51 protein-coding genes and 2 pseudogenes (1 of these 53 cut by a window edge) are annotated in these 57,511 nt (G+C 58.3%); 15 read left to right on the top strand and 38 right to left on the bottom strand.

The features are described 5' to 3' along the window. The 4 genes from ACQQ2Q_RS22210 to ACQQ2Q_RS22195 form a co-directional block, all read right to left on the bottom strand. Positions 1-826, bottom strand: partial view of a TRAP transporter large permease gene (locus tag ACQQ2Q_RS22210; RefSeq protein WP_428189283.1) — the 5' portion only. Its footprint begins 479 nt before the window's first position; 826 of the gene's 1,305 nt are visible here — the first part of the coding sequence; the start codon lies at positions 824-826; its stop codon lies off the left edge, out of view. Next, positions 819-1,331 carry a TRAP transporter small permease gene (locus tag ACQQ2Q_RS22205; RefSeq protein ID WP_428189282.1) on the bottom strand — a complete coding sequence of 171 codons (513 nt, stop codon included), beginning with the start codon at positions 1,329-1,331 and terminating at the stop codon, positions 819-821. Before ACQQ2Q_RS22205 ends, ACQQ2Q_RS22210 begins: the two co-directional genes overlap by 8 nt. A gap of 6 nt (positions 1,332-1,337) precedes the next feature. Beyond that, positions 1,338-2,327, bottom strand: coding sequence for a TRAP transporter substrate-binding protein (locus tag ACQQ2Q_RS22200; RefSeq protein WP_428189281.1), 990 nt, complete (start codon positions 2,325-2,327; stop codon positions 1,338-1,340). 306 nt (positions 2,328-2,633) lie between these two features. Continuing rightward, on the bottom strand, positions 2,634-3,866 hold the full coding sequence (locus tag ACQQ2Q_RS22195; protein ID WP_428189280.1) for a LysR family transcriptional regulator: 1,233 nt from the start codon (positions 3,864-3,866) through the stop codon (positions 2,634-2,636). Between the two features lie 127 nt (positions 3,867-3,993). On the opposite strand from ACQQ2Q_RS22195, the gene ACQQ2Q_RS22190 reads away from it, so the two are divergent. From ACQQ2Q_RS22190 to ACQQ2Q_RS22175, 4 genes are read left to right on the top strand one after another with little or no spacing between them, the layout of a single operon-like run. After that, positions 3,994-4,728, top strand: a complete 735-nt coding sequence (locus tag ACQQ2Q_RS22190; protein ID WP_428189279.1) for a PIG-L deacetylase family protein — start codon at positions 3,994-3,996, stop codon at positions 4,726-4,728. 44 nt (positions 4,729-4,772) lie between these two features. Next, positions 4,773-5,735, top strand: a complete 963-nt coding sequence (locus ACQQ2Q_RS22185; RefSeq protein WP_428189278.1) for a VOC family protein — start codon at positions 4,773-4,775, stop codon at positions 5,733-5,735. Positions 5,736-5,751: 16 nt separating this feature from the next. Further along, complete coding sequence (locus tag ACQQ2Q_RS22180) at positions 5,752-6,423, top strand: 4-carboxy-4-hydroxy-2-oxoadipate aldolase/oxaloacetate decarboxylase (protein WP_428189277.1); 672 nt, start codon at positions 5,752-5,754, stop codon at positions 6,421-6,423. Between the two features lie 45 nt (positions 6,424-6,468). After that, positions 6,469-7,524, top strand: coding sequence for a 4-oxalomesaconate tautomerase (locus ACQQ2Q_RS22175; RefSeq protein ID WP_428189276.1), 1,056 nt, complete (start codon positions 6,469-6,471; stop codon positions 7,522-7,524). Positions 7,525-7,647: 123 nt separating this feature from the next. Here the strand turns inward: ACQQ2Q_RS22175 and ACQQ2Q_RS22170 are convergent, their stop codons facing one another. The 5 genes from ACQQ2Q_RS22170 to ACQQ2Q_RS22150 all read right to left on the bottom strand — a co-directional run bounded on the left by ACQQ2Q_RS22170 (position 7,648) and on the right by ACQQ2Q_RS22150 (position 11,735). After that, on the bottom strand, positions 7,648-7,854 hold the full coding sequence (locus ACQQ2Q_RS22170) for a siderophore-interacting protein (RefSeq protein ID WP_428189275.1): 207 nt from the start codon (positions 7,852-7,854) through the stop codon (positions 7,648-7,650). Positions 7,855-8,045: 191 nt separating this feature from the next. After that, positions 8,046-8,804 carry an ABC transporter ATP-binding protein gene (locus tag ACQQ2Q_RS22165; protein WP_428189274.1) on the bottom strand — a complete coding sequence of 253 codons (759 nt, stop codon included), beginning with the start codon at positions 8,802-8,804 and terminating at the stop codon, positions 8,046-8,048. Further along, positions 8,801-9,769, bottom strand: a complete 969-nt coding sequence (locus tag ACQQ2Q_RS22160; RefSeq protein WP_428189273.1) for an iron chelate uptake ABC transporter family permease subunit — start codon at positions 9,767-9,769, stop codon at positions 8,801-8,803. Before ACQQ2Q_RS22160 ends, ACQQ2Q_RS22165 begins: the two co-directional genes overlap by 4 nt. Next, entirely contained in the window at positions 9,759-10,721 is a 963-nt protein-coding gene (locus ACQQ2Q_RS22155) for an ABC transporter permease (RefSeq protein ID WP_428189272.1), read from the bottom strand. Before ACQQ2Q_RS22155 ends, ACQQ2Q_RS22160 begins: the two co-directional genes overlap by 11 nt. Positions 10,722-10,844: 123 nt before the next feature. Further along, positions 10,845-11,735 (bottom strand): helix-turn-helix domain-containing protein, encoded by an 891-nt coding sequence (locus tag ACQQ2Q_RS22150; RefSeq protein ID WP_428189271.1) that lies wholly within the window; start codon positions 11,733-11,735, stop codon positions 10,845-10,847. Positions 11,736-11,919: 184 nt separating this feature from the next. Here ACQQ2Q_RS22150 and ACQQ2Q_RS22145 point away from each other — a divergent pair, with 184 nt between their 5' ends. The 3 genes from ACQQ2Q_RS22145 to ACQQ2Q_RS22135 are packed head-to-tail and all read left to right on the top strand — an operon-like array spanning position 11,920 to position 16,684. Further along, positions 11,920-14,109: a TonB-dependent siderophore receptor gene (locus ACQQ2Q_RS22145; RefSeq protein WP_428189270.1), complete on the top strand. Its 2,190-nt coding sequence runs from the start codon at positions 11,920-11,922 to the stop codon at positions 14,107-14,109. 4 nt (positions 14,110-14,113) lie between these two features. Then, the gene (gene fes, locus ACQQ2Q_RS22140; protein ID WP_428189269.1) at positions 14,114-15,721 is read left to right on the top strand and encodes an enterochelin esterase; all 1,608 of its coding nucleotides are present in this window, start codon (positions 14,114-14,116) and stop codon (positions 15,719-15,721) included. A gap of 30 nt (positions 15,722-15,751) precedes the next feature. After that, on the top strand, positions 15,752-16,684 hold the full coding sequence (locus ACQQ2Q_RS22135) for a siderophore ABC transporter substrate-binding protein (RefSeq protein ID WP_428189268.1): 933 nt from the start codon (positions 15,752-15,754) through the stop codon (positions 16,682-16,684). Between the two features lie 109 nt (positions 16,685-16,793). Here ACQQ2Q_RS22135 and ACQQ2Q_RS22130 read toward each other — a convergent pair whose 3' ends face one another. From ACQQ2Q_RS22130 to ACQQ2Q_RS22100, 7 genes are read right to left on the bottom strand one after another with little or no spacing between them, the layout of a single operon-like run. Next, positions 16,794-17,594 (bottom strand): SDR family NAD(P)-dependent oxidoreductase, encoded by an 801-nt coding sequence (locus ACQQ2Q_RS22130; protein WP_428189267.1) that lies wholly within the window; start codon positions 17,592-17,594, stop codon positions 16,794-16,796. Next, on the bottom strand, positions 17,594-18,472 hold the full coding sequence (locus tag ACQQ2Q_RS22125; RefSeq protein WP_428189266.1) for an amidohydrolase family protein: 879 nt from the start codon (positions 18,470-18,472) through the stop codon (positions 17,594-17,596). Before ACQQ2Q_RS22125 ends, ACQQ2Q_RS22130 begins: the two co-directional genes overlap by 1 nt. Beyond that, complete coding sequence (locus ACQQ2Q_RS22120; protein WP_428189265.1) at positions 18,465-19,031, bottom strand: carboxymuconolactone decarboxylase family protein; 567 nt, start codon at positions 19,029-19,031, stop codon at positions 18,465-18,467. Before ACQQ2Q_RS22120 ends, ACQQ2Q_RS22125 begins: the two co-directional genes overlap by 8 nt. Then, entirely contained in the window at positions 19,028-19,645 is a 618-nt protein-coding gene (locus tag ACQQ2Q_RS22115) for a glutathione S-transferase family protein (RefSeq protein WP_428189264.1), read from the bottom strand. Before ACQQ2Q_RS22115 ends, ACQQ2Q_RS22120 begins: the two co-directional genes overlap by 4 nt. Positions 19,646-19,681: 36 nt before the next feature. Continuing rightward, complete coding sequence (locus ACQQ2Q_RS22110) at positions 19,682-20,989, bottom strand: TRAP transporter large permease (protein WP_428189263.1); 1,308 nt, start codon at positions 20,987-20,989, stop codon at positions 19,682-19,684. Further along, entirely contained in the window at positions 20,986-21,507 is a 522-nt protein-coding gene (locus tag ACQQ2Q_RS22105; protein ID WP_428189262.1) for a TRAP transporter small permease, read from the bottom strand. The genes ACQQ2Q_RS22110 and ACQQ2Q_RS22105 overlap by 4 nt, the downstream gene beginning before the upstream one ends. A gap of 58 nt (positions 21,508-21,565) precedes the next feature. Next, positions 21,566-22,570, bottom strand: a complete 1,005-nt coding sequence (locus ACQQ2Q_RS22100; RefSeq protein ID WP_428189261.1) for a C4-dicarboxylate TRAP transporter substrate-binding protein — start codon at positions 22,568-22,570, stop codon at positions 21,566-21,568. A gap of 295 nt (positions 22,571-22,865) precedes the next feature. Here ACQQ2Q_RS22100 and ACQQ2Q_RS22095 point away from each other — a divergent pair, with 295 nt between their 5' ends. Next, positions 22,866-23,825, top strand: a complete 960-nt coding sequence (locus ACQQ2Q_RS22095; RefSeq protein ID WP_428189260.1) for a LysR family transcriptional regulator — start codon at positions 22,866-22,868, stop codon at positions 23,823-23,825. A gap of 158 nt (positions 23,826-23,983) precedes the next feature. Here the strand turns inward: ACQQ2Q_RS22095 and ACQQ2Q_RS22090 are convergent, their stop codons facing one another. Next, entirely contained in the window at positions 23,984-25,309 is a 1,326-nt protein-coding gene (locus ACQQ2Q_RS22090) for an NAD(P)/FAD-dependent oxidoreductase (protein WP_428189259.1), read from the bottom strand. Between the two features lie 234 nt (positions 25,310-25,543). On the opposite strand from ACQQ2Q_RS22090, the gene ACQQ2Q_RS22085 reads away from it, so the two are divergent. Further along, entirely contained in the window at positions 25,544-26,020 is a 477-nt protein-coding gene (locus ACQQ2Q_RS22085; protein WP_428189258.1) for an Lrp/AsnC family transcriptional regulator, read from the top strand. Positions 26,021-26,052: 32 nt separating this feature from the next. Here ACQQ2Q_RS22085 and ACQQ2Q_RS22080 read toward each other — a convergent pair whose 3' ends face one another. The 7 genes from ACQQ2Q_RS22080 to ACQQ2Q_RS22050 all read right to left on the bottom strand — a co-directional run bounded on the left by ACQQ2Q_RS22080 (position 26,053) and on the right by ACQQ2Q_RS22050 (position 34,532). Beyond that, entirely contained in the window at positions 26,053-27,705 is a 1,653-nt protein-coding gene (locus ACQQ2Q_RS22080) for an ABC transporter ATP-binding protein (RefSeq protein ID WP_428189257.1), read from the bottom strand. Then, the gene (locus ACQQ2Q_RS22075) at positions 27,706-28,548 is read right to left on the bottom strand and encodes an ABC transporter permease (protein ID WP_428189256.1); all 843 of its coding nucleotides are present in this window, start codon (positions 28,546-28,548) and stop codon (positions 27,706-27,708) included. It abuts the gene before it with no gap. Between the two features lie 2 nt (positions 28,549-28,550). After that, positions 28,551-29,501: an ABC transporter permease gene (locus ACQQ2Q_RS22070; protein ID WP_428189255.1), complete on the bottom strand. Its 951-nt coding sequence runs from the start codon at positions 29,499-29,501 to the stop codon at positions 28,551-28,553. Between the two features lie 148 nt (positions 29,502-29,649). Further along, positions 29,650-31,260, bottom strand: coding sequence for an ABC transporter substrate-binding protein (locus ACQQ2Q_RS22065; RefSeq protein WP_428189254.1), 1,611 nt, complete (start codon positions 31,258-31,260; stop codon positions 29,650-29,652). 81 nt (positions 31,261-31,341) lie between these two features. After that, on the bottom strand, positions 31,342-32,055 hold the full coding sequence (locus ACQQ2Q_RS22060) for an HAD-IA family hydrolase (RefSeq protein WP_428189253.1): 714 nt from the start codon (positions 32,053-32,055) through the stop codon (positions 31,342-31,344). 247 nt (positions 32,056-32,302) lie between these two features. After that, on the bottom strand, positions 32,303-33,679 hold the full coding sequence (locus ACQQ2Q_RS22055) for an aspartate aminotransferase family protein (RefSeq protein ID WP_428189252.1): 1,377 nt from the start codon (positions 33,677-33,679) through the stop codon (positions 32,303-32,305). Between the two features lie 13 nt (positions 33,680-33,692). After that, the gene (locus tag ACQQ2Q_RS22050; RefSeq protein ID WP_428189251.1) at positions 33,693-34,532 is read right to left on the bottom strand and encodes a GNAT family N-acetyltransferase; all 840 of its coding nucleotides are present in this window, start codon (positions 34,530-34,532) and stop codon (positions 33,693-33,695) included. A 325-nt stretch (positions 34,533-34,857) separates the two neighbouring features. On the opposite strand from ACQQ2Q_RS22050, the gene ACQQ2Q_RS22045 reads away from it, so the two are divergent. Continuing rightward, positions 34,858-35,526, top strand: a complete 669-nt coding sequence (locus ACQQ2Q_RS22045) for a haloacid dehalogenase type II (RefSeq protein ID WP_428189250.1) — start codon at positions 34,858-34,860, stop codon at positions 35,524-35,526. Between the two features lie 15 nt (positions 35,527-35,541). Next, positions 35,542-36,816 (top strand): NAD(P)/FAD-dependent oxidoreductase, encoded by a 1,275-nt coding sequence (locus ACQQ2Q_RS22040; RefSeq protein WP_428189249.1) that lies wholly within the window; start codon positions 35,542-35,544, stop codon positions 36,814-36,816. Positions 36,817-36,898: 82 nt separating this feature from the next. Here ACQQ2Q_RS22040 and ACQQ2Q_RS22035 read toward each other — a convergent pair whose 3' ends face one another. From ACQQ2Q_RS22035 to argE, 6 genes and pseudogenes are all read right to left on the bottom strand, one after another. Further along, the gene (locus ACQQ2Q_RS22035) at positions 36,899-38,356 is read right to left on the bottom strand and encodes an NAD-dependent succinate-semialdehyde dehydrogenase (protein WP_428189248.1); all 1,458 of its coding nucleotides are present in this window, start codon (positions 38,354-38,356) and stop codon (positions 36,899-36,901) included. Between the two features lie 22 nt (positions 38,357-38,378). Next, a pseudogene (locus ACQQ2Q_RS22030) lies at positions 38,379-39,418 on the bottom strand (tartrate dehydrogenase). Between the two features lie 13 nt (positions 39,419-39,431). After that, the gene (locus tag ACQQ2Q_RS22025; protein ID WP_428189247.1) at positions 39,432-40,895 is read right to left on the bottom strand and encodes an aldehyde dehydrogenase family protein; all 1,464 of its coding nucleotides are present in this window, start codon (positions 40,893-40,895) and stop codon (positions 39,432-39,434) included. Positions 40,896-41,064: 169 nt separating this feature from the next. Beyond that, positions 41,065-41,415 carry a cupin domain-containing protein gene (locus ACQQ2Q_RS22020; protein WP_428189246.1) on the bottom strand — a complete coding sequence of 117 codons (351 nt, stop codon included), beginning with the start codon at positions 41,413-41,415 and terminating at the stop codon, positions 41,065-41,067. A 24-nt stretch (positions 41,416-41,439) separates the two neighbouring features. Beyond that, positions 41,440-42,363, bottom strand: coding sequence for a 2-hydroxyacid dehydrogenase (locus ACQQ2Q_RS22015; protein WP_428189245.1), 924 nt, complete (start codon positions 42,361-42,363; stop codon positions 41,440-41,442). Between the two features lie 34 nt (positions 42,364-42,397). Then, positions 42,398-43,522, bottom strand: a complete 1,125-nt coding sequence (gene argE / locus ACQQ2Q_RS22010) for an acetylornithine deacetylase (RefSeq protein WP_428189244.1) — start codon at positions 43,520-43,522, stop codon at positions 42,398-42,400. A gap of 232 nt (positions 43,523-43,754) precedes the next feature. Here argE and ACQQ2Q_RS22005 point away from each other — a divergent pair, with 232 nt between their 5' ends. Continuing rightward, positions 43,755-44,654: a GNAT family N-acetyltransferase gene (locus tag ACQQ2Q_RS22005; RefSeq protein ID WP_428189243.1), complete on the top strand. Its 900-nt coding sequence runs from the start codon at positions 43,755-43,757 to the stop codon at positions 44,652-44,654. 280 nt (positions 44,655-44,934) lie between these two features. Here the strand turns inward: ACQQ2Q_RS22005 and ACQQ2Q_RS22000 are convergent, their stop codons facing one another. From ACQQ2Q_RS22000 to ACQQ2Q_RS21985, 4 genes are read right to left on the bottom strand one after another with little or no spacing between them, the layout of a single operon-like run. Beyond that, positions 44,935-45,753, bottom strand: coding sequence for an ABC transporter ATP-binding protein (locus tag ACQQ2Q_RS22000; RefSeq protein ID WP_428189242.1), 819 nt, complete (start codon positions 45,751-45,753; stop codon positions 44,935-44,937). After that, positions 45,750-46,790 (bottom strand): FecCD family ABC transporter permease, encoded by a 1,041-nt coding sequence (locus ACQQ2Q_RS21995; RefSeq protein ID WP_428189241.1) that lies wholly within the window; start codon positions 46,788-46,790, stop codon positions 45,750-45,752. The genes ACQQ2Q_RS22000 and ACQQ2Q_RS21995 overlap by 4 nt, the downstream gene beginning before the upstream one ends. Beyond that, entirely contained in the window at positions 46,787-47,827 is a 1,041-nt protein-coding gene (locus ACQQ2Q_RS21990) for a FecCD family ABC transporter permease (RefSeq protein WP_428189240.1), read from the bottom strand. The genes ACQQ2Q_RS21995 and ACQQ2Q_RS21990 overlap by 4 nt, the downstream gene beginning before the upstream one ends. A gap of 5 nt (positions 47,828-47,832) precedes the next feature. After that, positions 47,833-48,831: an iron-siderophore ABC transporter substrate-binding protein gene (locus ACQQ2Q_RS21985; RefSeq protein WP_428189239.1), complete on the bottom strand. Its 999-nt coding sequence runs from the start codon at positions 48,829-48,831 to the stop codon at positions 47,833-47,835. Between the two features lie 344 nt (positions 48,832-49,175). Between ACQQ2Q_RS21985 and ACQQ2Q_RS21980 the strand changes: the two genes are divergently transcribed. Then, positions 49,176-51,293 carry a TonB-dependent siderophore receptor gene (locus ACQQ2Q_RS21980; RefSeq protein ID WP_428189238.1) on the top strand — a complete coding sequence of 706 codons (2,118 nt, stop codon included), beginning with the start codon at positions 49,176-49,178 and terminating at the stop codon, positions 51,291-51,293. Between the two features lie 60 nt (positions 51,294-51,353). On the opposite strand, the gene ACQQ2Q_RS21975 is transcribed toward ACQQ2Q_RS21980, so the two are convergent. The 4 genes from ACQQ2Q_RS21975 to repA form a co-directional block, all read right to left on the bottom strand. Further along, positions 51,354-52,247, bottom strand: a complete 894-nt coding sequence (locus ACQQ2Q_RS21975; RefSeq protein ID WP_428189237.1) for a helix-turn-helix domain-containing protein — start codon at positions 52,245-52,247, stop codon at positions 51,354-51,356. Between the two features lie 345 nt (positions 52,248-52,592). After that, positions 52,593-53,807 (bottom strand): plasmid replication protein RepC, encoded by a 1,215-nt coding sequence (gene repC / locus ACQQ2Q_RS21970; RefSeq protein ID WP_428189236.1) that lies wholly within the window; start codon positions 53,805-53,807, stop codon positions 52,593-52,595. A 154-nt stretch (positions 53,808-53,961) separates the two neighbouring features. Further along, on the bottom strand, positions 53,962-54,924 hold the full coding sequence (gene repB / locus ACQQ2Q_RS21965) for a plasmid partitioning protein RepB (RefSeq protein ID WP_428189235.1): 963 nt from the start codon (positions 54,922-54,924) through the stop codon (positions 53,962-53,964). Continuing rightward, the gene (gene repA / locus ACQQ2Q_RS21960) at positions 54,921-56,132 is read right to left on the bottom strand and encodes a plasmid partitioning protein RepA (protein WP_428189294.1); all 1,212 of its coding nucleotides are present in this window, start codon (positions 56,130-56,132) and stop codon (positions 54,921-54,923) included. The genes repB and repA overlap by 4 nt, the downstream gene beginning before the upstream one ends. A 376-nt stretch (positions 56,133-56,508) precedes the next feature. Here repA and ACQQ2Q_RS21955 point away from each other — a divergent pair, with 376 nt between their 5' ends. Together ACQQ2Q_RS21955 and ACQQ2Q_RS21950 are read left to right on the top strand one after the other, a co-directional pair. Continuing rightward, a complete protein-coding gene (locus ACQQ2Q_RS21955; RefSeq protein ID WP_428189234.1) occupies positions 56,509-57,135 on the top strand; it encodes an acyl-homoserine-lactone synthase in 627 nt (208 codons plus the stop codon). Between the two features lie 2 nt (positions 57,136-57,137). Further along, positions 57,138-57,392, top strand: a pseudogene (locus ACQQ2Q_RS21950) (P-type conjugative transfer ATPase TrbB); the annotation flags it as partial. Positions 57,393-57,511: the final 119 nt, after the last annotated feature.

Raw genomic sequence — 57,511 nt, 5'->3', positions numbered from 1 at the left:
TCACCGAGCCGAGCAGATCGCTCAAGCCGAGTTTGCGCATGGCAAGCGCGATCATAATGACGAGGCCAGCCCCGACGCCGGCAGCTTCGACAGGGGTGAAGACGCCGAGATAGATACCGCCGATGGAGACAATGATGACGGTCAGCAGCGGGAAGGCACGAAAGAGTGCTGTCATACGTTGACCAAGTGAGACGGCGGCGCCCCGCGGGCCGGCATCGGGATCGCGCAGGGTCACCAGTGTGACAGTGCCGATGAAGAGTGCAGTCAACAGAATGCCAGGCAAAATGCCGGCCATGAAAAGCTGGCCTATACTTTCCTCGGTCAAGATCGCATAGAGGACAAAGCCCGTCGAAGGCGGGATGAGAAAGCCAAGTGTGCCGCCAGCGGCAACCGCTCCTGTCGCCAAGGCATTGGAGTATCCGAAGCGCTTCATCTCGGGCAGCGCCACCTTGCCAATCGTGACGGCGGTGGCCACAGATGAGCCGCTGACTGCCGCAAAAGCGGCGCAGCCGACGATAGAGGCCGATGCCAGGCCGCCGCGCAGCCGTCCCACCCAGGCGAAAGCAGCTTCATAGAGACGGCTCGAAAATCCTGCAACTGAAGCGATATTACCCATCAGCACGAAGAGGGGAATAACGGTCAGATTATAATTCGCCGTCGATGAGAATGTTTCTGTGACAAACAGCGCATTGGCAGAACGGCTTCCGCTGATCACCACGGTGCCAAAGTAACCGACGGCCAGCATCGCCATGCCGACAGGCATACGCAAAACCATCAGAGCGAACATGGCAAGAAGGCCGCCGACACCAATTCCAAAATCACTCACTGCGGGCGGCTCCCATGCGAACAATATCAATAACTTGAATTAGCAACACGAGTGCGTAAAGGACTGATCCAAGGACCAGCAATCCGTAAAACGGCCAGAAGGGGAGGCTGAGCATGTTGGTCGCGTCTTCGAACTCCATCGCGTCCAGCATCTTGGCCCATGCACGCCAGGAAAGGACAGTCAGGAGATAGATTGAAATGGCGCGCGCAAGTATATCGCCGATGAAGCGACCGATCGGTCCTATCACACCATCCAGGACGTCGACCCGAATATGCATTTCCCGATGTGCAGCCCCTGGCAGGGCCAGCATCACAAGCACGACCGATGCGAACTGGATAATTTCATTACTGCCAAGGATCGGTGCGTTGAACACGTAACGCATGAATACACCGAAAAAGGCAGTAATCAAAAGCAACCCCAATGCGATGGCGGATAGTATCGTCAGGAGGCCAAGGGCCCACTCCAGGAATGGCGAGTGGGCCAGCTCATGTTTGGAATCGCGCACCCTGTGTTACTCGCCTTTGAGCGCCGCGACGAAGGCGTTTGCAGCGATGCCCTGCGCTTCGGCATCGGCAACGACCTTTTCGACCACCGGTGCGGAGGCGGCGTTGAACTTTGCTGCCTCTTCGTCGGAAAGGGTGATGACCTCCTTGCCATCTGTCGACGCAAAATTCGACAGGGCCTTGTCAGCGACACCCAACCAGGCCTTGTTGCCATTCAATGCGGCTTTACGGCCCGCGTCGAGAACGATCTTCTGCTGGTCGTCGCTCAGGCTACCGAAGCTATCGCGGTTCATCACCAGGAAGAAGCTCGAAATCGTGGTGTCCATTCCCATGGTGATGTATTTTGTCACTTCAGCCAGTTTGAAGGCCCCAAGCGTGGTCGCGTCAGTCATTGCGCCATCGATCACACCAGTCTGCATGGCATTGTAAATATCGGGAGCTGGCATGGAGACCGGAGAACCGCCCCAGGCCTCTACGACAAGGCCCGCATTTCGCGACGGCACCCGGATTTTCAAACCCTTCAGGTCTTCAAGACTGCGGATCGGCTTGCTGCCCGTAAAGATCAGGTTGGGTGCGTTGTTCCAGATGCCAAGCAGTACGACCCGCTTGTACTCATTGGACAGCATGTCCATGTTTTCAAGCATCTTCTCGGTGCCGGTGTCAGCAGAGATGACACCCGGCAGCTCGGTCAGAAGCGTTTCGGGAAAATTAGATGCAGTGTAGCCCGGGAGACCGAAGCTGATGTCAGTGACGCCATCAAGGGCGCGGCTGTATTGCTCGGCTGGTCCCGGCCCCAATTCTCCACCCATAAAGACCTTGACCGTCACGTCCCCGCCCGTTTTTTCGGAGATTGTCGCGGCGAAAGGATCATATACGTCTTTCACTACGAAATGGGTCGGCGGTTGGAAATCTGCCAGTTTCAGTTCAGTTGCAGAGGCGGCAGTTGCCCCAAGTACAATTGATGCGGCAAACGCCGCAGCCAGTTTGTCGAATTTCATCTTATTTCCTCCTCTGAATCACCCTTATGACATCACCATGGCTTCGGCGACCATCATTTAAGCCACGAAGCCGTCGGCGCGTCGTTTGCCTCCAGCGAGGGGAGGGCACACCTTCAAGCCCGCCTCCGCTGCCCCTCCGGGAAGCCCGCTCAGTCGGTCCTTTCGCGGACCATTCCGATAGGGCCTTGATGCCGGTGCTAATCCCAAATCACACCGCACGCCGCGAGATCCGCCTCCCCCAAGATTACATCTGGATAGCAGTCACCAAAAGCGGGTGGAAATTGAATGCTTGTCAGAGCTATTCAATTAACGGACAGAACGGTCGTTAGCCTGGAGATCAGAACAAACTGAATGCAACATCTCGACGAAACGTTTCTGGGTTTTTGTCGGGGCCCAGTCGAGCCGCTTGGCTATTCCTATTTTTCGCTCGAAACCGGCCAGTGAAACGTCGAGTTCGACCAGGATGCCATCCTCCAGCTCTTTTGCAATCTGATGACGCGATATGATCGTCAGCCGATCACTGCCAACCAGAAGGCCGCGAATTAGAATCAGCGAACTTGTCTCGACAAGTTGCGTTGGCACGTTGACATCAGCGGCGCCAAACAACGCGTCGAATTGCTCGCGTGTGGGAATTGTGGGGGAGGGTGTCACCCAGGGAAATTGCGCAAGGGTCTTCGCATCGAGCTTTTCTTTACCGGCAAGAGGATGTCCAGCCCGTGCCGCAATTGCAAGCTTGTCGGTGAAAAGGGCTTCCTGTTCGACATCGTCCACCTGAACTGGCGACCGGAGAGCTCCGATCAGGATATCTATTTCACCATAGCGCAACGCATGCAAAAGATCTGTGTAGGAGCCATCGCGGACAATGATGCTCACCTCCGGCCGGTGCTTCGTTATTTCATTGATGACTTGAGGCAAGATGAAGCTGCGGGCCAGTGGCAAGCTGCCCACAACGATGCGGGCAGTATCCTGGCCGAGCAGAAAATCGATTTCTTCAAGACCCTGACGCAATTCCTCGAAAGCCAACATCACACTTCGGCGAAACACCTCACCGGACTGTGTCAACTCGAATCCATGGGCAGTTTTGATGAACATCGTAAAACCGGCGATACGTTCGATGTCGTTAATGGAGCGATGAACGGATGGCCTCGAAATGCCGAGGTTTCGTGCGGCCCAGGAATAATTGCCAGCGTCGCAAAGCGCCAGAAACGACCGAAGCTGCGCTGTCGTCAAAAGCTGATCGAAATTCTGGAACCCGGCGGACCGCCCTTTGACGGCTGCGCGTGCCCCACGCTTGGCACCAACCGCCAGCATCTCCAGACTGCGGTCAACGCGACCATAGAAAATGGTACCAGCCTCAGTCAGAAACATGCCGGTGCTTTTCCGCACGAACAGCGACGTACCAAGGGATATTTCCAGCTTTGCCAATGCCTGTGTTATCGCAGGCTGAGACAAGAATATCTTGTCGGAAGCTGCAGAAACGCCACCGCAGCGCGCGACCTGCCGGAAGGCGCGCAGATGACGCAAATTGAACTTTTCCATCCTTGGAAACTCCGTCGCAGGGATTACAGTGTAACAAAACCTTATAGCGGACGCACACTATTGGAATGGCATTTCATGAATGGTTGTTCAAAAAAGGCAGCAAGTATTCAGTTAGGGAGAGACTGCCTTGTCCAAGAAAAAGACTGCCTTGGTTGTGAGCGCTCATGCTGCGGACTTCGTCTGGCGTTGTGGTGGCGCGATCGCATTGCATCAGAAGCACGGCTACGATGTGACTGTCGCCTGTCTGTCTTACGGTGAGCGTGGCGAAAGCGCAAAGCTCTGGAAACAGGAAGGAATGACGCTCGAGCAGGTCAAAGCTGCGCGACGTAAGGAAGCCGAGGCGGCGGCCGAGGCGCTCGACGTTCATGATATTCAATTTTTTGACTTGGGTGATTATCCTCTGGATCTGGGAACCGATGCGCGCGACCGTACGGTCGATCTGATCCGCGCAGTGCAGCCGTCGTTCATGATGAGCCACTCCATGTGGGATCCCTACAATACAGATCATATGAACACGACGAAATTCGTACTCGAATGCCGCATGATCGCGCAGGCATGGGGTCACAATCCCGGCCAGAAAGTGCTTGGCGCGCCGCAGCTTTACCTCTTTGAGCCGCATCAGACGGAACAGATGGGCTGGAAGCCGGATGTCTTCCTCGATATCACCGAAGTGTGGGACAAGAAGAGAGCCGCAATCGAGTGCATGCAAGGCCAGGAACACTTGTGGACCTACTACACCAATGTTGCGGTCAATCGCGGGAACCATTTCCGCCGTAACTCAGGTGGTCAGGCGGGAGGACGCGCCTCTCAGTATGCCGAAGGTTTCCAGTCGGTCTTTCCGCGAACGGTCGACGAACTTTAAGGGAGTTGTGTTCAACAATTTCGGTCTGTTGGGAGGAGAAAAACATGAACACGCCGACCAATCCATCATTTGACGTGGCACATCTCGGTCATATCGAAATGTTCACCGACAAGTTCGATGAAAGTCTCGATTTCTTTACGCGTGTCTATGGACTCAAGCTGTCGGGGCAGGATGAAACCAGTGCCTATCTGCGAGCATGGGACGATTACGAATATGCCACTCTAAAACTGACCAAGTCCGATACCACGGGCGTAGGGCATATTGGTTATCGCACAGCGTCGCCAGAGGCGCTGGATCGCCGGGTGGCGATCATCCAAGCGTCCGGATACAAGGCCGTGGGCTGGAACGATGGCGATCTAAGCCATGGCAGAGCATTTCGTTTTGAAGACCCCTTCGGCCATGTGTTCGAGCTCTACTACGAGACCAATTGGTACCAGCCGCAAGACGAGGCGGAGCGGGCTGCCCTGAAAAATACCGCTTCAGCCTTCACGGGAGCTGCACCGCGTCGTCTTGATCACCTGAACCTCTTGAGCGCTGACGTTGCCGAATTCCGGCGCTTCATGGAGGTTTGCCTGGGGTCGCGCGTGACCGAATATATCCAGCTGGACAATGGCCGGCTGGGCGGTTGTTGGTTCACCGTAAACAACAAGAGCTACGATCTCGCTTGCACGGAAGAACATGGTGGAGGCAATGGCCGATTCCACCATGTGACCTACGCAACAGATCAGCGGGAAGATATCCTGAGAGCTGCAGACATTTTCCTGCAGAACGGTGTTCACATCGAAACCGGACCCCACAAGCATGCCATCCAGGGCACCTTCTTTCTGTATGTCTGGGAGCCGGCCGGCAACCGCGTGGAACTCGCCAATGCAGGCGCGCGGCTGATCCTTGCCCCCGATTGGAAACCGATTGGCTGGAGCGAAACCGATCGCAAGAAGGGCCAGGCCTGGGGACTGAAGACCATCGAGAGCTTCCACACCCATGGCACTCCGCCCATCAAGACATAGTTCAAGGAGAACCTTTATGCCTGTTGTCGTACAAGATGTCTCACGCGCATCGCAGGATGTCATCGATCGGCTTGGCAAGGCCGGCGTCGCAACTGTTCATGAGGCGCAGGGTCGCACCGGTTGCATGGCCCCATATTTGAGACCCATCTTCCGAGGTGCACGTATTGCCGGCTCAGCAGTGACCATCTCCTCTCCTCCGGGAGACAACTGGATGCTGCATGTGGCCATCGAACAGCTGAAGAAAGGGGATATCATTGTCCTTGCGCCCACCTCTGCCTGCGACGATGGCTATTTTGGCGATCTGCTTGCCACATCGGCCATGGCTCGCGGCTGCCGGGGGCTGATCATCGATGCCGGCGTGCGCGATGTTGCCGACCTGGAGCAGATGGGTTTTCCGGTCTGGTCCAAGGCTATTTCCGCGCAAGGCACGGTCAAGGAGACGCTCGGCTCTGTGAATATTCCCGTGGTTTGCGCCGGCCAGATCGTCAATGCCGGCGATATCATTGTTGCGGACGACGACGGTGTTGTGGTCGTCAAGCGCGAGGATGCTGAAACAACACTCGAAAATGCGGAAAAACGCCTTGATGCCGAAGAGGCAAAGAGGGTGCGTCTCGCAGCCGGCGAACTTGGACTCGATATCTACGATATGCGCCAGCGGCTCGCCGACAAGGGATTGAAATACGTTTAGGCGTACCGGTACGGCATGCATGAATGCGTCGGAGGAGATGGCAAAATGAGTGACGGGATCCCCTGTCTGTGGATGCGCGGCGGAACGTCGAAAGGCGCCTATTTTCTGGCAGACGATATGCCATCGGATACAGCCAAGCGCGATGATTTGCTGTTGAGCATCATGGGTTCACCTGACCCCAACCAGATTGATGGGATCGGTGGGGCCGATCCGTTGAAATCGAAAGTAGCAATCCTGTCGAAACCGTCGCGGCCGGATGCGGATGTCGATTACCTGTTCTTGCAGGTTTTCGTCGACCAGGCATTGGTGTCTGACGCCCAAGGATGCGGCAATATCCTGGCCGGTGTCGGTCCGGCGGCCATCGAACGCGGTCTGGTTGCGGCAACGAGCGATATCACGCCTGTGCGTATTCACATGATCAACACGGGCGAGATTGCGACCGCTCAAGTGTCGACCCCCGGCGGCAAGGTCAGTTATGCCGGCGATGCTTCGATCGACGGCGTGCCGGGTACCCATGCTGCCGTCCCGCTTCTCTTCCAGAATATCGCCGGCTCTATGTGCGGGGCGCTTTTGCCGACGGGCAACGCGGTCGATCGGATCGACGGTATCGACTGCACATTGATCGATAACGGCATGCCCTGCGCCATCATGGCGGCAAGTGATTTCGATATTGCCGGAACGGAAAGTCGGGATGAGCTCGAAGGCAATGCTGCGCTGAAAGCGCGGATCGAAGCCATACGACGGCAGGCCGGAACTCTGATGCACCTTGGCGACGTGACCGAAAAATCCGTGCCGAAGATGATACTGGTGTCCCCGCCTATTGCGGGCGGCGCCATCAATACCCGCAGTTTCATCCCGCATCGCTGTCACGCGTCCATTGGCGTTTTTGCGGCAGTGACAGTGGCGACAGCCTGCGGATTGGACGGAACGCCAGCAGCCGGCTTTGCTTCCATTCCAGAGGATGGTCGCTATTTGATCGAGCATCCGACGGGGGCTGCCGAAGCACTCATACAAAAGAATGAATCAGGTGTAATGGTGGGGGCAGGGATGTTGCGCACAGCACGCAAGCTGATGGACGGGCTGGTTTTCCCCTCACTTTGACTTCTGTCTTCAAGGACGAGCCGTGCTGAGGATCAGCCGATACCAGTCAAAAGCCAGCGAAATGACCATTGAGCCACGTGGCCCGGCAATCCAGGCCGGATCGCCCACGTTCTCCCCTTCGGCTCATGTTGTCGCCGGGCCGTTCTCGTCGATGGCAAAGTCAATATCCAGCGTCTGGCTCTCCGCATCGTAGCAACGCGGCGTGTAGTCGCGTGAGATTGACCGTTGTCCTCCTTCGAGCATCTGGATGCCGTTTGGCCCGATGACCGGCAGGGAAGGGGCCTTGCCCGCTGCCTCAGGCAGAAACAACTTGATATGGTCGTCAAGCATGTGAAGCCTTCCAGCTGTTCGCCCGTAAGCGTGACGCGCAGCATGGTCGGCAAAAGTCGGACGGCTGCGGCGACCTCAAGCGTGCGCATGAGGACGTCCTGGCGCACCTCTTGGGCGCCCGTTCGGCCATCTGCCTTGCGGTATCGTTCATGTCTGTTGATCCTTTGCGGGCATCGGCGAGACACCAAGCCCTAGGCGTAAAAGTCCACCAGCCGTCGATCGCCGATCCGGTGGATGGAGAAGTCCATGTCGAAAATCTCCTTCAGGCTGTCCGCGCGTGCGATATCGCGAGGTATTCCGACTGCGGCGATCCGCCCGTCGCGCATGGCAACGATCAAGTCGGAATAGCTTGCGGCAAAATTGATGTCATGCAGCACAACGACGATGGTCTTGGAAAAATCATCGGCCATGCGCCGCAGCAGCTTCATCGTTGATCGGGCATGGCGCATGTCGAGATTGTTGAGCGGTTCGTCGAACAGCACATAATCGGTATCCTGCGCCAGCACCATGGCGACGAAGGCGCGCTGGCGTTGCCCCCCGGAAAGCTGGTCGAGATAGCGGTGCCGCAGATCAGAAAGTGCCACAAAATCGATGGCACACTCGACATGGTCGAGATCTTCGGCGGTCAGCCGCGCCTTGGAATAGGGATATCGGCCAAACGATACGAGATCCTGCACGGTCAGGCGCGCTGCGACCTGGTTGTCCTGGCGCATGAAAGAGAGGCGACGCGACAGCACGTCGCCACTGGTTTTGTGAACGTCCATGCCATCGACCCGGACATGGCCGGAATCCGGTGCGATCAACCGGCTGGCTACCGAAAGCAGCGTCGATTTGCCAGCGCCGTTCGGTCCGATGATCGACGTGACGCCACCCCTAGGGATCGTCAGGTTGATATTGTCGAGAACCCGGCTCTCGTCATAGGACTTGGAAACATGTGTTATTTCGATCATCGCGCTTTCCCCCGCAATAGCAAAATTATGAAGACGAGTCCGCCGAAGAACTCGATGACGATGCTAAGCGCCGTGGAAAAGGCGAACAGTCGTTCAAGCAGTATCTGTCCGCCCACCAGCAAGGTGACCGAGAGAAATATGGCCAGTGGCAGCACATGGCGATGGCGAAAGCTCGGCATCAACACATAGGCGAGATTGGCGACTAGCAACCCGAAAAAGGTGACCAGACCGACAAGGGCAGTCGACACGGATACGAGAATTGCCACCAGTGCCATCGCGAGCGTTACCATGCGGCGATGGTCCAGGCCCAGATTGACTGCCGCTTCGCGCCCAAGTGATAACACGTCGAAGCGGGATAAATTGGCGAGCACCACGGCGAATGTCCCTGCAACCACAATTGCAGACAGGCCCAGGAGTTCGGTGTCAACGCTATTGAAGCTGGCAAAGAAACGATCCTGCAGCACAATGAACTCGTTCGGATCGATGATACGCTGAATGAAGCCCGCGAGACTGCGAAACAACCCGCCAAACAGGATGCCGACCAGCAGCAGTCGATGAAGGCTGCGGGTAGCACCGGAAAACAGGAAACGAAACAGCAGTGCCGACAACAACACCATAACGCCAACTTCGACAATATAGAGCAGGCGCTTGTCGAGCGTCGCGACCCCAAGTCCGCCGAGGAAGAAGACGAGAAGCGTTTGGAGGAGCACATAGAGTGCATCAAAGCCTATTATGGCGGGCGTAAGGATGCGGTTTCCCGTGACGGTCTGGAACAGCACGGTCGATACGGATACCGCACTGGCAACCAGCACCAGTGCTGCGAGTTTGGTCCCGCGAAACGCAATGAGAAAGGACCAGTCGCCCTTGGCGCCCCATGTCATGAACAGGACGCAGACGACCAGCGCGACAAAACCACTTGTCGTCAGCACCAGCGATGGCGAAAAAGACCGTGTGCTAGGCACCATGAAAGCGCTTTCCCAACAGGAGGTAGAGAAAGAAGCCCGAGCCGATGACACCCATCATCGTGCCGATCGGTATCTCGTACGGAAAGACGATCAACCGCCCGGCGAGATCGCAAAACAGCACCAATGCGGCTCCGCTGAAGGCGATCCAAGGCAGGGTACGGCGCAGATTGTCGCCGGCAAACATGCTCACAATATTGGGAACCACGAGGCCGACAAAGGGGATCATGCCCACTGTCACGACGACAGAGGCCGTGACAAGCGACACGATCGCAAGCCCGAGCGTGACGACGGTGCGGTAGTTGAGGCCAACATTGCGCGCGATCGTTTCGCCCAGGCCGGCGATGGTGAAGCGGGCGGCGGTGACATAGGCGATCACGGTGACGACTACCGCCAGCCACAGCAATTCATAGCGACCTTTCAACACCATCGAGAAATCGCCATTGGACCAGGCGCCGAGTGACTGCATGAGGTCGAAGCGATAGGCAAAGAAGGTCGCGACCGCGCTGATGACCCCGCCCAGCATGATGCCAACAAGCGGCACCAGCAATGCGGACCGCATCGGAATGCGCTCAAGGATCGCCAGGAACAGGGCAGTTCCACCGAGTGCGAAAAGACCCGCCACCAGCATCTTGCCGAACACGGGCAGGCTGGGGAAGAACATCATCACGACGAGCATGCCCAGGCTTGCCGAGTCCGAAGTACCTGCGGTCGATGGCTCGACGAAGCGGTTGCGGGCCAGCATCTGCATGATGGATCCTGATACGGCCAGCCCCGCTCCTGCAAGCAGCAAGGAAAAGGTCCGGGGAATGCGGCTGGACGCGATCACCAACGCGGTATTCCCATCGAAATTGCCGTTCAGGAGACCTGCCAGCGAAACCGGGCTTACCCCCGTCAGCAGGCTCCCGACGATCATCGCCGTCAAGGCAAGCAGGGCTGAAACGACAGTTTTCATTGGCAATCCGGGAGGGTTCACAGAGCCGGACCAGGCAAGGTCGGTGCGCATGGATAATGCCAGCGATCCGCGACGGCAATCGAAACTTGTCCATTACATACAAGTTTTAGTGTTGGGCTTTTTTCAGACACGGCAGTATTTCGGTGCGATGCCATAGGCCTTCTTGAAGGCTGCAGCAAAATTCGTCGGGCTGGCGTATCCGGCCATGAATGCCGCTTGAGCGATGGTCATTCCGTCGCGCTCCAGTGCCTCGCGGGCTCGTTCAAGCCGTTTGCGGCGTAAGAATTCGAACACCGTGACACCAAAATGCTCTTTGAAGTGGCGTTGCACGCTGCTGACGCTGGCACCGGTGGCGCGCGCGATATCGTCGATGGTCATCGACTGGTCGAGATGAGCGAGCAGGTAGTCGCGCACTTTTTCACTCTGCCGCAGCGTGCTGAGAGATGGACGCGCCACGGCTGACCGATCGCGATCGACCAGAGCTGCGCAGGCATGGCTCATCAGTTCCAAGGCCTTGGCCTTACAGTAAAGATCGCGGATCTCGCCCTGCATTGCTTGCGGCGGGGCGATAATCTCGGATGCGAGCTGCACGGCATTCAGGTTGGGCCACCAGACGAAATAGTTGAGATGACCGGAGATGAAGTCCCTGAGTTCGGGCTTCCGCTCATCGGCCTCGATCTGCAGATCTTCCGCCCAGCTGACGGGTGCGGAGATCATCACCTTGCGAAGATATTGGCCGGGCTGATGGATATGTCGAAGCTCGGCCATCTTGACCCGATTCATCACCAGCGCCACGGGCCGCAAATGCTCGCCTTCGCCCGCCTGCATGTCGAAGAGCACGTCGTCGACATAGAATTTCTGCCGACCGCCCAGAAATATGAACAGCTGGAATTTCGGCGTCAGTTCGATGACCGGACGATCGGAGTGATGCGGTCCGTCGCCATCAAAAACACCGACCTGAACCAGTCCCGGAAAGGGTCGGTTCTCTACAGTTTTCTGGTCAATCAATCCCATGGCACTTCATATCCGCTATTTTCGATCGAGGCAGGGCTCAACCCGGCGCTGCCGTTCATGCATAGCTTTTCGCCGTTTCCGGCGTGGTGCCATCCATCGACATCGAGCAGGTCTTAATCCTATAGATGACTTCTGTAGTCAAGTTTAGCCGCTACGGGCGGCCGCCGTGCATGGGGACATTCAAATGATGGTATCGAAGACGCAACTTCGCCGCGCAAATGCGCAAAGCCGGATCAGTCGATTGCTACAGCTGACGCTAATCGCGACGACCAGCATGGTCGCAATCAACGCCGCCGCTGCGCAGGATACGTCGGCCGACACGACCCAGCTGGAGACCATAAATGTCCAGGGCAGCGCAGAAAAGGGAGATGGTCCGGTTCGTGGCTATGTCGCCCGCCAAAGCCGGGCCGGCACCAAGACGGACACGCCACTCTCCAAGACTCCACAGTCCGTTTCGGTCGTTCCTGCCGAACAGATAGAGGATCAGGCTGCCGAATCCGTTGCGCAGGCGATGCGGTATTCGGCCGGTGTGTTTGCCGAATATCGCGGTGCCTCCAATATGCATGACGAAATGTTCATGCGCGGTTTCTATTACGTGCCGCGCTTCGTCAACGGCCTGCTCTACGGTGATGGCTCTCTTGGCCAGATCGACACATCGCTCATTGAGCGCGTCGAGGTTCTGCGCGGGCCGTCCTCCGTGCTCTACGGTCAGGCAAACCCCGGCGGCGTGGTCAACCTCGTGACCAAGCGCCCGACGGATGAACCACTGCGCGAAATTGAGGTCGGGGTCGGCACGGACGGCCGGGCCTCGTTCGGCTTCGATTTCTCCGATGCAATTGTTGGTAATGACGACCTGCGCTACCGCATCGCAGGCACGGCCTGGCGAGCCGATACCCAGGAGGATTTTCTGGAAACGCGTCGTTTCAGCATCGCACCCTCCTTCATCTGGACACCGGATGCGCAGACATCGCTGATAGTGGAGGGCTTCTACCAGAACGAGCCCGACGCCGGCTTTCGCAACTTCGTCGAAAAGGCGGGCTCGGTGGTGCCGACAGCTTTTGGGTATTACCCAACAAGCTTCCTGGTTTCAGATCCCGACTATCAGGAATCGACGCGCGAGCAGGCCTATATCGGCTATGCCTTTGAACATGAATTCGACAACGACCTGACATTCCGCCAGAACGCACGTTATGGCATGATCGACCAAGTCTACAACACACTCGCGTGGGGGTCGATCGCGGCCGATGGCAAGACCATCAGCCGCTCGGCCAGCGATCAGTCGCAATTGCAGCACCAGTTCGTGATCGACAATCAACTACAGGGCAAATTCGACACAGGGCCTGCCGAACACACCGTGCTTGCCGGGATCGACTATCGCTTTACCACGGTGGACAATTTCGTATCGCGCGGCAACGCCAACAGCATCGACTGGACCAACCCAGTCTATGGCAATGTTACGGTAACCGGGCGCAGCACAAGAACCGATGCGACGACCGATTCCTCACAGACCGGTATTTACCTTCAGGACCAGATCGAGCTCGGCAAGCTCAATCTTTTGGGTGGCATGCGCTACGATTGGGCAAGGACCGATCTCGATGACAAGACCGCGTCCAATAGCGATGCGTCCTATGACGCACAGCATTTCACCTGGCGCGTCGGAGCGATATATAATTTCGACAATGGCATCTCGCCCTATGCCAGCTATTCGACCTCGTTCGAGCCAGTCACGCAAGCTCCGGGTGCGGGCCAATCGCCCTTCGATCCGACGACTGCGCAGCAATTCGAATTGGGCGTGAAATATGCGCCTGAAGGTGAGGACTACCAGATCATCGCGTCCTATTATGATCTTACCCAGAAAAATGTGCTGTTCTATGACAACGCGGCATCTCTCTATTATCAGACAGGTGAAATCAGAAGCAAAGGCTTCGAGCTCGAGGCACATGCCGAGATCAATCAGAACCTCAAACTTGTGGCAAGCTACAGTCACATCAATCAGGAGGTGACGGAGACGGTACGCACGGCCGAACTGGGCAAAACGCCGGCCCGTCTTCCCATCGATCAGGCCTCGCTCTGGGCCAAATATGAGGTGCTCGATGGCCGGCTCGCGGGTCTGGGCATCGGCGGTGGTGTTCGCTTCCTCGGCTCCAGCTGGGGTGATGCAACCAACACGTTCAAGGTCGATCCCACGACCCTGTTCGACGCATCCATGTCCTATGATTTCTCGGTCAACAATCCTGCCCTGGAAGGCCTGAAACTGCAGGTCAACGCCTCCAATCTGGCCGACAAGACCTATGTCGCGTCCTGCGCCAGTGCGTATGCCTGCTTCTATGGCACGCGACGCACGGTGACGGCTTCCCTGAAATACAGCTGGTGACGCCGTGAAGACGACATTATTTAACCTCGCTATGGGGTTGGCGGCAATTGCCGGTTCCCTGTCGTCTGCCGCTTGTGCCGGCGACACCACGCAGCTTATCGTTGGCATGCCCCATCAGGGGCATGCCATGCAGACCAGAGATACGCGCCTGTTTACTGCAGACGCCAATCCCCGGGATTATCTCCAGGGCGTAATCGAAAGTCCTGGCGGTCGCTTCGATCTCGACCTGGTCACTGCTGACGGCACCCATGTGCGCCGGCTGTTGAGCGATGCCGGTGGTGGGTCCGATTTTCGCTTCGTGGTTGAACAAGCCCCCGTTTTGATGCGACTTACGGCGCTCAGTGAGGTTGCCGATTTTAGCCTCTCCCTGACGAAACGGGTCACGCCGGAGGAGCAACAGCTGCCAGAGCAAGTCTATCTCAGTCCTGTTATGGAAAAGCTCGCTGCCGATATCGCCTCGGGCCAATCCACGGAAAGCTTCTGGGAGAGAGTGCAGAGGCAGGGCACGCCACTGGTCGAAAGCGGCAAGGATGGCGGTATAATCGCGACTTTCCTCTGGCGCGGCGCGCAAAAGAATGTCCGTCTGTTCGGCTCCCCATCGGGCGACCATGAAAACCTTGAGCGCATTGGCCAGTCGGATGTCTGGTTCAAGAGTTTTGCTGTTCCAGCCGACACCCGGTTGTCCTATCAGCTGGCACCTGATGTACCTGATCTTCCCGGTACAGCGCGTGAACGCAGGATCGCCATCCTGTCGACTGCCCAGGAGGATCCATTCAACCGCCATCCGTGGCCGCAAGACGGGTTCGACCGCTTTGATCGCGATTCCGTACTGGAACTGCCGGACGCACCAAAACAATCCTTCATCAATGAAAAGGACGTGCCCAAGGGAAGCCTGCAAACGGTTTCCATCACCAGCGCGAAGCTGGGCAACACACGCGACATCACGATTTACCGCCCCGCCGGTTTCAGTCCAGAGGACCCTGACAACCTGCTGCTTTTCATGTTCGATGGCGCGCAATCGCTGACAAAGATCCCGACACCTGTGATCCTCGACAACATGATCGCGGAGGGCCACATTCCACCCTTGGTCGCGGTGCTGGTGAATAATCCGAGCCCTGCCAGCAGGGCGCGCGAACTGCCAGCCAATCCCGATTTTGCCGATTTTCTCGCAAAAGACGTGCTACCGTTGGTGATCAAGGAAACCGGCATTATCCACGATCCGGCGCGTACCGCTCTTGCGGGAGCGAGCTATGGCGGGCTTGCGTCGATGACGGTGGCGCTGCGCTATCCGCAACTCTTCGGCAATGTCCTTTCCATGTCCGGTTCTTTCTGGTGGGCACCGCCAAACACTGCACCGGATAGACAGGAATATGTCGCCGGGCTTATCGCACAGGAGCCTGCCCCCGCGATCCGCGTGTTCCTGAGTGCAGGTCAGTTCGAGGTGGGGGCTGCCCGCGGTGTGCCGAGCATTCTCGATACAAATCGCCACCTGCGCGATCTATTACTTGCCAAGAATACTCATGTTATCTATCGGGAATATGCCGGTGGCCACGACTGGTTGACTTGGCGTGGCGTGCTCTCTGACGGGCTGATTTCCCTGTTCGGAAAGTAAGCTGCTGCGACATTAGAAGAGGATTTGACTATGCACATCAGCAAAGCTCTGGCCACGGCGGTCTCGATTGCCACCTTGACGATTGGTGGATTTGCCGCATGCCCGGCCATAAGCGCCGACATTACCGTCGAGACCGCACGTGGACCGATTTCGGTGCCGGAAAAGCCAGCCAATGTCGCCGTCTTCGACCTTTCCTCGCTCGATACATTGCATACGCTCGGCGTCGATGTCGCTGGCGTTCCCGGCTCCAACCTGCCGCCTTCGCTCGAGCAGTACAAGGTCGACAACTACACCAAGATTGGCACGCTGTTTGAACCCGATTACGAAACGCTCAATGCGCTGCAGCCGGACCTGATCATTATCGGAGGACGCTCCGCCGCCAAGCATGATGAGTTGGCAAAGCTCGCGCCCGTCATCGATCTGACTGCGGATAGCAATAACTTCGGCGCAAGTATCATGCGCAATGCCACCACGCTCGGCGCAATCTTCGGCAAGCAGGCCGAAGTCAATGATCGCATCGCAAAGCTGGAAGCCTCGGTCGCCGATCTGACTGTGCTGGGCGCAAAGGCCGGCAAGGCGCTGATCGTTCTGACCACAGGCGGCAAGATGAGCGCCTATGGACCGGGTTCGCGATTCGGCGAACTGCACGGTCGCTTCGGCATCGCCGCCGCCGATCCGGACCTGACGGTCGAGACCCACGGACAGGTTGTTTCCTATGAGTACATTCTGGAAAAGAACCCCGACTGGCTGTTCGTGATTGATCGCGACGCAGCGATTGGCCAATCCAAGGGCCAGTCGGCCGAACAGATGCTGGACAACGACCTAGTCCACGCAACCAATGCCTGGAAGAAGGGACAGGTCGTCTATCTGGACCCGGTCAAGATGTACCTCACATCAGGCGGCCTTGCGGCCGAACAGGGCATCGTCGACGATATTGCCTCAGCCCTGAAATCACGCCTCTGAGACGTGCATTCAAATTGACAGGTTGCGGAATAACCCAACAACACCCTATCAAGATCGTCAATATGCCAGAGCGCTTGCACCGGCGCATTGGATCGGCCAGAGCCGCTGGCTAATCGCAGCGTACGCTCATGCCGCCGTCGACCACGATCTCTGTACCGGTGACAAAGCGCGCTTCGTCCGATGCCAGGAAAAGCGCGGCGTTCGCCGTGTCGCGCCCGTCGCCCATCCAGCCCAAGGGGATGCGTCTCACACGCGATGAAATGAGCGCATCGACATCTCCCCCCGCACGCTGTCCGGCAAGCCGCGTCTCCACCATCGGGGTATGCAGCTGACCTGGCACGACCGTATTCACACGAACACCCTTTGGAGCGAACTCTACCGCCGTCACCTTCGAGAACTGGATGATGGCCGCTTTCGCAGAAGCATAGGCGACCTGTGGAGATCCGGTATAGCGCAATCCTGAAGTCGAGGAGACGTTGACGATGGCGCCGGAGCCCTTTGCCTCCATCACCGGAAGGACCGCCCGACAGGTGAGGAAGACACTCTTCAGATTGAAGTCGATCTGCCGATCCCAGACCTCTTCCTCCAAAGCGGCCGCACCGCCTTTTTCTGAACCGCCGACGTTGTTGACGAGAATATCGAGGGTGCCAAATCGTTGCTGGCATGCCCCGACCAAGGCTTTGACAGCGCTATGGTCCGTCACGTCACACAGATATGGCTCGATCTCGCCGCCGACGTCACGCGTGCGCTCCAGGGTCTCCGTCATCGACTCCATGCGCAGATCAACGGCGAATACCTTCGCCCCCTCTTCGGCGAAGCGGACACAGGTGGCGCGGCCATTGCCCCAACCGGCACCGACACACCCTGCTCCGGTGACGATGGCAACTTTTCCTTCAAGACGTCGAGCCATCAGACGTTCTCCTCGAAGCCGTAGAGACGGGCCGGGTTGTCGACAAGGAGTGCCCTCATCAGGTAGGGGGTTGGAGCAATCTGCGGTAACAGATCGAAGAGGTCGCCGTCATCCGGCGGTGCTGCGCGATAGTTCGGGTGGGGCCAATCGGTGCCCCAGACGACACGATCGGGAAAGCTCTCGACCAGTTCACGGGCAAATGGCGTGGCATCGGCATAAGGTGGATCCTGTCTCGAAGCACGCTCACTGCCCGAAACCTTGCACCAGAGGTGGTGGTGGTCCAGCAGTCGCAGAAGTGCCTCGAAATGCGGCTGATTTCGCCCGCGGGAGGCATCGATCCGCCCCATATGGTCGATCACGACGGCGACAGGCAGACTGGCGAGCACAGGCGACATCGGCTCGATTAACTGGTCTTCCATGTGGATCTGCAAGTGCCATCCCAAATCGGCAAGCTTGGGCGCCAGTGCCCGCAGCTGCGCCTCGTTCGCACCGGGCGCCAGATGGCTCATGTAGTTGAAGCGCAAGCCGCGAAAGCCCCTTGCATCGAGCGCCCGCAGATCGTCCGTCGTCACGTCTGGCGTTGCAAGAGCAACGCCGAGGTAGCGCCCCGGGCGGGCTGCAATCGCGTCAGCGACGACACTGTTGTCAAAACCGTGGCACCCCGATTGAACGATGACGCAGCGCTCGATGCCCATCTGGTCGTGGAGAGCAAACAATGCTTCCCTTGGCGCATCCGCAGGCTTGAAACTGCTATTGTCGGCATAGGGGAAGCGAGCGACCGGCCCGAAAACATGGCAATGGCAGTCGGTGGCGTTCCTCGGCATGCTGACAGAGGTCATATGCGGCTTCTGGTGCCAGGTCAAAACAGGTTCAGACATTATTGAGCTCCGGCGAACCGCCGCCTTGAGGAGGTATTCGAAAGATATTGATAGTCAGGGAAATCAGCGTGTAGTAGCCGAGGAGACCGACGAGATCGACAAGCCGCTGCTCGCCCAGCACTGTGGCGGCGCGGGCGTAGAGGGCATCGTCCAGCCCGCGTGTCTCATGGGCCGCCAGTGCGACATCGTACACGACCTCCAGTTCCGGATCATCGAACACTGGCCGCCGATTCATTCGGATGGCGTCCACAATTTCGGGTGCGATACCAGCGGCGAGAGCGGGAGCCTTGTGCGCCTGCCACTCGTATTCGGATCCAAAGACCCGCCCTGTCACCAGGATTGCGAGCTCAGACAGATGTGGTCCGAGACTGGTGTCGTAACGGCAGTAGCGCCCGAGGTCCTGCGCCCGGGCCGCGAGTTCAGGTCGATGCAGCCAGACAGCAAGCGGGCCGCGGACACCACCGCGGGGGCCGGCACTGATCGTGTGGTGGATTTCACGCTGTTGCTGCGAATAGCAGTCCGGATCGGGGGCGCTGAGGCGCTGTGGAGGCCAGTTCATGCGGATTCGCTTTCTGTCTGCTGGAAGGCGGGGATTGCGGTGGAAAATTGATCGAACCATGACACAAGGCGCGGATGGGCATCTCGCCACTCGACCGGGCGGCGCCAATCAAGATAGCCCAGTGCGCACGCCAACCCGATGTTTACTATATCGGCGCGATCGGTCCGAGGCGGAGACTGCTCGAAAGCGGCAAGGGCTCGTTCGATCTTGCCGCGTTGATGATCCAACCAGACCGCGGACCGTTGCGTGGCTTCGCGGAAACGATCTTCATAGACCATCAACAAAGCGGCATCCGCGATCCCGTCCGCCAGCCGAGCTCGCGTCAGGGCTCGGGCTCGCTCAAGTGGCTGCGAGACACAAGGCAGCAGTCTCGCACCGCCCGCGAGCAGATCGAAGAGTTCGAGGATGACGCCGCTGTCGTAGAACGCTTCCTCGGCGATCAGCAGACAAGGCATCTTGCCGAGCGGATTTTGGCAGCGCAGATCGTCGGCAGCATTCCGTGTATCGGCATCGCGCCGGATGATCCGATCGCCGAGGCCGAGAGCTTGAGCGGCAACGCGGACCTTGCGACCAAATGGAGAAGTGGTCGTGGAACGTAACACGATCGGGATCAATGGGTCGTTCCAAAGCGAATGAAGATCCGTCACAGCTCACATCCTCGACGGAAGAAACAGCGCAATCTGCGGCACGAGATAAAGCAGCAGGAGCATTGCAAATCCCGCCAGCACGAAAGGCACCAGACCACGAAAAACATCCTCAAGTTTTACACGTCCACCGGAAGCCGCCTGCACAACGAAGCAGTTGATGCCAACCGGAGGTGTCACGGCACCAATCTCGACCAGCAGAACAACGAAGACGCCAAACCAGATAGGATCGTAGCCGAGATCCATCATGACCGGATGAGTGATCGGCAATGTTACGGCCAGAAGCGCCGGCGCATCCATCATCATGCCAAGCGCCAGATAGATGATCGAAATCAGGACAACGATGACCCAAGGCGCCACATCAAGCCCAGTGAGGAACTCGCCAAGAGCATTCGTTACTCCCGAAAGCGCAAGGAATTTTGAGAACAGGAGCGCCGAAATCAGGATCGCAAAAATCATGGCGGAGGTGCGAACGGTCTCCATAAGCGTATCGCCGATCTTGACACCACGCAGCCCCCGATGGCGCAGGATCGCAAGCAGGAAGGTCAGTCCGGCACCAACGCCTCCAGCCTCGGTCGGCGTGAAGACACCAATATAGAGCCCCGCCACGATGCAAATAATGATGAAGACCAATGGTCCTGCGAGACGAAGTGACACGAGCTTTTCGCGGAGCGAATACTGCGTGCGATCAACCGGAGCGAGTTCAGGACGACGAAGCACCGTAATCCAGATCGCCAAGCAAATCATGAGTGCGAACACCACCCCTGGAATGAGCCCCGCAACCAGAAGCGCGCCGATCGAGCTGTCCGTCAAGATACCATATACCACGACTAGCGCAGACGGCGGTATCATCACCGCAAGCGTGCCTGCGATCGCAATCGAGGCAGAGGCAAGGCTCTTGTCGTAGCCCCGATTCAGCATTTGCGGCAAGGCGAGCTTGGTGAAGACTGTCGCAGTGCCCACCGACGAACCGGATGCCGCACCGAATGCGGCGGCTCCCAGCGTCGTCGAGATTGCGAGCCCTCCCTTAAGATTTCCCATCCATTTTGTTGTCGCTTCAAACAGATCCTCGCCAAGCCCTGCACGCATGGCGAAAAAACCCATGAGAAGAAAGAGCGGGATGACCGAGAAGTGAAACGAGTGGGTTGTCTCGAAGAAGACGGTCGACAGGAGTGCTGTCGCAGCCTTGAAGCCCACCAGAGCGGCCAGCCCGAACGCACCCACCAAGCCCAGGACAACCATGACGTTGATGCCTACCAGTATCCCGCCAAAGAGACACAGGGTACCGACCATACCGATCGCAATATTGCTCATGCGTCCTCCGGACGTTCATGGGGGAGTGACTTGCCCGATGCGACCCAGAGAGCGTCGATCAGGAACTGCAAAGTCAGGAGCGCCATCCCGAAGGAGACAGCATACTTGATGGGCCAGACTGGATAGCGGATCGAGCCCCGCTTCATTTCGTTGATGGCGAACGACTTCTCAGCTGAAAGCCACCCCGCCCAAGTCGCCCACCCAAAGAGCACTGCACCAGCCAAAAGGGCGAAGATCGTCAGCGCACGGGCGATGGAACCGGGTGCCCGGTCCGTGATCAGCGTCACGCGAATATGCCCGCCGTGATACTGGGTGACGGCCAGCGACAGGAAGATAACAAGGGGCAGCGCTCCTTCGGTGAGTTCCAACGTACCGGCAATGGGCGAGTTGAAACCGTAGCGGCTCACCACGTTTGCCACGACGAGCACCATGACACAAAAGGCAACTGCCCCTGACACCCAGGCACACGCCGTCAGAACCCGGCCATAGCCGATTCGTATGCGAGACAGACTCAACATTCATTTTGTCCTATGCGACAAATGCGGGGCAGCGTGTAACCGCGGCGCCGGCCATCATTTAAAACTGCAAGTCGGAAACAATCTCTTCGACGGGAAGTCCTGCTGCCTCAGCCTTGGCCTGCCACTCTTCGCGAACAGCCTTTACCTTCGGGTCTTCAATGATCGCCTTGAGTTGGTCGGCCGGAAATGACGTCACTGTGACGTTGAGATCTCCCGCCCACAGGTCGCGTACGCGCTTCTCGTCGGCAGTAAGCATCCGACCGTACTCGACCATATAATCCTTGCCCAGTTGATCGAGAACCGCCCGGGTTTCCTCATCCATCGCATTATAGGTATCGAGATTGACGGCGAGCAAATGCCCAAACGAGGCGCCGAACGGAATCTCAATATAGTATTTGGCGACCTCGTCATACTTGAAGCCACGGGCAAGGGCAGGTCCGATCGGTGCACAGTCAACGATCGAACGCTCCAAGGCTTCGTAGGTATCGGACGTCGTGATGGAGACAGGCGTGGCACCCATTGCCTCTATGAGAGCCGGATAGGCAAAGCCGTATGATCGGATGCGCTTGCCTTTCAGGTCCGCCATCGACGCGATCGGCTCCTTGCACAGGAGACCATAGTTTTCCAATGCGCGGAAACTGAAAGCATGCAGATTATCCTGTGCAAGCTCCTCAGCGAACTGCGGGTAGGTCGCGTGCCATTTCACCATGGCTCCAGCGACGCCGGCACTGTCGAGCGGCTGAGGAATAAAGAAACCGATAGCATTGTTCAGGGGGAACTGGTCGGGGAAATAGGGGGTGACGATGTCGCCCATGTCGCCAACGCCACTTGCCAATGCATCCGGTGTTTCACCCACGGCAGCAACAGAGCCACCCCAGAACATCTGGATTTCATGCTTTCCGCTGGTCCGCTTTTTGAATTCCTCCACGAGCCATTGAAGACTGTTGGCGTGCGCGTCGTTGGCGCCCTGCGGCTTATAGGTAATGTATGTATAGGTTTGCGCGTTGGCAGTGGCGGCCCAGAGCACCATGGCAGAGGCCACGGCTGTCAGCTTTGTCATCATCGAAAATCCTCCGTTGTGTTCCAGCCTCCTCCGGAACAGTGCCAAAATGCCCAAGGTGACGTCGCGACGCAAATACCGAGTTTTTATACATAGCCATGCCTTTTTGGCATGGACGAAGTGAAAGTCGATGTTGCTCTCTTGCGAGCTCTGTTGCTATCAATCCTTGGGTAAAGCAGCGCGTTTCGGTCTTTGGTACCTTCCAACTCAGGAGTTAAACCCTTGGAAGAAAGCAGCTGGTTTCTGCCTAGACAGAGAATGTCTATAAACATTTCGGTATGGCTTTTGGAGGATGCCAATGGACTTGCGTGCGCTGAGATATTTTGTGGCAGTGGTCCGCGCACGTAGCATATCGGCTGCGGCAGAGGAACTGCACATTGCCCAGCCGGCCGTCACGCGCCAGCTTCAAAAGCTTGAGCACGAGCTGGGAGCACAACTGCTTGAACGCAGCGGCCGTGGTGTGCAAATGACCAAAGCGGGGTTCATTCTAATGGAGCGTGCCGAGGCACTCTTGCGGATGGCCGACGACACCCGCGATTATATATCCGGAACTGAAAACCTGGCGGTCGGCAACGTGGTCCTTGGCCTACCGCCAATGGCCGGAGCGGCCCTAGCCCCGCCGATTGTCGAGCACTACCTCAAGGTTTGGCCACAAATCTCGCTTCGGCTACTGGAAGGCAGCAGTCCCTCTCTGCATGAATGGGTTCTTGACCGGCGTATCGACCTTGCGGTTCTCCACAATCCTGTCTCCCTGCCGGAGCTGGATGTCGAGCCGATTTCCTACGAACAGACAGTGCTTATCGGACCGGGAAAAACGGCACACGGAAATCTGCCAAGGATCAAGAAATCGATCTCTGTCGGAGATCTCGTCGATATCCCTTTGATCATGCCAGCATTGCCGCATGCCAACCGACGGATGCTCGACAACGCTGCAAAACAGTTCGGCGTTCGGCTGCAAATTCGCAGCGAGGTGGACAGCATCACGCTGATCAAAGCACTCATTCGTTACGGACAAGGCTTTACAGTTACCACCTATGCAAGCGTTCAACAGGAAGTCGAGAGGGGAGAGCTTCAGGCCTACTTTCTGGATCGCCCACCCTTGATCAGCGTGTTCGCAATCGTTCGACGCCGGGAGATGAGAGGTTCATGGCTGACGAATGAGCTGGCACAGACTGTGAAGACGACGCTGACACAGCTGATCGCCGCAGGACAATGGCAGGGGTCGCAGCGTCGTGGACGAGAGGATGCGGAGTGCTGAAGTCGATTATGCGGAAGACCATTGTCTTTCTACACCCGCCTTGAATGTAATATATTGGCGTAAGCAATTAATTCATATGGCAAAAAAAGGTGCGCGGATTTGGCACCATGCTCGCGTCGGGGCAACCAGATCTTCTTCTCTTGGGCGGCACAGGCGTTTCAAAAATCCGCGACGTTGCCCCATGCGGAGCTCAAGAAGCGGTTCGGATGATAAGGGCGGGGATCGACCAGCGGCTCCGATCCAGTGGCGATATCGGCGATGAGATGACCGGCACCTGGGCCAATACCGAATCCGTGGCCGCTGAAGCCTGCTGCCAGAATGAAGCCAGGCACCACTGGGGTTTCGCCAATGGCCGGCACGCCATCCGGTGTCGAGTCGACATAACCGGCCCAACTCGCCGTTATGCCGCAGCCCTTCAGTGCCGGCAGCAGTTCTGTGGCGCGTTCGTAGGTCAGCCGGATCGTGCCATAATCGACGGTCGGATCAAGGATCCGCATGTGTTCCATCGGAGTCGGACGATCGAGCCGCCAGCGCGCCAGGCTCTCGTGGCCGCTGCGCAGGCCCTCCAGGCTGCCCGGAGACAGGGACCGCCAGCGCCGAATGAACATCGGTAGGAATTGAGCGGCAAAACAGATTTGCTGAGCGGTGGGATCCACCCGGCCTCGGCCGCTGATCGCAAGCGTAAATCCGCCGTCGCTGCGGCGGGTTGCGGAGACGCGCGCTGTATGGAGCGCCTCGGGCAGCAAGCCTTCGCCCGGCGCGACAGAAAGGATCGATGATCGGATGGAGACCTGGGGAAACCGAATGCCGAGTTGGCGGCAGAAGGAAGACGCCCAGGCGCCGCCGGAGAGAATTGCCGTGGCTGTACGGATCGTCCCATGTTCGGTGACGACGGCGGAAAGCCGACCACCTTCGGTCTCGATGCCACGTGCGGCGCAGTTCTGGCGCACCGTCCCGCCGAGCTTGAGAAAGGCGCGAGCGACAGCAGGCGCGGCGCGCGACGGATCGGCTGTCCCGTCACTCGGCGAAAAGACGCCACCCATCCAGGTGCGACCTGTCGCCACGCCACGTTCGGCAGCGGCAACGCTGTCCAGCATATGGGTCGTCACGCCGACGGTGCGAGCGAAGTCCCGCCATCGCGCCCAGCCGGCCAGTTCTTCCTCACTATTGCTCAGGTAGAGGAGGCCGCAGCGGCGAAAACCGGTGTCTTCCCCGCTCTCCTGGCCGAATTCTTCCCAGAGATCGAGGCTCTTCGTCGCCATGGGCAGCTCACGGGCATCGCGGTTCTGCTGGCGGCACCATCCCCAGTTGCGGCTCGACTGTTCGGCTCCGACGCGGCCTTTCTCCAGCAGGACGACCTTCATGCCTCTTTTTGCGAGATAATAAGCAGCAAAGACGCCAACAATTCCGGCTCCGATGATTACGGCATCGGCCGAGCGGGGCAATTCTTCAGGGCTTTCCACAAGCATAAGCGGCGCTGGCATGGGTGTCGGTCTCCTTGTCGCGTCAGAAGCATAACCCCTCGTTCCCGCCAAGGATGCCGCACATATCCGTCGAGCAGCAGAAGATTCCGTCACGTCGTATCAATGCCAACGATCGTGCGGAACACCTCTGGGCAGAATGGAATAGACAAGCTTCGCCATGGTGTTAAGCTCAATCAAGGATTTCCGCAGAATATAATTCCGCAGCCTTTCGGCGCCTATCGGAGACGAGCGTAGATGAAACTGGACAGGATCGACATCAAGATTCTCTACGAGCTGCAGAAAAACGGTCGCATCACCAATGTCGAACTTGCCGAGCTGGTCAACCTGTCGCCCAGCCCGTGCCTGATGCGCGTCAAAAAGCTTCAGCAGGAAGGCTACATCATCGGCTATTCCGCGCAGATCAATATCGGCAAGCTCGGTCAGACGCTGACTGTGTTTACCGAAATCACCCTGAAGAACCACCGCCAAATCGACTTCGCCCGGTTCCTCGCCGTCGTGGAGAAGATCGATCAGGTGATCGAATGCCATCTCGTGTCGGGCGGCTACGACTATCTCATCAAATTCGTTACCGCCGGCATCGGCGAGTATCAGGGGATTATGGAGCGCTTGACCGACATGGATATCGGTATCGACAAATATTTCAGCTTCGTTGTACTGAAATCGCCAATCGTCAAGGCGCATATGCCCCTCACCAGCCTGTTCCCGCTTTAGGGGGGCGCAGATTGTCCCGAAAATGGCTCACATCAGCTGTGGCCGTAGGTCCTGACCAGCTCTGGATCAAGCTCCAAAGAGTCCAACCAGCCCGGGTCGAGTTTTGGAACGGAAGAGAACAACAGTTTCGCATAGGGATGTTGCGGCACCTTCAGATGTGCTGGCGTGATCTCCTCGACCTTACGGCCAGCATACATCACAACGATCTCATCGCAAATTGCCTCGACAACCGATAGGTCGTGGCTGATGAAGATATAGGATAGCGAAAGCTCGCGCTGCAGCTCCTTCAGAAGATCGATGATGGCTGCCGCAACCACTGTATCGAGAGCCGATGTGATCTCATCGCAAATGATCAGCTTCGGCTCGGCAGCAAGGGCGCGCGCGAAGTTGACGCGTTGTTTCTGACCGCCGGACAGCTCCTGCGGCCGCCGGTGACGAAGCGATTTCGGCAGGTGTACCATGTCGAGCAACTGGTCGATGCGGGCGTCCCGCTGTTTGCCCTTGATGCCGTGATAGAATGTGAGCGGCCGCCCGAGAATCTCTTCGATCGATTTCTCTGGATTGAGTGCTGTGTCGGCATATTGGAAAACGATTTGCATTTTGCGCAATTCATCGCGGCTGCGTTGCCGTACCGAGCCTGCAAGCTCTCGTTTGTCGAAGATCATATTGCCGGCAAATGGCGGCAGAATACCGGCAATGGCGCGTGCCAGTGTAGATTTTCCGCAGCCGGATTCGCCGATAATGCCGAGATTACGACCCTTTTCCACCGTCAGGCTTACGTCCTGTACCGCACGAACCAGTGGCAACCGGTCCGCCTGGATCGGACCATAGCCGGCAAACAGGCCATTGACCCGGAGGAGGACTTCCCTGCCTTTCACTACAACATCATGGCCACGCGGCTTGGGCTCGAACGCGGCCAGTAGTTCGCGTGTATAGGGATGCTGGGCACGCGACAGAATGTCAGCCGTTGTGCCTGCTTCCTGTACTTCGCCGTTGCGCAGGACGACGATCCGGTCAGCGATCTGCGCAACGACGGCAAGATCGTGCGAAACGTAAACGCCCGAAATACCGCCCGCCTTCAACACCGACTTAAAGGCCCGCAGCACCTCGATCTGGGTGGTGACATCGAGGGCCGTGGTCGGCTCGTCGAAGATGACGAGCTTCGGGTCGCCTATCAGCGCCATGGCGGCCGAAAGGCGTTGGAGTTGCCCCCCCGAAACCTGGTGGGGATAGCGGCTCCCAATCGTCTCGGGATTGGGCAGCGAAAGGGCACGGAACAGTTCGATGGCCTTCTGTCGTGCTTGTTCGACCGGCATCAACTGGTGGATACGGGTGACTTCGATCACCTGGTCGATGATGCGCTTTGCAGGATTGAATGCTGCTGCTGCGGACTGGGGGACATAGGCGACCTCGGCGCCGCGGATGCTGGCGCGTTCACGTTCGCTCAGCGCAACCATGTCCTTGCCGTCGATCCGGACATTGCCGCGGGAAATGTGGCATCCCGAGCGGGTATAACCCATCAGCGTCAGGGCAATCGTCGTCTTGCCCGATCCACTCTCGCCGATCAACGCCACGATTTCGCCGGGGGCGATGTCGAGGCTCACACCCTTGATGATGTCGACGCGTCTGCCGCTGTCGGTAGTGGCCTCCACTTGCAGATCACGGATTTCGACAAGGTTTTCCATTCAGACACTCCGGTCGCGGATTTTTTTCGGCAGGTTGTCGATCAGAAGATTCACACTGATCGTCAGGCTCGCGATCGCCAGCGAGGGAACGATAACGGCAGGTGCCCCGAATGGCAGGCCGCCGACGTTTTCATGCACCAGCGCGCCCCAGTCGGCGAAGGGCGGTTGTACGCCGAGGCCCAGGAAGGACAGGCCGGACAGCAGCAACACGATGAAGACGAAGCGAAGGCCGAGATCTGCGAGCACGGGTCCGATGATGTTCGGCAGGATTTCCGAGCCGATGATGTAGAAGATGCCTTCGCCGCGCGTGCGCGCCACGGTGATATAATCCATGGTGTTAATGTTGACGGCGAGCGCACGGGCGAAGCGATAGGCTCCGGGCGTGTAGATAACGGCGAGTGTGACGATCAGAACGGTGATCGACGAGCCAACCGCTGCAACAACGACCAAACCCGAAAGTTTGCCTGGAATGGAGTTCATGGCGTCGAGAAAACGGCTCAGTGCCGCATCGAACCATCCACCGACAACAGCGGCCGTCATGCCGAGAACGACGCCGGAGAAACAGGCGATGGAGACGGCTGCAAGCGAAATGCCGACGGTGTAGCGGGCGCCCATGAGAACTCGGGACAGCATGTCGCGGCCAAGATAGTCCGAGCCGAGCCAGAACCTGCTGCTCATCACGCCGAAATAATCCTCGTCAACGATCTCGCCGACCGGGTGGGGAATGATATGCGGCGCAATGAGCGCCATCATCCCCCAGAAGAGGATGACCGTCAGTCCGATCATCCCGACCCAGCTGAAACGGTAACCGAATTTCTGTGAAACTGGAACGGTTGGAGTCATGATCAACGCAGCCTCGGATTGGCAAGGATCGCAATGATGTCTGCAAGTGTGATCAGACTGAGATAGCCGACACAGAAGATCATCGCGCAGGACTGGATGAGCGGCAGGTCACGGGTGGCCACGCCGTCGACCATCAGCTTTGCAATGCCTGGATAATTGAAGATGGTTTCAACGATGATCACGCCGCCAACGAGATAGGATAGGGAAAGGGCGACCGCATTGACGATCGGGCCAATCGCGTTTGGCAAGGCGTGGCGTAAAACCATCCGGGGGCGGGAAGCTCCCTTCAGCAGGGCTGTCTCGACATAGGGTGTGTTGAGGGTATCGATGACGGCGGCGCGTGTCATGCGGATCATCTGCGCCGCGACCACGAAAGTCAGACTGATCACCGGCATGGCATATACTTTGAGCAACTGCCAGATGGAGGTGACGTCATTGGCAAAAGAAAGCGCCGGCAACCATTTGAGATAGACCGAGAAGACCAGCACCGCCGACGTCGCGACCATGAATTCCGGAATTGATATCACGCCGATGGTGACGATGGTCACTGAACGGTCATAGAGCGATCCGCGGAACATCGCCGCCGTGATGCCGAGCGTCAGTGCAAGCGGCACGGAGAAGATGGTGGTGATGCCTGCCAGTTTCATGGTGTTGACGAAGCGACCACCGATGAGTTCAGCCACCGCAACATTGTTCACGTAGGATGTTCCGAGGTCTCCAGTTACCAGTCCACCAAGCCAGCGCAGGAAACGCAGATAAGCGGGTTCGTCAAGATGCATGGCGCTGCGCAGTCCCGCGATGGCTTCCGGCGTGGCCGCCTGACCAAGGAGGATGGTCGCGGTATCACCCGGCAACATTGCCGTTGCAAAAAACACTGCAATGGACACGATCAGGAGTGTCAGGACAGCGACAAGCAGCCGGACCGTAATGAGATCGAGTACATACCTGCTCAAGTGTAGCCCCCTGCTGGACAGAGTTTCAAGATGATGAACAACGCCGCGAGGCGAAAGTCATGCGGGTGGGAATTCGTCGAGGAAATCCCGATCCGCCATCGAGGCGGTCGACAAGGTGCCGTCCTGACACCTTGTCGACCGCTGCCTATCAGGCATCGAGCCAGACATATTCAGCAAACGCATACCCCATTTGGCCACCCAATGGGTTGGCTTCGAGGCCCTTCAGCGTGCCCGAGAGAGCATCCACGTTGGACAGGAAGACGGGAATCACGGTACCGGCTTCCTCGGAGATCATGACTTGCATTTCGTCGTAGATCGCCTTCCGCTTCGCTTGGTCGAGCAGGCCTCTAGCCTCGACCAACAGGCTGTCGAATTTCGGAGACTTGAACTGGCTTTCGTTCCAAGGAGCGTCGGACGAATAGAGCAGCGAGAAGAGGATGTCGGGTGTCGGGCGCGGATTAATATTACCGAAGTGGACGGGCGCCTTCAACCAGTAATTCGACCAATAGCCATCAGAGGGCACGCGCTGGACGTCGAAATTCATGCCGATTTCGGCACCTGCCTGCTGAACCAGTGTAGCCATGTCGACCGAGGACGTGGCGGCATCGGAGGCGATGATCGGGATGGACTGGCCGACGAGCCCTGCCTTCTCGAAGTGGAACTTCGCCTTTTCGGGATCGAAGGCTTTCGGCTTCAATTCGGCATTGTAGTAGATGCTTGCGGGCGATACCGGTTGGTCGTTGGCGATTTCGGCAAGGCCGCGCATGACCGATTTCTGGATCTGCTCGCGATTTACCAGGTTCTTCATGCCGACAACGAAATCGGCCTTGTTGCCCGGTTCCATGTCCAGACGCATGTTGAGGTTGGTATAATTCCCGGACGTGGTCTGCGACAAGACAAAGCCCGGCTGGCTTTCGACCAGCTTCATTGAACGGGGCTTGATGGATGCCGCCAGATGAATGTCGCCCGATAGAAGCGCATTGACGCGTGCATTGTCGTCGCTGATGGCGAAATACTCGAAGGAATCGATGTATGGCCCTGCAGACTTGAAGTAGTTCGGGTTCCTGACCGCGACAGACTTGACGCCCGGCTCGAAGCTCTCAAGCTTGAAGGCGCCTGTGCCAATACCCTTGGAAAAGTCGGTCGTGCCGTCCTGGACGATCATGAAATGATGCATCGCCAGTATCGTCGGAAGGTCGGCATTGGGATTGGCCAGTGTGATCTCCACCGTCAGCGGGTCGACAACCTTGGCGCTGGTGATCTGCTTGGCGATCGAATTGACCTTGGAGCCGACGTCAGGATCCAAGTGCCGCATCAGCGAGAAGACGACGTCTTGCGACGACAGGGTCTTGCCATCATGGAAGGTGACTCCGGAGCGCAGCTTGACCGTCCAGACCTTGGCGTCCGAGCTCTCCACGCTCTCGGCGAGCTCCATCTGTGTCACGCCACCTTTATCGAGGAAAGTCAGGCGGTTGTAGAGCGCGCAGCAGCGCACATAGTCTGTCGAAAGCGAGGCCTTGGCCGGGTCGAGCGTGTCGGCCGTCGATGCCGACCAGCCAGCCGCCTTGAGGTGTCCACCAGACTTCGGCGTTGCGGCAAATGCGCTGGTGGCGCTTCCAAGGATCGCACCGCCGGCCGAGAGGGCAACGCCGCCGGCCAGCAGCATGTGGAGAAGCTCGCGACGCGTAGCGCCGCGGCGAATGGCATTTTCGACCATCGCGTCGTCTGACGAGGTCCAGTTGAGAGTTTTATCGGTCATGTCATTCCCCTTTTTTTGTGGTCTGGTTGTCGGGTCGCCTGTCTTGAAGCAGGCTTTGCTCGTCGTTGAGATGAAGGTCAGTCAGCTCCGTGCAGCAGTTGCGGCATTGGCAAGGCCGACCATTGAGGTAAAGTGATAGTCGGGTTTGGTGAACTCCGCCGGCTCGATCGTACCGCCATAGCCCTTCACGGCATGGCGCCTTTCGATCCAGCAATTCGTCATGCCCAGCTCCCGCGAGACGCCGATGTCGTGGTACTGGCTCTGCGCCACGTGCAGGATATCGTTCTTGTTCGCACCCTCATCGGCCACGAAATCGAAAACCTGGTGAAAGAAGGCCGGATCCGGTTTTTCGGTGCCTGTGTCGTCCATCGTAAAGGCAGCATGAAAGGGATCGCCAAGCGCGGCAGAAAAATATTCGAAGGCCCAGCGGCGGGCATTCGTCATGGCAATGAGGCGATAGTCGCGCGCTAGCCGCGCCATGGCCTCGGCGCTGTCGGGAAAGGCCTTCCAAGTCTTCGCCGAATCACGCAGGCGCTCGCCGCAGGACGCGTCAGCCGGCAGAGAGAGTGTCGGTGCAATGGCATTATAGACGCGGACGAGGTCATCCGGGAACAGACCGGCATCCTCGGAATAGCGGGCCGCACGATAGAGGTTAAGCGCCTCCTCACCATCAATCGTTACGCCTGCCTCCGCTGCGATTTCATTGAGGCAGGACGTCAGCCCGCCTTCAAAATCGATCAGTGTCCCGACCACATCGAAACTCATAAACTTGAATTCACGCAGCGATTTGCTCAATTTGATATCCCCAGTTTCGGTCGCATCGAATGCCGCGGCGGCGTTAGACGAAAGATTATGCTGCTCCTGATTCCGAGCGACCGGCCCTGCCGGCCGTGGCCCCAGATATCCAGAAATTTGGGCCTTTGCTTTCTCCAAGTTTGGCACTTCCTCCGTGCCATTGACGCCGAATCCACTGCATGATGCGGCACAAAATTCTAAATTGGAGCCATCCGCGATATTTCGGCAAGGTCCATGGGATCAAGCCTCACCCCTTCATGGCTTTTCGGACGTCCGTATCCTCCAGGGTCTGGTCAAGCGTCTTCGCGGTCCGCTCAAGAATAGCGTCGATGTCCTCATCTGTGCAGCAGAGGGGAGGCGCATATCCCAGCACCCCATTGGCGAATGCGCGGATGACCAGTCCGTTTTGCCAGGCACGGTCGAATATGCGGCGTGCCGGCTGCGCTTCGGCGGGCAAAGGTGTTTTCGTCTTCTTGTCGGAAACGAGTTCGATCGCCGCCAGCATGCCGCGCCCCCGCACGTCGCCGACAAGAGGGTGATCGCGGAGAGCCTCGAGGCCCGCCATCAGCCGCGCGCCGGCCTTCACACCGTTTGCGAGCAAGCCATCTTCGTAGAGCCTGAGCACTTCCAGGCCGACGGCGGCACTTACCGGATGAGCAGAATAGGTATAACCGTGGCCGACAGGGGATGCGCCAGCGCCATCCGCAATCACCTGATAGACATGGTCGGCCATGAAAACCGCGCCCATTGGTACATAACCGGAAGTCAGCCCCTTCGCAGTTGTGATAAAATCAGGGACGATATCGTCCTGCGAACAGGCGAAAAGAGGTCCGGTGCGACCAAAGCCGGTGATCACCTCGTCGGCGACAAAGAGGATATCGAGCTCCCGGCAGAGATCCCGCATGGCCTTGAGCCAGCCCTCCGGAGGAACGATGACGCCACCCGACCCCTGGATCGGCTCGGCATAGAAGGCAGCGACACGGTCGGGACCGATCGCCTCGACCTTGGTGCGAAGTGAAGCAAGCGATGCCTCTATGATGGACGTTGCATCCTCGCCGACCGGGTTGCGGTAAGGATAGGGAGACGGAATCTTGTGCTGCCAGTCGAATGGGATCCCAAAACCTGCGTGGAAATTGGGAAGTGCGGTCAATCCGGCGCCAACTGTCGAGGAGCCATGATAGCCCTGCTCGATGGAGATGAACTGGTCGCGCTGCGGCTGGCCTTTGGCGATCCAGTAGTAGCGGATGAAACGGATCGTACTATCGACTGCATCCGAGCCGCCGAGGGTAAAGTAGATGTGTTTGAGGTCACCGGGCGCTCTATCGGCAAGTTCGGATGCTAACCGGATCGCGGGTTCAGAACCCAGGCCGAAATAGGCCGTCGCATAGGGCAGTTCCCGCATCTGACGCGCTGCAGCATCGACGATTGTTTCATGGCCGTAACCTGCATTGACGCACCACAGGCCCGCGAAACCATCGACAAGCTGATGACCGGAAGCGTCTGTCAGCGTCGCCCCCTTGGCGGAGGCGAGCACTCGGACGCCTTGTTGTTCATGACCACGATAGGAGGCAACGGGATGGATGAGGTGAGCGCGGTCAAGCTCGACGAGGGAATTGTTGAACATTGTCATCTCCGGATCAGCCGAGGGCCTGATTGGCAAGGGCGAAGGTGGTGACCGCCGTTGGGGCGGGCGGAATGATGATGGGCCGGGCCATCGCAATCCCGCCGCCGACATGGGCGAAGCCCTGCTCTTCGAGCCAGGGGGCGAGACCTGTTCCGGCACCGGTATCGATGCGCAGAAAGACGTCCTTCCGGCGGCTGACGAAGTGTGAGACAAGCGCCTTGGCAGCCTCGAGATCTGGGGCAACGACCGGGCCGATCACTTCGCCGCGGCCGAAGCTGCGATTGGCTGCAAAGGCCGAGACCTGACTGTCGCAGCGGATCACGGCAAATTCTCCGACTTCGGCAAGCTTGCGAATGAGGTCGGCGCGGTCGGCGCCATAAGCCTGTCTGTCGAGGTCGAGAATAGCTGGGAGGTCGTCGGCGGTTGCGACTTCAGTATTGTCGGGCGCTGTGATCCTGCCGGCAACACCCTGATGCTGGACAATCGTTCCCGTTGCGCGAAAGCCGAGCCGTTCGTAAAGCGGCAATCCCTCGGCCGTCGCGACAAGGCGCAATGGCCGGTCGCCTGCAAGTGTCATAGCGGCTTCCATGAGCCTGCGTCCAAGCCCGCGTCCGCGCATGCCCTCGTCGACGATGACCATATTGATCGTTGCGCAGTCTGCGCCATAGGGGGTGAGCAGGATCGTGCCGGCAACCTCGCCAGAGCCGGTGACCGCGACGAAGCCTTGGCTCAGTGCCAGAGCCAGTCGCCAGTCTTCCGGCCGATGCGGCCAGCCCGATTGGCGCGACAACCGGACGGCGCCATCCAGATACTCCGGGCCTATCGGCGCAATGGCGATGTCGATGATCTGCATGGAGTCCTACCTTGATTTCCTGACCACAAGTGTTGCGTCCAACGGGCCGGCAGATTGTCTGAAGGCGGCACCCACCGCGATATCTTCAGCCGTAGGAGGAGGTGGTCGCCGCATCTTATGCTGCGACTGGCGATAGGCGCCGCTGGACAGGGCTTTCGGCAGCCGATTGCGTGGCCTGCGCCCAACCAAATGCCATTCAGGCCGGCACATACGGAACTTTCTGCTTTCTAATCCCGCAATTCAGTCGACGCGGTCGCCGGAAGCCGACCTATGATCTCGTCATCAGCAACCGGCTCCACAGCCCGGCTTATCGAGGACGACGCGCATGACGACCTTTCGCCCGAAATACATCACCTTCGACTGCTACGGCACACTCACCAATTTCCAGATGGCGGAAGCTGCGCGCGACCTCTATGGAAACCGTCTTGATGAAACGAAGATGCTGGAATTCATCAAGAATTTCGCTGCCTACCGGCTGGATGAGATTCTCGGCGACTGGAAGCCCTATGCCGACGTGGTTCACAATGCATTGGAACGTGCCTGCAAGCGAAACGGTGTCGCCTTCAAGGACGAAGATGCCCGGTTCGTCTATGAGCGGGTCCCAACCTGGGGACCGCATACGGATGTGCCGGCCGGCCTCGCCAAAGTCGCCAAGGAAATCCCGCTGGTCATCCTCTCCAATGCGATGAATGCGCAGATCATGTCGAATGTTGAAAAGCTCGGCGCCCCCTTCCATGCCGTCTACACAGCCGAACAGGCAAATGCCTACAAGCCGCGCTTCCAGGCTTTCGAATATATGTTCGACATGCTCGGCTGCGGGCCGGAAGACATTCTGCATTGCTCCTCCTCCTTCCGCTACGACCTGATGTCTGCCCATGATCTCGGGATCAAGAACAAGGTCTGGGTCAACCGTGGTCATGAGCCGGCCAATCCCTATTATGGTTATGTCGAGATCGCCGATATCGGCGGCCTTCCGGGTGTCGTCGGGCTCTAAGGAAAGACAATATCCATGAAATACCTGTCCTACTGGCACGATACGTCATCCGCCTTCGCCGGGGCCGTCAAAGGACCGGTCGAGGGGCACTACGATGTCGCGGTGATCGGCGCAGGCTTTACCGGGCTTGGCGCAGCGCGGCAGCTCGCCAAGGCCGGAACGAAGGTGATCGTGCTGGAGGCGGAAATCGTCGGTTACGGTGCGTCGGGACGCAATGGCGGCCATCTCAACAATGGCCTGGCGCACAGCTATCTGGCGGCCAAGGCGGAGATCGGCAAGGAGCGCGCCATTGCGCTCTATCAGGCGCTGGATGCCTCGATCGACACGCTGGAGGCCATCATTGCCGAGGCGGGTATCGACTGCAATTTCCGCCGGACCGGCAAGCTGAAGCTGGCATCCAAGCCGCAGCATTTCGGCAGTATCGCGAAGAATTTCGAGGCAGTGCATGCCGAAGTCGATCCGGATACCGCGCTGCTTTCGCCGGCCGATCTGAGAGATGAAGTCGGCTCGCCCTTCCACGGAGCCATGCTGTCGAAGAAGAGCGCGATGATGCATATGGGGCGCTACGTTGCCGGTCTCGCCGAAGCGGCAAGCCGCAGTGGTGCGGTGATTGCCGAAAAGGCGGCGGTCACGGAGCATCGCCAGGCAGAGGGGCGGCATGTCCTGACGACGGCAAGAGGTGTTGTCACGGCAGATCAGGTTCTGGTCGCGACCGGCGCCTACACCACGTCGAATTTCGGTTATTTCCGCCGTCGCATCATCCCGGTCGGGAGTTTCATCATCGCCACCCGGCCACTCACGGATGTGGAGATCGCGGCGACCATGCCGGGCAACCGCACCTGCGTGAACTCGATGAATATCGGCAATTATTGGCGTCTTGCGCCGGATAACCGGCTGATCTTCGGAGGCAGGGCGCGTTTCTCTGCCACGTCCGACCAGCGGTCAGACGCCAAGAGCGGTGCAATCCTGCGCGAAAGCCTTGTACAGATCTTCCCGCAACTGGCACATGTCGAAATCGACTATTGCTGGGGCGGCCTGGTCGATATGACCAGCGACCGCTTCCCGCGCGCGGGCTACCACGATGGCATCTGGTATGCGATGGGCTATTCCGGCCATGGAGCTCAACTTTCCACCCATCTCGGCATGACATTGGCCGATGCCATGCTCGGACGGCCAGACCAGAATCCTCTCAAGGGCCTCGACTGGCCAGCGGTTCCGGGACATTTCGGCAAGCCCTGGTTCCTGCCCCTGGTCGGGCTCTACTACAAGGCGCTCGACCGGTTTCAGTAGCGCCTAGCCCGGTTTCGGCCTGGCATGCAAAGGGGAGTTGCGTCGGCAACTCCCCTTTGCATTCGCGCACATAACGAAGGGCTCAGCCGAGCCCGCCGATGTGCAAGGATTTCATCTCCAGATATTCCTCGATGCCGGCCCTTGCACCTTCACGGCCGAGGCCGGATTGCTTAATACCGCCAAACGGCGCAACTTCCGTCGAGATGGCACCGGTGTTGAGGCCGATCATGCCGAATTCCAGTGCCTCGCCGACGCGCCAGGCGCGTTTCAGGCTTTCCGTGTAGAAATAGGCAGCGAGGCCAAAAGGCGTGCCATTGGCAATCGTCAGGGCCTCTTCTTCCGTTTCGAAGCGGAAGAGCGGCGCTACCGGTCCAAAGGTCTCCTCGCTGGCAAGCTGCATGTCCGTCGTGGCGCCGGTGAGGACCATGGGTGCTGCATATTGTGCGCCATCAGGCATGTCGCTACGGGTGGTGATAATCTTGGCACCCTTGGCAAGCGCGTCGTCGACATGGCGGTTAATCTTGGCGATAGCGGCCTCGTTGATCATCGGCCCGATCGAAACACCGGGGGAGGTGCCGGGTCCAACCTTCATAGCGCTTACGCGTTTGCTGAGTTTGTCGGCAAAGCTGTCGTAGATGCCGGCCTGCACGAGAATCCGGTTGGCGCAGACACAGGTCTGTCCGCCATTGCGGAATTTCGAGGCGATCGCGCCCTCGACAGCCAGATCGAGGTCGGCGTCGTCGAAGACGATGAACGGGGCATTGCCACCGAGTTCGAGTGAAAGGCGCTTGACGCTATCGGCGGCACCGCGCATCAGCAGGGAACCGACGCGGGTGGATCCGGTGAAGGAAATTTTCCGCACCGTCTCGTTTGCCATGATCTCGCTGCCGATGTCTGTTGGCAGGCCAGTGACGATATTGATAACGCCGGCGGGAATGCCGGCCTTCTCTGCCAGCCAGCCGATGGCGAGAGCCGAAAAAGGGGTGAATTCTGAGGGTTTGACGACTACTGTGCAGCCTGCGGCAAGGGCAGGGGCGACCTTGCGGGTGATCATCGCATTGGGGAAGTTCCAGGGTGTGACGATACCGCAAACACCGACCGGCTCTTTCAGGACGACAATGCGCCGATCTGCTGTCGGGGACGGGATGGTGTGGCCTTCGATGCGCCGGGCTTCCTCGGCGAACCACTTGACGAAGGAAGCACCGTAGCGGATCTCCCCGCGTGCCTCGTCAAGCGGCTTGCCCTGTTCGGTTGTCAGGATCAGCGCAAGATCCTCGATATACTCAAGCATCAGCGCATGCCATGCTTCGAGGAGTGCTGCCCTCTCACCATGGGTCTTCTTCTTCCAGGTGCCGTATGCGGCGGAGGCCGCCTCGATGGCGGCACGGGTTTCCGCACGCCCCATGTCCGGCACCGTGCCGAGAACCGATTGGCTGGCCGGATCGATCACGTCGATAGTCTTTCCGGACGCTGCCGGTGTCCACTGGCCGCCAATCAAGGCGTGTTGCCGGAAAAGGCCGGGTTCTCTCAAGGTCTGCATTTTCTGTCCTGTCTCAAATAAGTCATAGTGCTGCAAGAATCGCAGCGGTGATTGCCTCGGTCCGGTCCTTGCCCGGAATGGTGCCGATGCCGCTCGCCGTCGTGCGCTCGATGGCCGCTATGATGGCTGTAGCGGTTTCGGTTTCGCCCAGATGGTCGAGCATCATGGCTCCGGACCAGATCGTGGCGATCGGATTGGCGATGCCGAGATGGGCGATATCGGGTGCCGAACCGTGCACCGGCTCGAACATCGAGGGTGCCGTTTTGTCCGGATTGATGTTGGCGGAGGCGGCAAATCCAAGCCCACCCTGGATGGCGGCGCCCAGATCGGTCAGAATGTCGCCGAACAGATTGGAAGCGACGACCACGTCAAGGCTTTCCGGCGCCATGACCATGCGCGCCGCCATGGCGTCGATATGGTAGCTGGTGACCTCGATATCCGGGTAGTCGGCAGCGAGTTGCTGGGTCACCTCGTCCCAGAAGACCATCGAATATTTCTGAGCGTTCGACTTGGTAACTGAGGCGAGTTTTCCGCGGCGTTTGCGCGCCTGTTCGAAGGCAAAACGCAGGATGCGTTCGACACCCGTGCGGGTGAAAATCGAGGTTTCGACCGCCACTTCATCGGCTGTGCCCTGATGGATGCGGCCGCCTGCGCCGGAATACTCACCCTCGGTGTTTTCGCGGATGCAAAGAATGTCAAAGGCGTCCGCCCTGAGTGGACCCTGACCCCCCGGCAGCAGCCGGTGAGGGCGGATATTGGCATATTGCACGAAGCTCTTGCGGATGGGCAAGAGGAGACCGTGCAGCGAAACCGCATCAGGCACCTGCTGCGGCCAGCCGACCGCGCCGAGCAGGATGGCGTCGAAACTGCGCAGCGTCTCAATACCGTCCTGAGGCATCATCGCGCCGGTTTCCTTGAGAAGGCGCAGGACCAGGGAAATTCAGTGCCATCGAGCGCGAAACCGACCGCACCGGCAGCCTTCTGCAGCACCGACCAGGCAGCAGCCGTGACATCGCCTCCAATGCCATCGCCGGGAATGAGGGCAATCCTGTGGGTTTTCATCGTGCGCATATCCTCAAAGTCTGATCAAGACGCTCTTGCTCTTGCGGTTGGCCTGGAAGGCTTCGCGACCAAGATCCTTGCCGATGCCGGATTGCTTGTAGCCGCCGGTCGGCAGGATATGGTCGCGCGATCGGCCATATCGGTTGACCCAGATGGTCCCGGCTTGAAGGCGGCGGGTGAACCGGATCGCGCGGGAAAGATCGCGAGTGAAGAGCCCGGCGGCCAGCCCGTAGGTGGGATGCGCGGCCAGTGACAGGGCTTCTTCCTCGTCGCGGAAGGTCTGCAGTGTCAGCACAGGACCGAAGATCTCCTGCGTGACGGCAGGCGATTTTTCGTCGACTCCGGCAATCAACGTCGGGGCATAGAAATAGCCGGGCGCGTCCATCGACGCCCCGCCTGTGAGGCATTCGCCGCCAGCGGCAACGGCAGCCGAGACGATCGAGTGGATGCGCTGACGCTGCTGATCTGAAATGATGGGCGAATACTGGGCCGCCGCATTCCAGGTCGGCATGGGATGAACGGCATTCATGTGTCGCAGGATAGCCTCGACAAGCGGCGCTGCGACACTTTCCTCGACGATGAGCCGTGATCCGGCAACGCAGGCCTGTCCGGCATTGCTGATGATGCTGGTAGCGATTGCGGTTGCCGCCTTGTCGAGATCGGCATCCGCAAAGACGAGCTGCGGGCTCTTGCCGCCGAGTTCCAGCGTCATCGATTTGATGCCGGTGCGGGCGACATTTTCCATGATCGCTGAGCCTGCGCGCGTCGAGCCGGTGAAACTAACCTTGGCGATGTCGGGATGGGCGGTGATGGCATTGCCGGTCAGCTGGCCGTCGCCGAGCACGACGTTGATCAGCCCTGCCGGCATGCCGGCGCGCACGGCAAGTTCCGCGAGATAGATGGCGGAAAACGGCGTCATCTCGGAGGGCTTCAGCACCACGGCATTGCCGGCGGCAAGGGCAGGGCCGAGTTTCCAGGCAGCCATGGAAATGGGGAAGTTCCAGGGGGTTATGGCGCCGACCACGCCATAGGGTTCTGTCACGATCATGCCGAGATTGTCGTCATCGGTCGGCACTAGGTCGCTGCCTTCCTTGTCGGTGAATTCGGCAAAGAAGCGGATCTGCTCGGCCGAAATGGCAATATCGCCGTCGATCAGATGACCGACCGGCCGGGTCGAGGAAAGCGCTTCGAGCTTGGCGAGCGTGACCGCTTCGTTCTGGATCAGGTCGGCCCAACGGTGCATCACGTTCAACCGCTCGCGTGGGCGAAGGCCGCCCCAGTTGCTGGTCTTCAGTGCCGCCTTGGCAGTCGCGACCGCACGGTCGACCATGTCGGCGTCTGCCCGCGGGCAGCCGGCATAGGACTTGCCGTCTGAGGGGCGGTGCATCGGGATAACGCCATCGGCCGAGAGGAGGCTGTCTCCGATGAAATGCCCGATTGGAAGGGGCAGACTGGTGGGATCGAAACTCAGGGTCATCAGGCTTACCTCGCATCTCTGTCTTGCGAGGTTACCGGCACGCCCGAAGTAGTATGCACCGATCACGGCGAGGGCAGCGGATGAAAAACCTGTTTTGCGGCTGCCACGCAGCGTAATCGTCGGTGCTCAGTCGTGACTGCGGCGACTATGACCGCCGCAGTTAACGTTTTCAGGCCGTTACGTAGATTTTGCGGACCGTCTCGATCGTTCTCCAGGTGCCGACGAAGCCGGGTTTCATGACGAAACTGTCGCCAGCTTTGTAAGTTACCGGCTCGCCGCCTTCCGGCGTGATTTCCACGAGGCCCGAAAGGATATGGCAAAACTCGAAGGTCCCGCCCTTGATCGAATGGGTGAGCCCGGGCGTGGCTTCCCATACACCGGTGTGAATGGTTTCGTTACGGGCTGCGTCCTGCGCCCATGTCTTGAAGCTGGGGTTTCCGGAGATCAGTCGCTCCGGGGTCGGCACAGCCTCGCGCGGCGCAAAGGACGGGGTGGGATCGATGGTTTTCAGAAGCGACATGATTTTCCTTTCGGGTTGAATAAGTCAGTATCCGCGCTGGCGGTCGACAAGGCCTGTCGGCTCCAGACCGGCGCGCAGGCGTTTGATGTTGTCGATGACGGCCTTCGCTGCGGAATGCGGCTGCGTGACACTTGCCACATGGGGTGTCAGCAGTATGCGGGGATGGCTCCAGAAAGCATGACCGGCCGGAAGCGGCTCCGGGTCAGTCACATCGACAACGGCGCCGGAAAGCTGCCCGCAGTCGAGCGCCTGGATCAGGTCTTCGTGGTTGAGCTGTGGTCCTCGGCCCGTATGAACGAGGCCAGCCCCCTGTCGCAGGCGGCTGAAGAGATCCGCGTTGAGCAGCCCGCGCGTCTCTGCCGTGAGCGGAAGCATGCAGATCAGAATGTCGGTTGCAGACAGCATTTCGTTCAGGCCATCGCTTGCCACATGGCACGTCACGCCTTCAATCGCGTGGGTCGATCGGCTCCAGCCTGAAAGCCGGAAGCCGAAGGGTTTCAACCGCTCGAGCACGGCCTGTCCGAGCAGGCCGAGGCCAAGCACGCTTACACGCCGCTCAGGCGCTTGTTGCGCGGCCAGTGCCTGCCAGATCCCCTGCCGCTGCTGGCCCAGATAAGCAGGCAGGTCACGGTGCAACGAGAGTACGGCAAGCGTCACATACTCCTGCATCATGCGAACGATGCCTTCTTCCACCATGCGGACCACCTTCACATGGGCGGGCACATCGGCAATGCGAAACTGGTCGACGCCAGCGCCGATGGAAAACAGCACTTCGAGATTGCGGTAGCGCGTAAGGTCTTCGGGAACTGTCCATGTGATCAGGTAACGGACGGTTGCCGGATCAACCGTGCCGGGGTCCATTGAGAAAAGCAGATCCGGCAGATCCCGCGCAAAAGCGTCCCGGAAGATGGCGCCGCGGTACACATCGGAGTGAAAGAGGAAGGTCATCGGGCAGGGGCTCCGTTCGCTATCTGTCGAGATGTTAGGCGCAGAAGCGCTTGCCGAGCGTCTCGATCATCGACTGACATGCGGAAAGTTCGCTTGCCAGGATGTATTCGTCGGGTTTGTGGGCGCGGCTTATATCGCCCGGACCGCAGATGATGGCGTCGACGCCGGCTGCCTGGAAAAGGCCTGCTTCCGTCCCATAGCTGACCGCGGCGAGCGGCTCCTGGCCGGTGAGTTCCGTGAAAAGGTCGGCAAGCGCCGTCTGACGCGCCAGGGAGAGCGCCGGATAGGCGCTCAGGTCGTTCCATTCGACGCCGAACCCGGATGCCCGCAATGCCTCGGCGGCAATACGAACCGGCGCCAGCAGGGTTGCGGCATCGACGCCCGAGATGGCGCGTGCCTCGACATCCAGCGTGCACTGATCGGGAATGATGTTGAGCGCCTGGCCGCCCTGGATCAATCCGGCCTGCAAGGAGGAATAGGCTGGGTCGAAGGTTGGGTCGAAAGGACCGTTTGCGAGATCTTGCGCCGTCGAAACCGCCATACCCAGCACCGTTGCCATGGCATGCACGGCATTCAAACCGAGATCGGGCCTGGACGAGTGACCGGACCGCCCACGCAGCGTGATACGAGCAGCCGCCTTGCCCTTATGCGCGAGAATGGGCCGCATTCCGCTGGGCTCGCCGATCACCGCGCCCAGCGGTGCCACGCACAGTTCGGGCAACCGGGAAAGGAGATGCGGCACACCGCGGCAACCGGCTTCTTCGTCATAGGAAAAGGCGAGGTGGATGGGCCGGGTTAAGGATGATGCTGCCAGCGCGGGGACGGCGGCCAGTGCAGCAGCTAGAAACCCCTTCATGTCGCTGGTACCACGGCCAAAGAGCGCTTCTCCATCGCGCCGCAGGACAAAGGGATCACTGCTCCAGCCCGCTTCCTGCGCGGGAACGACGTCCATGTGACCGGACAGAATGTAACCAGCTTTGTCTGAGGGACCGATGGTGGCGAAGAGATTGGCCCTATCGCCCTCGGGGCCGGGGAGAACATGTACGGTGACGCCGAAGCCCTCTAGGTAGGACCTGACCAATTCGACGATGCCGGCATTCGACGTGCCGACGATGGACGGGACCCTTACCAGCGCTGTCAGAATTTCGGTGGCATTCATTGCGCTGTTCCTTGTGCGGTCTCTGGCACCCACTTCAGCTCTTGGTGGTAGTTCGACTTGAAAGATTAGGAGCGAACAGCATGAATGGCTGCCGAAAGTGATCGCCAGACGGTCAATTCTTGCGCCGGATGCGGTCGCAGAAGCCGATTATTCTGCAAGGGCTGAATAGAATGCACTGAAAACAGAGTATGTTGCGGCCGGCGAAGCTTCGTTTGCCGCAAGGGAGGGGACGATGGATTGGAAAATTCCCGATACGTTGCATGTCGACGCATACCAGATGCGTTTCGCAAATGTGGCGGATGTCGATGTGGAGCAGTTGCACGCGCTCTCGATCGCCGTCGGTTGGCCGCATCGGGCGGAAGACTGGCAGTATCTGCGTGACCTCGGTCATGGTTTCGTCGCTCTCGACGAAATCGACCGTGTGATGGGATCCGCCATGTGGTTCCCCCATGGAGAGCAGTTCGCCACCATTGGCATGCTGATTACCTCGCCGCGGCTGCAGGCCAATGGGACGGCGAAATGGCTGATGCAGCGTGTTCTGGCCGAATGCCCCGGCATGGGCCTGCGGCTCAATGCAACGCGCGCCGCGCGTCGCCTCTATCGGTCTCTCGATTTTGTGGCGCAGCAGACGGTGTTTCAGTGTCAGGGGGAGGCCCGCAGACCGGCGGAGACGGCTGACTTGCCCGCCGGTCTTGAGATCCGGAATTTGCTGTCGAGTGATCTCGACGCGGTCATCGCACTCGATACGCCGGGATTTGCGGTTGCTCGCCCCGTCCATCTCCTCCGTTTGTTCGAGAGTTCTGTCTGCTATGGGCTGTTTCGCGGCAAAGAATTGTCGGCATATTCCATGAGCCGTCCCTTTGGACGGGGCCACGTTCTTGGTCCGATTGCTGCAATGTCCGTTGAAGAGGCAGTCGCCGTAGCGCGGCCCCATGTGGACGTTCACGCGGGTAGTTTCCTGCGTGTCGATACACATTTCGAGACTGGCCCCTTTGCCATTTTCTTACAGCAATGCGGTCTGCCGATCTTTGACACCGTGACGACCATGACACTCGGCGAAGGTGCCGATTACGGCACAGCTAGCGAAGATCGCGCCACGCTCTTCGCTCTTGCCTCGCAATCCATGGGCTGACAAAGCAGCGCGATCTAAAGCGCTGCCCATCGGATATCCATGATGTGATCTGATCCAGTTTTTCCAGGAGTTTGGCAAAGCAAATGTGACGCAGTTTGTTGAGTCGGAGACCCGTTTTTGCGACTTCCTGCGCAACAATGACAAGCAGCCCCGTCAAAGTCATGCACAGACTTGCGCGCACGTTCCATGCACTGCCTCGCTTTTCCCGGCTCTCCATCTTTTTTGCCCTCCCTGAGAGAGGGGTCCTGCTGAATACTTCGACGCCCTGGTGGAAAACGGCTTATGCCGGTACATTCTGCGCGTGCACCATGCCGTGGCGGCCGATCGGCAGCATGATAGGCCGCCCGGAGGTCGGGTCGGTGATGATGAAGCTTTCAAGGCCGAAAACCCCACGAATATTCGCCTCCGTCAACACCTCTTCGGCACTGCCCGAAGCATGGACGCGGCCGCCCTCCATGGCGACGAGAAAATCGGCATAGCGGGCAGCCAGATTGAGGTCGTGCAATACCATGACGATGGTTGTGCCGCGTGTCTGGTTGAGATCGGTCAGCAGGTCGAGCACCTCGACCTGGTGGCTGACATCGAGAAAGGTGGTCGGCTCGTCGAGCAGCAAGACTTCGGTTTCCTGGGCAAGCGCCATCGCAATCCACACGCGCTGGCGCTGGCCGCCGGACAGTTCGTCGATCGGCCGCTCGGCCAGCGATATTGTCTTCGTCACGTCCAACGCAGCGGCCACCGCTTCGTCATCCCTCCGGCTCCAGCGCGAGAACAATCCCTGATGCGGATTGCGACCGCGGCTGACGAGGTCGGCGACCGTGATGCCCTCGGGCGCGATCGGCGATTGCGGCAGGAGGCCGAGCGTTTTCGCCAATTCGCGCGTCGGAGTTTGGTGGATCGACTTGCCGTCGAGCAGCACTTGACCTCTTTGTGGCGACAAAAGCCGAGACATGGTGCGCAGCAAGGTCGACTTGCCACAGGCATTGGCGCCGACAATCGCCGTGATGCGACCCGGTGGAATGGCGAGATCCAGCCCGTCGATAATCAGGCTCTCGCCATAGCCGGCAGCAAGCCCGCTCGCGGTCAGGGAATGGGTCGTCATAGCGAAGCTCCGGCGCGATTCACGCGGATAATGAGATAGATGAGATAAGGTGCGCCAAGTGCACCGGTGACGACACCCACGGGATAGCGGTGCGGCAGCAGAAATTGCCCGAGATAGTCGCCGCAAAGCACAAGGCAGGCACCGATTAGCGCCGCGGGCAAAAGAATCGATCCATTTGCCCCAACGATCCGGGCAGCTATCGGGCCCGACAGGAAGGCGACAAAGGCAATCGGACCGGCGACGGCCGTGGCAATGGCGATCATGCCGACCCCGGAGACGATCACGATGATACGCGTTTGGGCGACGCCGACACCGAGCGCTGCCGCCGTGTCGTCACCCAGCCGCAGCGCATCGAGATCGCGGGCGCGGCTGAGAAGCAGCGAGCCGAACACCGCGAGACCCACGAGCAGGGGCAGGCTCTGGCCCAGCGTTGCGCCGTTCACGCTACCAGATATCCAGCGCATCGCCTCCTGCAAATTCCAGGCGGATGCGCCCGAAAGGATATAGGCAATGACGCTCTCGATCATGGCGGAGATCCCAATGCCGACGAGGATGAGGCGCGTTCCGGCGACCCCATTGCGGAATGAAAGCCCATAGACCAGCAACGCCACTGCAAGCCCCGAGACGACCGCGATCACAGAAACGATCGGGCCATCCAGCGATAGCACGACAATGCAAAACACGGCGGCCGCGCTCGCCCCGGAGCTGACGCCGATGATGTCGGGGCTTGCCAGGGGATTACGCAACATGGTCTGGAAGGCGACGCCGCCGAGACCAAAGCAGAGACCGGACAGGATAGACAGGATAGCGCGCGGCAGGCGCAATTGCCCGACCGTGAACCAAGCCCCAGCCACCTGTTCGCCGAGCAGGACCCTCAAGACGTCCCCGGGTGGGGTGAACGACTGGCCGAGCATCAGCGTTAAGGCGAACATAGCGATCAGCAAGGCGACCAGTGCGCCGATGACAATCACGCGGCGGCGCGCGCGGCTCTGTCGGCCTTGCGCCAGCAGGGTGATGGTGGAGGTGAAGGCCGTCACAATTCGCGAACCTTCTGACGCCTGACAATCCAGATGAAGAATGGTGCGCCGACCAGTGCGGTGACGATTCCAACGTCGAGTTCGCCAGGTCGGACCGCGATGCGCCCGATCACGTCACCTGAAATCAGCAGGCAGGCACCGCCCAGCGCCGAGAAGGGCAGGAGCCAGCGATGATCAACCCCGACCAGCATGCGGCAGACATGCGGCACAACAAGGCCGACAAAACCGATCGGGCCACAGATTGCCGTGGTGGCACCGCAAAGAAGGACCGCGCCGAGTGCGGCCATGGCCCGCGCCACGACGATGCGCTCGCCAAGGCCTGCGGCCAGTTCATCGCCCAGGGCCATCGCATTCAGCTTGCGTGCCGATAGCAGGCACAGAACCATACCGGACAACAGAAATGGCAATACGTCCAGGATGCTATCGAAGCTAGCCCCGCCGACGCCGCCGATCTGCCATGAGCGAATGCCTCCGGCAATGTCGTTGCGCGGCAGGACGACGGCGATCACCAGCGAGGCAAAGGCCACGGAGGTTGCAGCCCCCGCGAGCGCGAGCTTGAGCGGGGTTGCACCGCCGCGCCCAAGCGAGCCGATGGTATAAACAAAGACCGATGTCAGACCTGCACCGGCAATGGCCATCCAGATATAGGCGGAGGTCGCACTGATATTGAACCAGGCAATGCCAACAACCACAGCCAGTGACACGCCGATATTGACGCCGAGAATGCCGGGATCGGCGAGTGGATTGCGTGTAACACCTTGCATGACAGCGCCGGCCAGGCCGAGTGCGCCACCGGCCAGAAAGGCAAGCATTGTGCGCGGAATACGCATGGCCACAGCCGCTTGGCCTATTGTGTCCGCTTGCCCCCTCAGGGCGGCCAGCACATCCGCGCCGGAGACATCACGTGTGCCGACCGTCAGCGAGGCGACGCACAGAAATACACCCACGATCATGACGATGACGAGCCAGAGGCTGCGGTTTCTGTTCGACCGCCCGACATAGGAGAGCGGTCTTTCGGCAAGACTGTTCGCGCTCATTGGGTCTATCTGACAGACTTTCTGGCGGCTTCCGCAAGCAGCGCCACATAATCCTTCAATACCCAGGAAATCGACAGCGGTGTCGGATTGGCTGCGGTACCGATCGGATTTCGCCCTAAGGTGACGATGGCGTCATTCTTGACAGCGGGCATATGGGCGAGAAGCGGATTGGCTTTCATTGCGTCAACAAGCGTGCGGTCTCCATAGGTGACAACGATATCGACATCATCAAAGGCGTCTATGCGCTCGGCACTGATCGAGCCAGCGAACCGACCAGTATTCGACGCCTCTCCAACGCTTTTCGGGGTCTCAAGTCCGAGGTCACCGAAGAATTGCACGCGGGTGTCCTGGGTCGTGTAGAAATTGACAATGCTGAGGTCGCGCGGATCGAGATGGGTGATGAACATCGCCGTCTTGCCCTTGAGCTCAGGATATTTTGCGACCTCCTCAGCGATTTCTGTCTCGAGTGACGTAATGAGCTCTTCGCCTTTGCTGGCCATGCCAAGCCCAGCGCTGTTAAGGCGGATCATCTCCCGCCAATCGGTTGACCACGGTGCCTTGGGATAGGCGACAACAGGGGCGATCTGGCTCAGCGTATCGTAGTCCGCCTGGCTGAGGCCGGAATAAGCCGCAAGGATGACATCGGGCCGCGTGGCAGCCACGGCCTCGAAATCGATACCGTCGCCCTCGTCGAACAGGGCAGGGGCCGTGGCTTTGAGTTCCAAAATTCGTTCCGCCACCCAGGGTAGCACGCCATCGCCATCATCATCGCCAAAATTGGCTGCTGCAAAGCCAACCGGTACGATCCCCAGCGCCAGCGGTACTTCGTGGTTTGCCCAGGCGACGGTCACCACCCGTTCCGGCTTTTTCAAGATCACCGTCGTGCCGAGCGCATGTTTGATTTCAAGCGGGTAGGGCGCGGCATCCTGCGCCTGGGCAGCCGATACGGCGGCAAGACCAAGGCTTGTCGCAATTGACAGGATCAGTCGCAGGATGCGCAACATGGCCGACTCTCCAAGGTGAGTTCATTTAAGTTGACTTTCACTTTCAGCTTAAAAAGGGAAGGTCAAGTCTCATCCAAAAGGGCTGATTGGCAGATCACGAACTTTCCGGGGAATCCTACAAAACGTCGAAAAGTTACAATACTTGATAAAAATAATCATATTAAAAGTGGCATGACTGGGGACGTCAGACTTCCCTGCATTGAGCCGGCCGACCGAGAGGGGACCTTGGTCGAGACGGTTGCAGGGACATTCCACCGGATGTTTTCCGATCGCTTCTCAAAGGCAAGACCGGTGCCCTCTGCCGGTTGCCCGCCATCGCAACATCAAAAATCTGGAATTCGAATATGAGTATCGTGAAGACAGGCGTAGAACACAAGACGGCTCTTTTGCGTTATCGCACAGCGGTGCTTCTAGGTTGCACCGCGATTGCGGCCTTTCCTGCGGCATCCCCGATGGCGCAGGATGCCGCTGCTGGCAATACCGTGCTGGAAACAATCACTGTCGTGGGCGGCGGCGGTGACGACGATGCAAGTTCAATCGTAGCGAACAAGACAACCGGTAGCAGCAAGATGGCAACCGATATCCTGGTGACACCGGCTTCCGTGTCGGTCATCACGGCCAAGGAAATCGAGCAACGCGGCGCGCAAAGCGTCGAGGAGGTCATCAACTATACCGCTGGTGTAACGGCTGACTTCTACGGCTCCGACGACCGTTTCGACTATTACAAGATCCGTGGTTTCGACGCCTGGGCCTATCGCGACGGCATGACCGTCGGCGACCCCTTTGGCGGCATTCGCGAAGAGCCCTATATCTTCGAGCGCGTTGAGGTGCTCAAGGGGGCAAGCTCAACTGTGTTCGGCGTGTCCGATCCCGGTGGTTCCGTCAACTATACCACCAAGCTGCCGAAGACGGCGCGGTTCGGCGAGGTCTATGCGACAGGTGGCTCTTTCAATCATGCCGAAGGCGGCTTCGATTTCGGCGACAACATTACCGACGACGATACGCTGTCCTATCGACTGACCGGAAAGCTACAGAGGTCAGATAAGGAATATGACTACTCGCGTGACGACGAGAACCTCATCATGGGTGGTCTCACCTGGCGTCCAAGCGGCGATACCAGCCTAAGCGTCGTGTTCGATCATCTCGACCGCGACAGCGTGCCCGGTGGTGGTGGCCTGCCTGTCGGCTACGACCTCGACCGCAGCACCTTTCTTGGCGAGCCTGACTACAACTATGACACCACCAATCGCAATACGTTCAGCGTTCTGTTTGACCACGATTTCAACAATGGCCTGACCTTCAACGCCAATGCGCGCTATACCCGCTCCAAGACCGGTTTCGGCTATGCCTATGTCTATGAACCGACCGACAATGGCGACACCATCGCCGATCGCTACTATTTCGGCAGCGACAAGTCTGACCGTGATTTCATCGGCGATGTCTATTTCCAGTATGATGGAAGCTTCAATTCGGTTGAAAGCCGGACCCTGGCCGGACTGACCTTCAACGATCATTCCGGAGAATCGGATCTGTTCTACCAGGCTGCACCCGGTATAGACTGGACCAATCCTGTCTATTCGGGAGCTCCCACTTATGCAGGTCCCTATAGCAGCACGAGTTCCGAGCGCTCCACCACTGCCCTCTATCTCCAGCAGGACCTGACCTTTTTCGACCGGCTGACCGCCACGATCGGCTTGCGTAATGACTGGCTCGACTTATCGGAGAAGAACAAGCTCACAAACGTCACGACGTCTGATGACTACAGCGAATTCTCCACGCGCTTCGGCCTGAGCTACAAGGTCACTGAGGAGTTCGCAGTCTTCGCCAGCTATGCCGACTCCGTCGCGCCGCCCTCGATTGGCACCGCGCCGGAGCTAGGTGAGCAATACGAAATCGGGGTCAAGTATCGCCCGGACGATGTCCCGGCGCTGTTTACCGCGTCCGTCTATGACCTGACGAAGAATAATATCACACGCACCAATCCGGCAACGATGATGCAGGAAACCATAGGTGAAGTCAGGGTTCGTGGCATTGATCTGGAAGCAAAGGCAGAGATGAACGACAATCTCAGCCTCACTGCAGCCTATTCCTACATGAAGTCTAAGATCGTCGAGAACGGAACTTCAGGCAATGAGGGCAACGAGATGTCCTTTGTGCCAAACCACTCGGCGTCCTTGTGGCTGGATTATGCGCTGGAAGGTGAAGGACAGCGCGGCGATATGACCTTTGGTGTCGGAGCGCGCTATCAGGGGCCATATTTCTTCACCGATGCCAACGAAATCAAGTCCGACAGTGCTATCGTCTTCGACGCAGCATTCAGCTATGCGATTAGGGAAAATACCAAGTTGCAGATAAACGCCACCAACATCTTCAACGAGAAACATGTGGCTAACGGCGGCTATGGCGCGGACTGGTACAATCCCGGCCGTGCGATCTATGCGACGATCCGCCAGACTTGGTAACTCGCAGAGGCCTGTCCCGTGTTGCCAGAGGGCAGGCCTTCCTCCATGAAGGGGACAAAGTTAGCGGCTCTGTCGCAGTCGACGCCAAGCCGCCGGCGTCTCGCCGATTACCTGCCTGAAGGCCTTCGTCAGATGCGACTGATCGGAAAAGCCGAGCCGAATAGCGATGTCGGCGAGATTGAGTTCGCTGGCCAATAACAGATCCTGGGCGTGTTCTATCCGCAGTGCGAGCTGCCATTGAAGTGGCGTCTTGCCCGTCGTCTGCTTGAAGGCGGTGGCAAACCAGCTCTCCGATAGCCCGACGATTGCTGCCATCTCCGCCACTGACATCCGGCGGTCGTTGCGCGCCGCCATGCCAGAGATCAGCCTGTTCATCTGTGCCTGCGTCAAACGCGCTGCTGGCTGCGTGTCGGTCTTTCCGGGAATGTCGAGCAGAGCCGTGGCAATGCTGCCAGCCAGGCTCTCCGCATAGACTGCATGCCTGGAAGGACTGGCAAGTTCCGCGACCAGCAAACGGCCCAGCGTCTCGATCGCATCGACATCCTGGATTTCAACAGGCCGCTGCAGGATCGATCGTGCCATCGAACCGCCGACAGACGGTGTAAGAAATCGCAAAAGCCGATCCCGATGCAGATGCAGGTCAAGATGAGAGAAGCGGTGCGAGGCGGTAAACCTTGTCCACAACGGCATGCCCGCCGGCACATAAATGGCGCGCGTCATCGGACGGTCATACGCACCGAAGCCATCTTGCTTATTAGACATGCGGATCTGCGAGGAGACTTCTTCAAAGAAGACGACAATGCGCGGATCCGGAGAAAGATAATAGGCGCTGGCACCGGATTGGCCCTCTGCGTCCCAGAACACGCCCAACATGCCATCGAGGCCGCGCCATTTGGCCGGCGCGATTGGCGTTATCCCGTCTGTCTGGCAGATCATCGAATGACGGTAGTTCAACCTCGGCCCCACACGTTCAAAAAGGGATATAACCTGGATGCCTTCGGGGAAGCGCATAAATTCGGCATATCCGAAGCCCTTCGCGGCCAGACTCCATGCAATTTATCTTGATACTAACTATCATGTTTTGATGACGGACGCAAAAGCTTCCATTGTACCGGGGATACAGCCTTCATCGACATATCAGCGTACCCACGACCGAAACGCCCCGCCAACCGGAGATTTGAAGCGTAGAAATTTATTCATGCGCCAGTTCTATTCGCATTCCGTTCAAAGCATTTTGCCTCTGGGCCAGCAGAAACAAAAGATAAACTCGGCCAATCAGACAACGGGATCGGCATCACGTCATCCAACACGCAAACCAGTCGAACTATTTGTATTGATCAGGGCCATCACCATAGGTCCGAGCGAAAACTCGCCACGCTCTGTGCGCCGTGTCAAATCGCGAAGATATCCCCCAGCAGAAGTGATCATGTTCGCCCGCTCGAGAATGCATGCTACCGCAGTCGCCGCGTTCTCCGGCCCCATTATTTCGCAGGCATCCTGATAAGCTGACGGACTGATACCGAGCATCGATCGTACCACAATGGCAGCCCGCATCATATCACGCCAATTTCCGATAGCCCCACCATCACCGTAGTCGACTATCTGCGGGCAAGCCTTCAAGATCATGCTTAACGGGAACGCCTTCAACGGCGCGTTAAAATCGTCCTTTGTTTGGCTCGACCTTGCCCCCTGCTCTTTTCGAGAGCGCGGTTCAAGTTCAGTAGTGGATTCGGGATTTGAATTCTGTATATGGCGCTCGTATTGATCATCATTGGTGACCATTTTAGCTGAATTGTCGTTATTTTCCAGGCGATTGAGTATTTCACCCTTGAGTAACTCCATTTCATCCAGAACGTCTTGCACGTCGTGGATGCTTGGTGACCGAGGGATGCGGCTCACGAGTGCGATGTAGACTGCCTCTATACGCTCCCAGTCGCCCTCTACCCCCTCTTCAACTGCAGCGGTGATAAGCTTTCGCACGTCGCGCCGGGTAATTGTCAAAGCTTCCTTGGCGGTGCGGAACGCGACACGCTCAGCCACAACCTCCTGCGCGAGAGCTGCCAACTCCTCTGCACGGGCCAACATCGGCGACAAGTCGAATCCGAAGGCCGTCTCTATGTCGCCAGATGTTCCCTTGCGGGCATAGCGTTTCCCGTTGGCGCTATCCCTACGCACGATCAAGCCCGCTGAGACCAATGCCGCCAAGTGGCGCCGAAGGGTCGATCCGGCCATGCTATGGGCACGCAGCGAAAGCTGAAGATTGGACGGAAACACCACGAGTTGGGCATCGTCCCTCATCACATTCTCGGGATAAAAGCTCAACAACGCGTCGAGAACCGTCAGGCTGGCGGATTGCAGCCCGAGCCGCGACATGGCGGCCGAGGCATCCCGGAACACCTTCCACTTCTCTGCTGTCTTACCCGATTTGATCTCAGCGCTGGCCTGTTGCCGGCGCACGAGCGCAAGCGTCATAGGCCTCTGCCCAAAGGGTGTAGTTACATTTCCGGTCTGCATTTCCTCTCACCTTTCAGAAGGCAACAAAAAAACGCTCACCAAAACGGTGCCAAGACTCTTGACGATGAATCCCGGAAATGCGAATCTGAATTTGCTACGAAACAGATTGGGCTTCCGGAACGGCGACGTTTTGGGGGCCTTTTCTTTTTGCGGTTCAATATTCCTTTTGTCGTTTAAGCTTGGACTGATGTTCTTCGAACAGCACCATTAGGTGCTCGCGGACGAATGACGCAAATTCTGGAGCCGCGCGCTTGTCCACCTTAAGATCCAAAGCGGTCTTGGTTTCTGCGACTTGTGCAATTCGGCGCCCATCCGATGTTGTCAGTACGGTCGGAAGTGCTTTTGATTTTGTGCGTGCATTGCGTGACAATATAGCTTTGAAACGCTCCTCAGAGACGAGAGCCTGGACCTCGGCTGAGTTGGCATAGCTTAGCAGTTCATCCGGCGATGTTGCCTTTTCGAACATGTCAGCCATTTTTTGCCATGCAGGACGACCGACACCTGGTGCTGATCCGATAGCATCGATCAGTGACGCGGGCAGTGCGTCAACAAGGATTAACATCTTTGAGAGATTGCTCTTATCCAGTGACATCGAAGAGGCGATCACGTCACGGGAGAAGCGTTCATTCAGACGCGCCGCAAATCTAGCCTTTTCGATATAGGTTAAGTCCTGGCGTTCGTTATTCTCCTGACCTTGCGCCACAACCAACTGTTCGTCCGACAATTCGCGAACGACCGCATTGATGGGGAGACCAAGATCTTGAAGGGCTCGTAAACGCCGATGACCAAATGCGACTTGGTATTTTCCCGGCTTGGCCGGGTGAGGGCGAACAAGGATCGGGACCTGCTGTCCCTGCACGCGAATAGACTCTTTCAGCCCTTCAATGTCGCCTGGCATGCGATCCTGGACAAATGACGGATCGATTTCCGATGTCTTGAGTTGGACGACCGACTGACCTTCAGCAAGCTTCTTCTCTATCTCGTCAGCTCGCGCTTGACGCGCCTTTTCCTCACGGACGGTACTGGCGACCTGATGAACCAGTTTGTTTTCGCCTTGATGCTTCTGCAGGGCGTCTGGTTCGACCTGGATCAGGTTTAGCAAATTCTTGCGGCTCATGCTGCTCTACCCCAAGCTTTCTTGATCAATTGCTCGATCTCACCGTTGACACTGTCCATCGAATCCAATGCGCGGTCATAGGTGCTTCGCGTGAACTGCCCGCGCTCAACTTCGTAGAGTGTTTGATTTGTGATGCCCGCATCCGACACCGCCGTAGTCTTCAACATGGGAAAATTGAGGACATGCGTACCGAAAATGGAACGCAAATAGCCAACCATTTGGTTTTGAGGTCCGTCCGCAGGCTCGAAGCGGGTAATGAGATAGCGGAGCCATGCAAAGTCGACATTGCCACCGGCGGTTTGAACTTCGCGCAAAAGATCTGCAACCATCGCCAGGAACTGGTTCATCGACATGACGTCGAGCATTTGCGGATGTACAGTCACCAATACAGAGGTCGCAGCCGTCAGGGCAGACAATGTCAGATATCCGAGCTGAGGGGGGCAGTCGATCACGACCACATCATACTCAGCCTCGATCTCGTCTATGGCATTGCCCAGGCGCTCGAAGAACAGTGCCTCGCCGGCCTGCCGTTTCATGAGAGCTCGTGGAGTGTCATGTTCGAACTCCATCAGCTCCAGGTTTCCAGGCACCAAATCCAGGCCCGGAATATAGGTCTTGCGAACGAGCTCTTTGATCGAGCGTTTGTGGTCATCGTATCTAATGGCACCGTAAATCGTCTCGTTCTCGCCTACGTCCAGCTCGGGCTGATGGCCATAGAGTGCCGACAAACTTGCCTGAGGATCCAAATCGAGTGCCAAGACGCGATAGCCACGCAATGCGAGAAATTGCGCAAGATGCGCTGCAGTGGTCGTTTTGCCCGACCCGCCCTTGAAGTTCATGACGGAGATGATCTGCAGCCCCTCATGGTCTCGCCGATGCGGCACATACATCCGTTCGGCCCGTCCGACCTTATCAAGATGACGCCGGATTATGTCTATATCCTCGACAGAATACGAGCGCCGGCCGCCGGTTGTGGTCTGAATATCAAGGCCTTCGATCTTCTCGGAAATCTGGCGAAGATAGACTTCCTTTACACCGACCAGCTTTGCCGCCTCTGCCGGCTGAAAATGCCTGATCGTCTTTTTTGCGACAGGGGGGAAGGTGCTGACATGATGCGCTTGAAGCTGCGCGGCAAGAGCAGCAGAATGCCTCTCGATGAGGTCCACGAGTGTGAAAACCGAAGCCTTTTCGTCTGCCATTGCCGTCATCTCTTGCCTGTCCGTTTCGTAACAGCGGTCTTTATCGGTAATTTCGCAAAACACCGCTGCTGCCAATAAGCCTCGATTCTGTCCGTTCGGCAAGGAATTTAAAGTTAACGGAAGCTTGACGGCCCTCATTGCCTCCAGCGGAATAAATACTGTTCTTTCTTTTCCTATATTTTTCAACTGGGTAACCAATTTTCAGACTAAAAACAGAAAGCGATAACGAACACAGTTTTCAGTGATCCATGTCCTTGAGCACGCCGTCTCGTCCACTGACATAGCAGTCCCAGACAGAATCAGCAGCTAGCAGATTTGTGAGTAGATCGAAGGCAGCGACCTCGTCCAATCTTGTTGTGTGGGCATGACAAAGGAGATTAGAAGGATGAACGTTGTCTCTGTACAGAACCCGGCAGACGGGATCGAAAATCATCTGATAAAAGACATGCACCGATTGCGCGCTCGGGTATTTCGGGAACGTCTCGGCTGGAACATGGAATGCACATCTGAGTTTGAAGTCGATCGTTTCGACGAGATGTCGCCAACTTACATTTTGTGCCTGACCCCAACAGATGTTGTCATTGGATGTGTCCGTCTGCTGCCTGCCAAGGGCACAACGATGCTTCAAAGCGTCTTCCCCCAGCTTCTGCAGTCGGGACAACTGGCCACCCACGGTGGCATGATCGAAAGTTCACGCTTCTGTGTCGACACCGATTTGTCCACCAACCGAACGCAGAACGGTCTCCACCCGGCGACGCTCGCGCTCTTTGCTGGAATCGTCGAATGGAGCCTGCTCTACGGCTACACGGAAATCGTCACCGCGACAGATGTACGCCTCGAACGCATCCTTCGTCGAATTGGTTGGCCACTGACCCGGCTTGGGGATCCAGTGGAAATCAACGAGACAAGAAGCGTCGCCGGCCTCCTGCCCGTTGATCGAAAGCGCTTTAACATGCTTCGACCCAGCGCTTACTCGTCCAGTTTCCAAACATCGGAAGAGGAGACAGCCTGACGATGATCAGTGCTCAAAATCGGTCACTGCCCAGGCTGGTGAGTAAACTCCAGAACGCACTCGGTGAACATCTCTGCGTTGCACTTGAAGATCCTGGTGTCGTTGAGATTATGTTGAATCCGGACGGCAAGCTATTCGTTGAACGGCTGGGCCATGGCATTGCCGCAGCAGGTAAGATGACCCGTTCCGCCGCAGAAACGGTAATAGGCAGTGTCGCCCATGTCTTGAATTCGGAAATCGATGATGATCGCCCGATCTGTCCGTCGTCGAATGATTTGAGACGTTTTGGGCTTTGGAAGAATGGAGTTTCCGGCTCGGTTTGCGGGTTGATTTAAGCCGCTTTGGCTTGGTGGTTCAAGCGGCGCTGTCTGATGGT

Origin of the sequence: Agrobacterium sp. ES01 (assembly GCF_050320885.1) — a bacterium.
In the GTDB taxonomy this organism is placed as follows: domain Bacteria; phylum Pseudomonadota; class Alphaproteobacteria; order Rhizobiales; family Rhizobiaceae; genus Allorhizobium.
Note: the sequence above shows the minus strand (reverse complement) of the source record. Positions and strands in the feature narration are given on the sequence as shown.

Bases quoted from the DNA above. Each gene is read 5' to 3' on its own strand.
- ACQQ2Q_RS22200 (WP_428189281.1), bottom strand. From the start codon at position 2,327: ATGAAATTCGACAAACTGGCTGCGGCGTTTGCCGCATCAATTGTACTT.
- ACQQ2Q_RS22195 (WP_428189280.1), bottom strand. From the start codon at position 3,866: ATGGAAAAGTTCAATTTGCGTCATCTGCGCGCCTTCCGGCAGGTCGCG.
- ACQQ2Q_RS22185 (WP_428189278.1), top strand. From the start codon at position 4,773: ATGAACACGCCGACCAATCCATCATTTGACGTGGCACATCTCGGTCAT.
- ACQQ2Q_RS22180 (WP_428189277.1), top strand. From the start codon at position 5,752: ATGCCTGTTGTCGTACAAGATGTCTCACGCGCATCGCAGGATGTCATC.
- ACQQ2Q_RS22175 (WP_428189276.1), top strand. From the start codon at position 6,469: ATGAGTGACGGGATCCCCTGTCTGTGGATGCGCGGCGGAACGTCGAAA.
- ACQQ2Q_RS22170 (WP_428189275.1), bottom strand. From the start codon at position 7,854: ATGCTTGACGACCATATCAAGTTGTTTCTGCCTGAGGCAGCGGGCAAG.
- ACQQ2Q_RS22165 (WP_428189274.1), bottom strand. From the start codon at position 8,804: ATGATCGAAATAACACATGTTTCCAAGTCCTATGACGAGAGCCGGGTT.
- ACQQ2Q_RS22160 (WP_428189273.1), bottom strand. From the start codon at position 9,769: ATGGTGCCTAGCACACGGTCTTTTTCGCCATCGCTGGTGCTGACGACA.
- ACQQ2Q_RS22155 (WP_428189272.1), bottom strand. From the start codon at position 10,721: ATGAAAACTGTCGTTTCAGCCCTGCTTGCCTTGACGGCGATGATCGTC.
- ACQQ2Q_RS22150 (WP_428189271.1), bottom strand. From the start codon at position 11,735: ATGGGATTGATTGACCAGAAAACTGTAGAGAACCGACCCTTTCCGGGA.
- ACQQ2Q_RS22145 (WP_428189270.1), top strand. From the start codon at position 11,920: ATGATGGTATCGAAGACGCAACTTCGCCGCGCAAATGCGCAAAGCCGG.
- ACQQ2Q_RS22135 (WP_428189268.1), top strand. From the start codon at position 15,752: ATGCACATCAGCAAAGCTCTGGCCACGGCGGTCTCGATTGCCACCTTG.
- ACQQ2Q_RS22130 (WP_428189267.1), bottom strand. From the start codon at position 17,594: ATGGCTCGACGTCTTGAAGGAAAAGTTGCCATCGTCACCGGAGCAGGG.
- ACQQ2Q_RS22125 (WP_428189266.1), bottom strand. From the start codon at position 18,472: ATGTCTGAACCTGTTTTGACCTGGCACCAGAAGCCGCATATGACCTCT.
- ACQQ2Q_RS22120 (WP_428189265.1), bottom strand. From the start codon at position 19,031: ATGAACTGGCCTCCACAGCGCCTCAGCGCCCCCGATCCGGACTGCTAT.
- ACQQ2Q_RS22110 (WP_428189263.1), bottom strand. From the start codon at position 20,989: ATGAGCAATATTGCGATCGGTATGGTCGGTACCCTGTGTCTCTTTGGC.
- ACQQ2Q_RS22105 (WP_428189262.1), bottom strand. From the start codon at position 21,507: ATGTTGAGTCTGTCTCGCATACGAATCGGCTATGGCCGGGTTCTGACG.
- ACQQ2Q_RS22100 (WP_428189261.1), bottom strand. From the start codon at position 22,570: ATGATGACAAAGCTGACAGCCGTGGCCTCTGCCATGGTGCTCTGGGCC.
- ACQQ2Q_RS22095 (WP_428189260.1), top strand. From the start codon at position 22,866: ATGGACTTGCGTGCGCTGAGATATTTTGTGGCAGTGGTCCGCGCACGT.
- ACQQ2Q_RS22090 (WP_428189259.1), bottom strand. From the start codon at position 25,309: ATGCCAGCGCCGCTTATGCTTGTGGAAAGCCCTGAAGAATTGCCCCGC.
- ACQQ2Q_RS22085 (WP_428189258.1), top strand. From the start codon at position 25,544: ATGAAACTGGACAGGATCGACATCAAGATTCTCTACGAGCTGCAGAAA.
- ACQQ2Q_RS22080 (WP_428189257.1), bottom strand. From the start codon at position 27,705: ATGGAAAACCTTGTCGAAATCCGTGATCTGCAAGTGGAGGCCACTACC.
- ACQQ2Q_RS22075 (WP_428189256.1), bottom strand. From the start codon at position 28,548: ATGACTCCAACCGTTCCAGTTTCACAGAAATTCGGTTACCGTTTCAGC.
- ACQQ2Q_RS22065 (WP_428189254.1), bottom strand. From the start codon at position 31,260: ATGACCGATAAAACTCTCAACTGGACCTCGTCAGACGACGCGATGGTC.
- ACQQ2Q_RS22055 (WP_428189252.1), bottom strand. From the start codon at position 33,679: ATGTTCAACAATTCCCTCGTCGAGCTTGACCGCGCTCACCTCATCCAT.
- ACQQ2Q_RS22050 (WP_428189251.1), bottom strand. From the start codon at position 34,532: ATGCAGATCATCGACATCGCCATTGCGCCGATAGGCCCGGAGTATCTG.
- ACQQ2Q_RS22045 (WP_428189250.1), top strand. From the start codon at position 34,858: ATGACGACCTTTCGCCCGAAATACATCACCTTCGACTGCTACGGCACA.
- ACQQ2Q_RS22040 (WP_428189249.1), top strand. From the start codon at position 35,542: ATGAAATACCTGTCCTACTGGCACGATACGTCATCCGCCTTCGCCGGG.
- ACQQ2Q_RS22035 (WP_428189248.1), bottom strand. From the start codon at position 38,356: ATGCAGACCTTGAGAGAACCCGGCCTTTTCCGGCAACACGCCTTGATT.
- ACQQ2Q_RS22025 (WP_428189247.1), bottom strand. From the start codon at position 40,895: ATGACCCTGAGTTTCGATCCCACCAGTCTGCCCCTTCCAATCGGGCAT.
- ACQQ2Q_RS22020 (WP_428189246.1), bottom strand. From the start codon at position 41,415: ATGTCGCTTCTGAAAACCATCGATCCCACCCCGTCCTTTGCGCCGCGC.
- ACQQ2Q_RS22015 (WP_428189245.1), bottom strand. From the start codon at position 42,363: ATGACCTTCCTCTTTCACTCCGATGTGTACCGCGGCGCCATCTTCCGG.
- argE (WP_428189244.1), bottom strand. From the start codon at position 43,522: ATGAATGCCACCGAAATTCTGACAGCGCTGGTAAGGGTCCCGTCCATC.
- ACQQ2Q_RS22005 (WP_428189243.1), top strand. From the start codon at position 43,755: ATGGATTGGAAAATTCCCGATACGTTGCATGTCGACGCATACCAGATG.
- ACQQ2Q_RS22000 (WP_428189242.1), bottom strand. From the start codon at position 45,753: ATGACGACCCATTCCCTGACCGCGAGCGGGCTTGCTGCCGGCTATGGC.
- ACQQ2Q_RS21990 (WP_428189240.1), bottom strand. From the start codon at position 47,827: ATGAGCGCGAACAGTCTTGCCGAAAGACCGCTCTCCTATGTCGGGCGG.
- ACQQ2Q_RS21985 (WP_428189239.1), bottom strand. From the start codon at position 48,831: ATGTTGCGCATCCTGCGACTGATCCTGTCAATTGCGACAAGCCTTGGT.
- ACQQ2Q_RS21980 (WP_428189238.1), top strand. From the start codon at position 49,176: ATGAGTATCGTGAAGACAGGCGTAGAACACAAGACGGCTCTTTTGCGT.
- repC (WP_428189236.1), bottom strand. From the start codon at position 53,807: ATGCAGACCGGAAATGTAACTACACCCTTTGGGCAGAGGCCTATGACG.
- repB (WP_428189235.1), bottom strand. From the start codon at position 54,924: ATGAGCCGCAAGAATTTGCTAAACCTGATCCAGGTCGAACCAGACGCC.
- repA (WP_428189294.1), bottom strand. From the start codon at position 56,132: ATGACGGCAATGGCAGACGAAAAGGCTTCGGTTTTCACACTCGTGGAC.
- ACQQ2Q_RS21955 (WP_428189234.1), top strand. From the start codon at position 56,509: ATGAACGTTGTCTCTGTACAGAACCCGGCAGACGGGATCGAAAATCAT.